Annotated in this window: 51 protein-coding genes and 1 pseudogene (2 of these 52 running past the window's edge); 25 read left to right on the top strand and 27 right to left on the bottom strand. The window is 49.5% G+C overall.

Going from position 1 to position 57,671, the window contains the following annotated elements; genetic code table 11:
* Positions 1-330: the 3' portion of a ProQ/FINO family protein gene (locus EH243_RS01520; RefSeq protein WP_126156863.1), read on the top strand. Its footprint begins 120 nt before the window's first position; only the last 330 of its 450 coding nucleotides appear in the window; the start codon falls outside the window, past its left edge; the stop codon is at positions 328-330.
* Positions 331-435: 105 nt separating this feature from the next.
* Here EH243_RS01520 and EH243_RS01525 read toward each other — a convergent pair whose 3' ends face one another.
* From EH243_RS01525 to EH243_RS01545, 5 genes are all read right to left on the bottom strand, one after another.
* On the bottom strand, positions 436-2,370 hold the full coding sequence (locus tag EH243_RS01525) for a bifunctional diguanylate cyclase/phosphodiesterase (protein ID WP_126156864.1): 1,935 nt from the start codon (positions 2,368-2,370) through the stop codon (positions 436-438).
* 30 nt (positions 2,371-2,400) lie between these two features.
* Complete coding sequence (locus EH243_RS01530; RefSeq protein ID WP_241234963.1) at positions 2,401-3,060, bottom strand: transglutaminase-like cysteine peptidase; 660 nt, start codon at positions 3,058-3,060, stop codon at positions 2,401-2,403.
* Positions 3,061-3,189: 129 nt separating this feature from the next.
* The gene (locus EH243_RS01535; RefSeq protein ID WP_164549015.1) at positions 3,190-4,233 is read right to left on the bottom strand and encodes a DUF3080 family protein; all 1,044 of its coding nucleotides are present in this window, start codon (positions 4,231-4,233) and stop codon (positions 3,190-3,192) included.
* Positions 4,234-4,238: 5 nt separating this feature from the next.
* On the bottom strand, positions 4,239-5,615 hold the full coding sequence (locus EH243_RS01540; RefSeq protein ID WP_241234964.1) for an MATE family efflux transporter: 1,377 nt from the start codon (positions 5,613-5,615) through the stop codon (positions 4,239-4,241).
* 77 nt (positions 5,616-5,692) lie between these two features.
* Entirely contained in the window at positions 5,693-7,435 is a 1,743-nt protein-coding gene (locus EH243_RS01545) for a PHA/PHB synthase family protein (RefSeq protein WP_126156867.1), read from the bottom strand.
* Between the two features lie 527 nt (positions 7,436-7,962).
* Here EH243_RS01545 and EH243_RS01550 point away from each other — a divergent pair.
* Entirely contained in the window at positions 7,963-8,217 is a 255-nt protein-coding gene (locus EH243_RS01550; RefSeq protein ID WP_126156868.1) for a glutaredoxin family protein, read from the top strand.
* Here the strand turns inward: EH243_RS01550 and EH243_RS01555 are convergent, their stop codons facing one another.
* Positions 8,218-9,039, bottom strand: a complete 822-nt coding sequence (locus tag EH243_RS01555) for a TatD family hydrolase (protein WP_241234965.1) — start codon at positions 9,037-9,039, stop codon at positions 8,218-8,220. It lies immediately after the preceding gene.
* A gap of 5 nt (positions 9,040-9,044) precedes the next feature.
* Positions 9,045-11,075, bottom strand: coding sequence for a transglycosylase SLT domain-containing protein (locus tag EH243_RS01560; protein WP_164549016.1), 2,031 nt, complete (start codon positions 11,073-11,075; stop codon positions 9,045-9,047).
* A 213-nt stretch (positions 11,076-11,288) separates the two neighbouring features.
* Here EH243_RS01560 and EH243_RS01565 point away from each other — a divergent pair, with 213 nt between their 5' ends.
* Complete coding sequence (locus tag EH243_RS01565; RefSeq protein ID WP_126156871.1) at positions 11,289-13,169, top strand: ATP-binding cassette domain-containing protein; 1,881 nt, start codon at positions 11,289-11,291, stop codon at positions 13,167-13,169.
* Between the two features lie 59 nt (positions 13,170-13,228).
* Here the strand turns inward: EH243_RS01565 and EH243_RS01570 are convergent, their stop codons facing one another.
* Positions 13,229-13,672 (bottom strand): universal stress protein, encoded by a 444-nt coding sequence (locus tag EH243_RS01570; RefSeq protein WP_126156872.1) that lies wholly within the window; start codon positions 13,670-13,672, stop codon positions 13,229-13,231.
* 94 nt (positions 13,673-13,766) lie between these two features.
* Here EH243_RS01570 and EH243_RS01575 point away from each other — a divergent pair, with 94 nt between their 5' ends.
* Both EH243_RS01575 and EH243_RS01580 read left to right on the top strand, forming a co-directional pair.
* Positions 13,767-14,273 (top strand): hypothetical protein, encoded by a 507-nt coding sequence (locus tag EH243_RS01575; RefSeq protein WP_126156873.1) that lies wholly within the window; start codon positions 13,767-13,769, stop codon positions 14,271-14,273.
* 21 nt (positions 14,274-14,294) lie between these two features.
* Positions 14,295-14,513, top strand: coding sequence for a DUF1653 domain-containing protein (locus EH243_RS01580; RefSeq protein ID WP_126156874.1), 219 nt, complete (start codon positions 14,295-14,297; stop codon positions 14,511-14,513).
* An 18-nt stretch (positions 14,514-14,531) separates the two neighbouring features.
* Here EH243_RS01580 and EH243_RS01585 read toward each other — a convergent pair whose 3' ends face one another.
* Complete coding sequence (locus tag EH243_RS01585; RefSeq protein WP_126156875.1) at positions 14,532-15,257, bottom strand: DNA topoisomerase I; 726 nt, start codon at positions 15,255-15,257, stop codon at positions 14,532-14,534.
* A gap of 204 nt (positions 15,258-15,461) precedes the next feature.
* Between EH243_RS01585 and topA the strand changes: the two genes are divergently transcribed.
* From topA to EH243_RS01600, 3 genes are all read left to right on the top strand, one after another.
* Positions 15,462-18,116: a type I DNA topoisomerase gene (topA, locus tag EH243_RS01590; protein ID WP_126156876.1), complete on the top strand. Its 2,655-nt coding sequence runs from the start codon at positions 15,462-15,464 to the stop codon at positions 18,114-18,116.
* A 13-nt stretch (positions 18,117-18,129) separates the two neighbouring features.
* Entirely contained in the window at positions 18,130-18,654 is a 525-nt protein-coding gene (locus EH243_RS01595; RefSeq protein WP_126156877.1) for a DUF6586 family protein, read from the top strand.
* A 79-nt stretch (positions 18,655-18,733) separates the two neighbouring features.
* Positions 18,734-19,024: a hypothetical protein gene (locus EH243_RS01600; RefSeq protein WP_126156878.1), complete on the top strand. Its 291-nt coding sequence runs from the start codon at positions 18,734-18,736 to the stop codon at positions 19,022-19,024.
* A gap of 40 nt (positions 19,025-19,064) precedes the next feature.
* On the opposite strand, the gene EH243_RS01605 is transcribed toward EH243_RS01600, so the two are convergent.
* Together EH243_RS01605 and lexA are read right to left on the bottom strand one after the other, a co-directional pair.
* Positions 19,065-19,523, bottom strand: coding sequence for a cell division inhibitor SulA (locus tag EH243_RS01605; protein WP_126156879.1), 459 nt, complete (start codon positions 19,521-19,523; stop codon positions 19,065-19,067).
* Positions 19,524-19,525: 2 nt separating this feature from the next.
* A complete protein-coding gene (gene lexA, locus EH243_RS01610; RefSeq protein WP_126156880.1) occupies positions 19,526-20,131 on the bottom strand; it encodes a transcriptional repressor LexA in 606 nt (201 codons plus the stop codon).
* Between the two features lie 144 nt (positions 20,132-20,275).
* On the opposite strand from lexA, the gene dinG reads away from it, so the two are divergent.
* The 6 genes from dinG (at position 20,276) to sixA (ending at position 27,204) form a co-directional block, all read left to right on the top strand.
* Positions 20,276-22,381: an ATP-dependent DNA helicase DinG gene (gene dinG / locus EH243_RS01615; RefSeq protein WP_241234966.1), complete on the top strand. Its 2,106-nt coding sequence runs from the start codon at positions 20,276-20,278 to the stop codon at positions 22,379-22,381.
* A 206-nt stretch (positions 22,382-22,587) separates the two neighbouring features.
* A complete protein-coding gene (gene rhlB / locus EH243_RS01620; protein ID WP_277600695.1) occupies positions 22,588-23,862 on the top strand; it encodes an ATP-dependent RNA helicase RhlB in 1,275 nt (424 codons plus the stop codon).
* Positions 23,863-23,879: 17 nt separating this feature from the next.
* A complete protein-coding gene (locus EH243_RS01625) occupies positions 23,880-25,322 on the top strand; it encodes a protein adenylyltransferase SelO (protein WP_126156883.1) in 1,443 nt (480 codons plus the stop codon).
* A gap of 81 nt (positions 25,323-25,403) precedes the next feature.
* The gene (locus EH243_RS01630; protein ID WP_126156884.1) at positions 25,404-25,631 is read left to right on the top strand and encodes a hypothetical protein; all 228 of its coding nucleotides are present in this window, start codon (positions 25,404-25,406) and stop codon (positions 25,629-25,631) included.
* A gap of 89 nt (positions 25,632-25,720) precedes the next feature.
* Positions 25,721-26,752, top strand: a complete 1,032-nt coding sequence (locus tag EH243_RS01635) for an NAD(P)H-dependent glycerol-3-phosphate dehydrogenase (protein ID WP_126156885.1) — start codon at positions 25,721-25,723, stop codon at positions 26,750-26,752.
* Complete coding sequence (sixA, locus tag EH243_RS01640; RefSeq protein WP_126156886.1) at positions 26,752-27,204, top strand: phosphohistidine phosphatase SixA; 453 nt, start codon at positions 26,752-26,754, stop codon at positions 27,202-27,204. Before EH243_RS01635 ends, sixA begins: the two co-directional genes overlap by 1 nt.
* Here the strand turns inward: sixA and EH243_RS01645 are convergent.
* Entirely contained in the window at positions 27,146-29,023 is a 1,878-nt protein-coding gene (locus EH243_RS01645) for a PglL family O-oligosaccharyltransferase (RefSeq protein WP_126156887.1), read from the bottom strand. The genes sixA and EH243_RS01645 overlap by 59 nt on opposite strands.
* A 161-nt stretch (positions 29,024-29,184) precedes the next feature.
* Between EH243_RS01645 and EH243_RS01650 the strand changes: the two genes are divergently transcribed.
* The 4 genes from EH243_RS01650 (at position 29,185) to EH243_RS01665 (ending at position 32,950) form a co-directional block, all read left to right on the top strand.
* Positions 29,185-30,039, top strand: a complete 855-nt coding sequence (locus EH243_RS01650) for an alpha/beta hydrolase (protein WP_126156888.1) — start codon at positions 29,185-29,187, stop codon at positions 30,037-30,039.
* Between the two features lie 58 nt (positions 30,040-30,097).
* Positions 30,098-30,937: a DUF4892 domain-containing protein gene (locus EH243_RS01655; protein WP_164549017.1), complete on the top strand. Its 840-nt coding sequence runs from the start codon at positions 30,098-30,100 to the stop codon at positions 30,935-30,937.
* A 101-nt stretch (positions 30,938-31,038) separates the two neighbouring features.
* A complete protein-coding gene (locus tag EH243_RS01660) occupies positions 31,039-31,956 on the top strand; it encodes a patatin-like phospholipase family protein (RefSeq protein ID WP_126156890.1) in 918 nt (305 codons plus the stop codon).
* 94 nt (positions 31,957-32,050) lie between these two features.
* The gene (locus EH243_RS01665; protein ID WP_126156891.1) at positions 32,051-32,950 is read left to right on the top strand and encodes a DMT family transporter; all 900 of its coding nucleotides are present in this window, start codon (positions 32,051-32,053) and stop codon (positions 32,948-32,950) included.
* A 153-nt stretch (positions 32,951-33,103) separates the two neighbouring features.
* Here the strand turns inward: EH243_RS01665 and EH243_RS01670 are convergent, their stop codons facing one another.
* From EH243_RS01670 to EH243_RS01680, 3 genes are all read right to left on the bottom strand, one after another.
* Complete coding sequence (locus EH243_RS01670) at positions 33,104-34,720, bottom strand: cation:proton antiporter domain-containing protein (RefSeq protein WP_126156892.1); 1,617 nt, start codon at positions 34,718-34,720, stop codon at positions 33,104-33,106.
* 247 nt (positions 34,721-34,967) lie between these two features.
* Positions 34,968-35,693, bottom strand: coding sequence for a UDP-2,3-diacylglucosamine diphosphatase (locus EH243_RS01675; RefSeq protein WP_126156893.1), 726 nt, complete (start codon positions 35,691-35,693; stop codon positions 34,968-34,970).
* Complete coding sequence (locus EH243_RS01680) at positions 35,693-36,202, bottom strand: peptidylprolyl isomerase (RefSeq protein WP_126156894.1); 510 nt, start codon at positions 36,200-36,202, stop codon at positions 35,693-35,695. Before EH243_RS01680 ends, EH243_RS01675 begins: the two co-directional genes overlap by 1 nt.
* A gap of 206 nt (positions 36,203-36,408) precedes the next feature.
* Here EH243_RS01680 and EH243_RS01685 point away from each other — a divergent pair, with 206 nt between their 5' ends.
* Positions 36,409-38,091: a glutamine--tRNA ligase/YqeY domain fusion protein gene (locus EH243_RS01685; RefSeq protein WP_126156895.1), complete on the top strand. Its 1,683-nt coding sequence runs from the start codon at positions 36,409-36,411 to the stop codon at positions 38,089-38,091.
* A gap of 81 nt (positions 38,092-38,172) precedes the next feature.
* Here EH243_RS01685 and EH243_RS01690 read toward each other — a convergent pair whose 3' ends face one another.
* The 3 genes from EH243_RS01690 to EH243_RS18500 form a co-directional block, all read right to left on the bottom strand.
* On the bottom strand, positions 38,173-38,706 hold the full coding sequence (locus EH243_RS01690) for a hemerythrin domain-containing protein (RefSeq protein WP_126156896.1): 534 nt from the start codon (positions 38,704-38,706) through the stop codon (positions 38,173-38,175).
* A 279-nt stretch (positions 38,707-38,985) separates the two neighbouring features.
* Positions 38,986-39,507, bottom strand: coding sequence for a non-heme ferritin (gene ftnA / locus EH243_RS01695; protein ID WP_126156897.1), 522 nt, complete (start codon positions 39,505-39,507; stop codon positions 38,986-38,988).
* 115 nt (positions 39,508-39,622) lie between these two features.
* A complete protein-coding gene (locus tag EH243_RS18500; RefSeq protein WP_164549018.1) occupies positions 39,623-39,790 on the bottom strand; it encodes a hypothetical protein in 168 nt (55 codons plus the stop codon).
* Positions 39,791-40,072: 282 nt separating this feature from the next.
* On the opposite strand from EH243_RS18500, the gene cysS reads away from it, so the two are divergent.
* From cysS to EH243_RS01720, 5 genes are all read left to right on the top strand, one after another.
* Complete coding sequence (cysS, locus tag EH243_RS01700) at positions 40,073-41,458, top strand: cysteine--tRNA ligase (protein ID WP_126156898.1); 1,386 nt, start codon at positions 40,073-40,075, stop codon at positions 41,456-41,458.
* A 69-nt stretch (positions 41,459-41,527) separates the two neighbouring features.
* Entirely contained in the window at positions 41,528-42,190 is a 663-nt protein-coding gene (locus tag EH243_RS01705) for a TIGR04282 family arsenosugar biosynthesis glycosyltransferase (RefSeq protein ID WP_126156899.1), read from the top strand.
* 16 nt (positions 42,191-42,206) lie between these two features.
* Positions 42,207-43,118, top strand: coding sequence for a radical SAM protein (locus tag EH243_RS01710; RefSeq protein ID WP_126156900.1), 912 nt, complete (start codon positions 42,207-42,209; stop codon positions 43,116-43,118).
* Positions 43,119-43,209: 91 nt separating this feature from the next.
* Positions 43,210-43,902, top strand: coding sequence for a glycosyltransferase family protein (locus EH243_RS01715; protein ID WP_126156901.1), 693 nt, complete (start codon positions 43,210-43,212; stop codon positions 43,900-43,902).
* Between the two features lie 52 nt (positions 43,903-43,954).
* Positions 43,955-45,790 carry an ABC transporter transmembrane domain-containing protein gene (locus EH243_RS01720; protein ID WP_126156902.1) on the top strand — a complete coding sequence of 612 codons (1,836 nt, stop codon included), beginning with the start codon at positions 43,955-43,957 and terminating at the stop codon, positions 45,788-45,790.
* Positions 45,791-45,883: 93 nt separating this feature from the next.
* On the opposite strand, the gene EH243_RS18840 is transcribed toward EH243_RS01720, so the two are convergent.
* From EH243_RS18840 to EH243_RS01730, 3 genes and pseudogenes are all read right to left on the bottom strand, one after another.
* Positions 45,884-46,261 (bottom strand): CZB domain-containing protein, encoded by a 378-nt coding sequence (locus EH243_RS18840; protein ID WP_420897528.1) that lies wholly within the window; start codon positions 46,259-46,261, stop codon positions 45,884-45,886.
* Between the two features lie 24 nt (positions 46,262-46,285).
* Positions 46,286-46,972 (bottom strand): annotated as a pseudogene (locus EH243_RS18845) (methyl-accepting chemotaxis protein); the annotation flags it as partial.
* A 427-nt stretch (positions 46,973-47,399) separates the two neighbouring features.
* Positions 47,400-48,992, bottom strand: coding sequence for an isocitrate lyase (locus EH243_RS01730; RefSeq protein WP_126156904.1), 1,593 nt, complete (start codon positions 48,990-48,992; stop codon positions 47,400-47,402).
* Between the two features lie 182 nt (positions 48,993-49,174).
* Between EH243_RS01730 and EH243_RS01735 the strand changes: the two genes are divergently transcribed.
* Positions 49,175-50,107, top strand: a complete 933-nt coding sequence (locus tag EH243_RS01735; protein WP_126156905.1) for a LysR family transcriptional regulator — start codon at positions 49,175-49,177, stop codon at positions 50,105-50,107.
* 3 nt (positions 50,108-50,110) lie between these two features.
* On the opposite strand, the gene EH243_RS01740 is transcribed toward EH243_RS01735, so the two are convergent.
* The 6 genes from EH243_RS01740 to purB all read right to left on the bottom strand — a co-directional run.
* On the bottom strand, positions 50,111-51,397 hold the full coding sequence (locus EH243_RS01740) for a YbfB/YjiJ family MFS transporter (RefSeq protein ID WP_126156906.1): 1,287 nt from the start codon (positions 51,395-51,397) through the stop codon (positions 50,111-50,113).
* Positions 51,398-51,598: 201 nt separating this feature from the next.
* Positions 51,599-53,191 (bottom strand): isocitrate lyase, encoded by a 1,593-nt coding sequence (locus tag EH243_RS01745; RefSeq protein ID WP_126156907.1) that lies wholly within the window; start codon positions 53,189-53,191, stop codon positions 51,599-51,601.
* 528 nt (positions 53,192-53,719) lie between these two features.
* Positions 53,720-54,877: a ribosomal protein uL16 3-hydroxylase gene (locus EH243_RS01750; RefSeq protein ID WP_126156908.1), complete on the bottom strand. Its 1,158-nt coding sequence runs from the start codon at positions 54,875-54,877 to the stop codon at positions 53,720-53,722.
* A complete protein-coding gene (gene trmJ / locus EH243_RS01755) occupies positions 54,874-55,635 on the bottom strand; it encodes a tRNA (cytosine(32)/uridine(32)-2'-O)-methyltransferase TrmJ (RefSeq protein WP_126156909.1) in 762 nt (253 codons plus the stop codon). The genes EH243_RS01750 and trmJ overlap by 4 nt, the downstream gene beginning before the upstream one ends.
* A gap of 90 nt (positions 55,636-55,725) precedes the next feature.
* On the bottom strand, positions 55,726-56,574 hold the full coding sequence (locus EH243_RS01760) for an alpha/beta fold hydrolase (RefSeq protein WP_126156910.1): 849 nt from the start codon (positions 56,572-56,574) through the stop codon (positions 55,726-55,728).
* A gap of 110 nt (positions 56,575-56,684) precedes the next feature.
* Positions 56,685-57,671, bottom strand: the 3' portion of a protein-coding gene (purB, locus tag EH243_RS01765) for an adenylosuccinate lyase (RefSeq protein ID WP_126156911.1). The gene runs 378 nt beyond the window's last position; 987 of the gene's 1,365 nt are visible here — the last part of the coding sequence; the start codon falls outside the window, past its right edge; it ends in the stop codon at positions 56,685-56,687.

A 57,671-nucleotide genomic window follows, 5' to 3' on the forward strand; every position in this document is an offset into this window, starting at 1 on the left:
AGTATGCGACCATTGAAAATCGGTATTCAGGAAGATCTGATTGCCGATGAGAAGTTAGCAAAGAATAAAATAAAACGGGCGTTGGCGTCTTACGTTCGTTCCCCATATTATTTCCGCAGTTTGAAAGAGGGGGCTGATCGTATCGGTCTTGATGGCCAGCCATCGGGCGCTGTGACTGAATCTGAAGCTGAGCATGCGAAACAGCAGCTGAAAGAGATTAATAAGATGCGTCAGCAGAAGCGTCAAGAAGAACAAGCTAAGCAGAAAGTTAAGGAAAAAGAGGATCGTCTCAGCAATAAGCTAGAGATGCTCTTGACCAAACGTGGTTAGTAAAACTTAAGTATTGTTACAAGATGATTGTTAAAAAACCGCCTGATGGCGGTTTTTTTTGCTTCGCTGTCACTATTCATGTGACCGCGAAATACTGATATCCGTTTAGATGCGTTCCGGCTTACCATGAACCCAGCCCTGAGATCCGTCGACGGCTAACTGCTGCAGCGCACTTAGCTGGGTCTCCCGCTCAACATGCTCCGCATAGACTTTGATATCTAAGCTGTGGGCGATGGTGACGAGGCTGCGGACGAAGAAGCGGTCTTCCGCGCTGCTGTCGAGTTCTCGTATGAGTGAACCATCAATCTTGATGTAATCAGGGTTGACGGTATAAAGATAACTGAAGCCCGCCGGGTTGATACCGAAGTTATCGACGCCAAAGAGCACGCCTTCCTGTTTTAGTTGATCACGGAAGAGGGCGACCTGATTAATATTGTTTAAGACGGAGGCCTCGTTTAATTCAATGCACAGCTGTTTAGCGACCGGCTGCTTATGGGTGGTACGAATGAGCCAGTCACAAAATGCCATATCTTTGACGGAATCATTGCTTAGGTTGACGGCCAGCTTCATATCAGGATTGCGTTGCAGTTGCTGTTTGACCGAATTTAACACGGACTTGTCTAATGCGGTCATGAGGTTTAATTGTTTAACAACACTAATGAATTCGCCAGCGGCGCAGGGTTGGTTATCCTGATTCAAAATACGGGCATAAGCTTCGCAATGGATTGGGCCTTGTAGCTCAGAGAGCGGCTTAACCGGCTGACATTGTAAAAAGATATCACCGCTAATGATTTTATCACTGACATGCTGGTGCCAACTGCTCTGTATATCAGGGTTGCCAACGCCTTTGCAGTAGACCGCGGTGTTTTCTTGATGGGCATGCTGGGCGGCCAGCTTTGCATTCGCCAGTAGTTTCTCAGAGCTTTCTTGTTCGGTATAGGCTGTCGCACCGATAAAGAGTGAATAGTGCTCACAAGAACCCTTTAGTTGGCGGTAAGAGTCTTTGAGTGTTTCGGCTAGCTTGTTGAGTTCGCGGCTTAGTTGGTCGGGGTCGGTTATATTATTCAGTAATATGAACTCTGATCCACTGATGCGACCGAGTATAGGCTCGTCTGAGAGTTGGGCTAACGCTTGCAGTTGTGATGCGCAGGCGCGAATAAAGTTATTGGCTTTCTCCATGCCCAGATCGCTGTTGAGCCGTTGTAGTTCGGCGATATGGAGATGAATAAGACTGCCGGGGCCAAAATCATTGCGATAGTCGATGCGCTCGTTCAGCTGAGACATGGTGGCGCGTTGATTGCTGAGCCCTGTCAGGTCATCCTGATAGGCCGCGTGACGAATCTCTTCAATGTACTTGGTTTGTTCGTTAAACATGGTGCGTACGCGGCGTACCATCATATTCATGGCCAGCACCACCTGCTTGAGTTCGCGGGTGCCGGGAATATGCGTTTGTTCAATGTATTTTTGTTGTGATAAGGCGATGGCTTGATCCTCAACACCCTTGAGTGGGTTGAGGATATAGCGCATGAGCAGACTGATAAAAAACAGGCTCACTAACGAAAGAATCACAAACCAAGCGAAGGTTTTTTCAGTACCTAGCCAGAGCTGTTCATACGCATAACCCGCACGGCTTTGTACAAAGATAGAACCCGCTTTTTGCCATTGATGGGTGATCTCGCGGGTCATCTCCGGTGGCGTAATGTCGATGAGGTTGATGAACCAGTTCGGTACGTTGTCGCTAATCTGGGCGCCCGTCGTTTTAATATAGATAGGCGCATTATCGGCGTCCACGACCCGTATCTGCTGATAAAAGCCGCTATCAAAAATAGCGTTGACGGTGGTCTCGATAACCGCTTTATCATGATCGGCCATATATGGCGCAAGATAAAGCCCCAAGTGGGTCGCTGTATCTTGTCCATGGGACTCGAGTTGATGTATTAGCATCGTCTTAGAGCTGTCGGACATCAGATAGACAGTGCCTGCCGCTAATCCGATCAGTACGGCGAGTACGGCTGCCATTAACTGATTTACGATTGACATGTTTGATTCCTCATTAGCGCGTTGATCAGGTTAGTAATCCTGACTCTCTATTCGTGATTGAAGTTGTACCCAGGGTTTCAACTGATCAGAGGTGCCCACCAGTGTACTGCGGCGGCCCTTTTTTGATAACCATAGATTATCACCGTTAAAACTATAGACGTGTTGTAAATCTGGGCGTCGATTCGCCGGTTTTATTTCCGGAATAAGATTGTCGAGAATCAGAGGCGTCGATTTGGGTGTTTTGTAATAGGTTAATACCATATGGGCCTGATTGAGCCGTAAGGCTTTAACATACACAATGCTGAGCTTCTCGATCGGTATGCCAACCTGACGTAGGGTGTAATATTTGGCAATCGAAAAGTCTTCGCAATCGCCGCCGTTCGTAATGAGAAACTCTGCCGGGCTGGCCCAGTAATCGGATTTTCCCCAGTGTTGAATATCATCGACAAAGTTTAACTGGTTGAAAAAGCGGTTAACCCGATAGAGCTTCTCATCATCATCAAGATCGGCGATCTCAGAGATTAGGTTTTGCCAGCTACGTAATCGACGTTCCGCCATTTCGCCATACTTACGTCCCAGTTTGTTTATCTGGGCTTCGGTCATGATAACGCTGAGCCCGGGAGCGGCGGTGATCGTATAGGTAACGGTAAGCAGTGCGAGAATCGCCAAAAAGCCCAGGCGAGTTAACAACGTACCTGCTAAAGACCTTCGTTGATTGTATTGGGCTGCTCTATACACGACGAACCGATAGTGATTAAAAATACCTTTATTGTTTCATACTCCGTTGCATAACACCTGTTTTATTTACCCAAAATGGTGCTAGCTCGATGATCCGCCGTTAGGCATAAGATTGCACTGTGTGAGCAATTGTTGCCATGCCTGTGTATGACGGTTTCTAGCTTCGATGTAATGCTGCCAAAACGGGCTTTCTGTGGTTAGCATTAAGGCTTGATACTGTTGCATCGTCGCTGGAATATGATTGAAATTCGCCAAGAGTCGTCGATTCAAGCTTAGCCATGCCTGACCATGACGATCAACCTTGGCCATATAGGGTTGCAGTTCACCGGCATAGTATTTGTTAAACACGTTTTTAACGATCAATGCGGCTGGGGTAGCGCGTTGGTTGTAGCACAAGGGGCGTTGGCGCAGTCGTTGTTCAATGACGCTGGCCGTGTGATTTAGGGTGGACGTCAGTAAAGAGAGGGAGCGCAACCAACGACTACCGTAACGCAGTGTTGATAGCGCTTGGTAGTGGGGCTCTAGTTGGTCTAGGTTATCCGGTTCATCCCATTGCGCTTGGTTATGGACGATATTGTTCAGTTCCGCCACGCGGTTAAGGGCTTCTAATGCCTGACGGCTTTGGCTGAAGCCGCCATCACCCTCAAGAGGAAGTGCCGGTTCTGAGGGTGAAAAATTACGCTCCATCGCTTCACTGGTGAATATGCCGTTCCAGAGAGCGGCTTCGAAGCTCTGTTTTTTGATGCGATAAATCTCGTCAAGCTGTTGAATCAGTTTTTTATCCGTCTGACTCGGCAATGACTGTCGGCACTGGTTGAGTCGGCTGAGAAACTGTATTTCATAGACTAGTTGGCGAGAAGGGGGCATCACCTTACCCAGTGAGCTGTTACGTTCGGCAACCAGTTGAATTAACTGGCAGTGACGCAGTTTTAAAACCTCCAGCAACCCTTGGCGTAGATCGGTTACTGGGCGTATGCGCTCACGCCTACGTGGATAAGTCGGCAGTTCTAAAGGGCCTTCGAGATCAAGCTGAGCCTCACTGTCGAGGCTGTTGGCGACACGGTTGCTGTATCGTTCCAGCATGGTTTCAACAGGGCGCTGATCGCAACCCTGTAGTACCAGCATCAAGCTTAGTGCGATGAAGCAGCGGATATATGGCATTGTTGTTTAATGATATGTCGGTAACGGAGTAACAACAGTATAGCGCCCACGGTTAAGCCTGCGATCATGCCCAGCCAGAAACCTCTGGGGCCGGAGGCGGGGGTGATGAGATCGGTTAACCCAAGGGTATATCCCAGCGGTAGCCCGACCACCCAGTAAGCGGTAAAGACAATCAGCAATGGGTAGGCCGTATCTTTGTGGCCCCGGAGCAAGCCGGCACTGGCAACTTGAATCGCATCGGGTATCTGAAATACAGCGGCGATCAGTAATAGGCTGCTGGCGAGGGCAACAATGTCATGGTCGGGGGTATAGAGCCGAGCGATTGGCACTGAAAGTAGAGCGATCAGGGTGCAGGTGGTGATGGAGGTTACAATCACGATCATATAACCGCTGGTCGCGGTGGCTCGGGCGCCATGATAGTCTTTGCGGCCGATGTTCTGGCCGACTCTGATGGTCAAGGCCATGGCAATACTCAGCGGAATCATAAAGATCATGCCGGTAAAGCTGAGGGTGATCTGATGGGCGGCAATAACCTGTTCGCCTAAGCGGGCAATAAGCAGGGCGATAACGGAAAACATACTGACTTCTATTAACATGGTAAAACCGATGGGCACGCCGATTTTCAGAATATTGACGAAAAAAGAGGCTTTAAAGCGTGGCCATATGATGAGATTGAGTTGGCGAAAGTGGCGAGAATAGCGCAAATATGCGGCCCCGCTGAGCGCCATAATCCACATCACAATGGTGGTTGCCCAGCCGCAACCCACACCGCCAAGTTCTGGGAAGCCGAATTTGCCGTAAATTAATACGTAGTTCAGTGGAATATTGCAGAGCAGCGCAAATAGGCCGATTTTCATCAATGGCTTGGTTTTACCCAACCCTTCGGAATAGCTGCGACAGGCCTGATACAGCATGATGCCGGGGACGCCCCATGAGAGCGCTTCGAGGTAGCCCAATGTTTTGGTTTTCAAGCTGCCGCTTACCTGCATCATCTCTAATACGGGAGCCATATTGCGTAAGATGAGCCAAGCTAGCACGCTGACGCACAGTGCAATCAATACCCCTTGATGGAAGATCAAACGGGTTCTGCGTAGCTGATGATTGCCTGCATGGTTAGCCACCATCGGGGTGACGGCCATCAAGACACTGCTGAGTGAAATCAGCACCGGCAGCCAAATGCCGGAGCCTAGTGCTACAGCGGCCAAGTCTTCGGCGCTATAGCGAGCCGCCATCAGTGTATCGACAAAGCCCATGGCGGCTTTGGATAGCTCGGCAACGAGTATCGGTATGGCGAGTGCGAGAATATTTCGGCTCTCACACAGAGAGCATAATGATGCGTATTTCAATGGCGATCTAATTATCAATGTGACGAAAATAAAAAAACCGGAGCGCAGGCTCCGGTTTCTGAGTGACTGCGTAGAGGCTAGTCGATGCGAGCGGTTACATAGCGACCTGGGGCTGGCTCAATGACTTTAAATTCAGCATTGCCATACTCCTTAGGTGCGTCAACTTTTTTACCTGCTTTAGGTTTAAGCCATTTAGCCCAGTTTGGCCACCAGCTGCCTTCTTGGCGTTCGGCGGTTTCAAACCAGTGATCAGCACCTTGTCCTAGTTCACCACCGGTCCAGTAATTACGACGGTTTTTCGAGGCAGGGTTCACAACGCCGGCCACGTGTCCGCTGGCACCTAGTACAAACTCGATTTTACCCTGCATCAGTTCGGTGCCGATAAAGGTGCCTTTCCAAGGGGCAATGTGGTCATCAATGGCAGACATGAAGTAGGTCGGAATCTTGATATCACGTAGATCGATCGATTCACCACAAATCGTCAGACCGCCCGGTTGTGTCAGTTTGTTGTTGATGTACATCTCTCTGATATAGAAGGTGTACATGTTGGCGGGCAGGTTGGTTGAATCTGAGTTCCAGTAAAGGATGTCAAAAGGCGCTGGGCTCTTGCCTTTAAGGTAGTTATTAACCACGTAAGACCAGATAAGATCATTAGAACGCAACATATTGAATGATGTGGCAAGATCGCGGCCATTGAGTAAGCCTTGCTCATCAACTTTATCGGTAAGTTGTTTCACTTGCTGCTCATCGATAAAGACGCGCAGATCGCCCGGATCAGTAAAGTCGGTCAAGGTTGTCAGGAAGGTAGCAGAGGCAACAGAGTCATCTTTACGTTTGGCCATGATTGCCAGCGTTGTCGCGAGCATTGTGCCGCCGATACACCAAGAAACGCAGTTGATCTTTTCTTGATCGGTGATCTTTTTAACCGCATCGATGGCTTTCATCGTGCCATTCTCGACATAGTCGTCCCACGATATATCGCGTTGTTCAGCCGTTGGGTTAACCCACGAGATAAGGAAGACGTTTTGACCCTCTTCAACGCAGTATTTAACGTAGGAGTTATGTTCCTGTAGATCAAGAATATAAAACTTGTTGATACAAGGGGGGATAATCAGCGTTGGGCGGCTATAAACCTGTTCAGTTTTTGGCTTGTACTGAATCAGCTGTAGCATTTCGTTTTCGAAAACAACCGCACCTTCCGTGGTCGCAATATTTTCACCGAGGGTGAATGCAGACTCATCGGTCATGGTGATGCGACCTTTTTCGACGTCGCTCAGCAGGTTCTGCAGGCCGTCGACCAAGCTTTGGCCTTTGGTTTCAAGTGCTTGCTGAAGTACTTCAGGATTGGTCATTGCAAAGTTGGTGGGTGACATTGCATTGGTGTATTCCTGAGTATAAAACTCCAGTTTACGTTGTTCGTTCTCACTCAGGTTGGCTTTAGACGCCATATCTTGGAGGAGGTCGGCCGTTAGCAGATAAGATTGCTTAATGTAAGAGAATACAGGGTTCTCGCTCCACTCTTCAGCGGCAAAGCGGCGGTCGCCTTTCTGTGGCTCAGCAATCGGTTTATCAACGGCTTTGCCGGATAGGATGTTCTGCCATAAACTAATTTGAGCTTGTTGATAGTCCGTGATGGCACGAACCCACACGGATGGGTCTTCAAAAGAGCGTGAAGCCAAGTCTGTCCATGACTGGGTGAACTTTTTATACATCTCCTCGTGACCGCCTTGAGAGTATTTCTCAAGAATTTTTTTGCTTTCGGTGTTGAGATAATTAATAAATTCTTGTGGATTAGAGAGAATGTTGCTGTTGTTATCCATAAAACTGCCTTCTTTCTGAAGCCTGACTTAGTCAGCGGAGCTAACGTTTGAGGAGAGCCGCCACCCGTGTATTGTTATTATTGCCTGACGCTCTGTATCTATTGCTCAATATTCCGAGCTTAACCAATCTATTGTTGAAACAGAGTCATTGAGCATAGACAACTTGATGCGGCGCAGCAAGCCTCAATTACACTACTTTAGTCAGACAATGCGGGGAACGACGCCTAGTTGATGACTAAATAATAACATCGATATGTTGCAAGGTTAAAAATATAGCTGTTTTAAGTGAGGCTAGTCATGTTTTGGCCAGAGGTCGCTTATTCGGGGTTTAGTCGGTCATATTGTTCTGTTAGTGCTGGCCCGGTGATATCGCCTTGCGCTATCAAAACGATAGCCCTGGTGGTATATACTCTTTTTCCCGATTTAAGTTGCCCGATTAAGTGCCTGATTAAGTGCCTGATTAAGTGCCTGATTAAGTAGCTCAATTGAGTGAGTTAATATCTGGGCTAAATGATTAAGGAGATCTAATGCGCCAGTTTTTACTGATGAGTAGCGTGGGTTGTCATCTATGTGATGCCGCAGCCGAAGTATTGGTAGGCAGTCTTGACCCTCAACAGCATCTGCTGGATGAAGTGGATATCGCCTATGATGATGCGCTGATGGCGAAGTATGCGCTGCTCATTCCTGTGCTGGTAGATGAACTGAGTGGCCAGGAGTTGCGCTGGCCATTTGATGTGAACAGTGTGCGTGATTTTGTTACCAGTGTTAATCAGAAGGGCTGATCACGCTCGTGCTTGATCAAACCCAAATAAACGTTGGCCGTTTAACTCTGTTTGCTCTGCCAGCGTAGGGGCGTCGCAGCTTCGGGCTGAGGCGACCTCTTGAAGTATATGTGGCAGGTAGGCCGGCAGGTTACGGCGGCTTTTCGGTTTGGGTTTGAGGTTGCGGGGCAGCAAGTAAGGGGCATCGGTTTCGAGTAATAGCCGATCAGCGGGAATCTCTTTAACGAGATCGAGCAGTTCTCGGCCGCGGCGTTCATCGCAGATCCATCCGGTGATACCGATATATAAATCAAGGTCGAGATAGTTATAAAGCTCCGCGCGGGAGCCGGTAAAGCAGTGTGCAACACCACCGCTGATCGTGTCACGGTACTGTCTGAGCATCTCTATCTGTTGTTTGTGCGCATCCCGTTCATGAAGGAATAGCGGTAGTGCTGTGTCACTGGCCAACTCTAGCTGCTGCTCAAAAGCCCAGATCTGCTGTTCCGGCGTCGAAAAATTACGGTTGAAATCGAGCCCTGTTTCCCCCACGGCCAGCACTTGAGGCTGCTTGAGTAGGGCGACTAAGGTACTGCGTACATCCGCGGAAAAGTCTTTGCTGTAGTGCGGGTGAACGCCGGCGGTACAAAACAGTTGGCCGGGATATTGCTGGCATAGTGCAGCCGCTTGTTCACTTTCATCTGCGGTGGTGCCGGTGACAAGCATCCGCCCCACACCGGCTTTCATCGCCTCATCAATAACGGTTTCTCGATCGGCATCAAAGGCGCTATCAGTCAGGTTGACGCCGATATCGGTGAGGGCGTGGATCTCATTCATCTCTGTCATCGGTCTTATTGGGTCACAATGGGTGAGTTATTGTGGCGGATGAAATCTCTTAACTCTTCAGCCTGGTTCGCGCCCGTGGAGCTCTGTAAGGCGACGCGGAAGGCGGTTTGGCCTTCAGGCAGGTGAGTGGGTTTGCCTGCTAGGGTGCGGTAAACCGCATGATAAGCCATCACATTCATGACATAGCGACGGGTTTCGGTGAACGGAATGGTTTCGATCCAGATATCGACCGGCAGTTCGCCTCGCTGTTTTAACCAGCGATTGACTCGGCTTGGACCTGCATTGTAAGCGGCCGTGGCATAAATCTGATTGTTATCGAATTTTTTCTGCATCTCCGCTAGATAGGCAACCCCTAGATTGATATTCGTGGCGGGTTGATACAGATCGCTGGTGCTTTTATAGGGGATCTCATTGTGCTTAGCAGTCATTTTGGCTGTTTTCGGCATCAACTGCATCAGGCCGCGAGCACCGACGCGAGAGCGGGCAAATGGCTGGTAAGCGCTTTCTTGACGAGCGATCGCGCGTGCCCAGTTGGTGTCGATATTGAACTTGCCTGCCAGTTTGGCAAAGGTTTCTGAGTAGGGCATAGGGAAGCGCAGAGCAATATCATCCCAATATTTGGCTTTGGCTATCCCGATGATGGCCATATTATGCCAGCCCCAGCGATGTAAGACGGTTGCCGCCGTACGCAGTTGGTCGGCATCGAAATCATGGGTGAGTTGGTTCCACTCCCGTCGGGCCAAGTAGCGTTGGTCTAGTTGATAAAGTTCATGCATACGCTGCATCGCCGGATCATTGGCTATCTTCTGCACGGCGGGTTCAGGGACTTTGTTCTGCATTGGGTTAAGACGGAAGCCGGTTTGTAATATGCGGGCCGCCAGTAAGCCGTAATAGCTACGTTCGGTGCTGAGTTTGACAAAGGCTTCGGAATAGGACGGCTGGAGCCCTTCGATATGGCTAGCAGCAAGGGTTTTCCAATAGACCCAACGCTCTGCTTGTTGCACTTCATCTGGCATCTCAGCGATAAGCTGATGAACTTTTTTCCAATCGAGGGCGGTGAGTGCCAGTTTGATGCGGCGTTCCTGAATCTGCTCATCTTGAGTGGTATTCAGTTGCTGCAGGAGTTTGTCGGTTTGTTTATCCGGTAGGTTAGCTAAGCGGCGCGCCAGTGTTTGGCTGAGCTTGAGCTGGTCTTCTGGACTAAAGGTGCGCTGAGTACGAATCTTGAACCAAGCCTGAGTGGCTGCCTGAGGGCTTTTTCTCGACAGGCGATCAATGCCATAGAGATAGGTGGTTCGGCTGGCAAGAGTGTCACCCGGTAGGTAGTGCGGGTCTTGCACGAGGGACGGCTCATTGCGCACTTTAATAAAGCGTTCGGTAGCCTGTTTCTGTGACGCATTCTTAATATAGCGTTGTAGGTACAGGGCTAACTTAAGGTTGTTGCTGTCGACAGCTTTCCAGAATCGCTGATATGCCAGGGTGCTGGATGGGCCTTTGTGCTGCGCCATCCAGTAACTAAAGACCGGATCGCAGGCGCTAGAAATAGAATGTCCTGCATTCCAAAGGGTATCGATATTCTTAATCGCCAGAGTTTGTTGCTCTGTTTGTAATAGCGCGTTGCGGTAGTGGCACTGGGCCTGTTCGCTTCTCACGGTGGAGGCCGTGTAGGCGGCGATATAGTCCTTCCAGCGTTTATTGGCGGCGAGATAACTCAGCCATTTTTGCTCTAGGGGGTAAACGGTGGGTAGGCCATTGAACTGCGTGACATAACGGTCAATCTGTTGTTGCTTAACCTGTTTGAAATCATGGCTCAGCTCACGTTGTTCCAGATAGGGGTAAAGCGGGTAATCGGTTAGCTGCGCTTTCAACTGAAAATAGCTATCGAGATTATCTGAATCGAGTGCTATGAGCGCTTTTTGGTAGCGTTGGCGCGTGTCGGTAGATTGATTAGCCGTTGCCGTACCTGCCACTAAAAAGCAAAGAAGGAAACTGGATACGAGACGGCGGCGCTTAGTATTACTATTTTTAATCAACATCATCCATCTTTGTCGGTAGCTGCATTTAATATCATCATAGCGGCAAAACCGCCCTGAATTCGAGAAAAATATAAGGTAATTTTGTGAAATTCAATTCTGAGCCGCTATATCGGGCCTCATCTTTGAGATTAGCGTAAATATATTCTGATTGCGTATCACCGCCGAGTGGTTTTTCTGTAGAATATGCGGCCAACGTTTTTGATGGATTTAAGCATGGCTCTGATTAGACTGGACAAGGTCTCAGTCGCATTTGGCGACAAACAACTGCTCGATCATATCGATTTTCAATTGGATAAAGGTGAGCGGGTTGCCTTAGTAGGCATTAATGGCGCGGGTAAATCGACGCTGCTAAAAGTACTCGCGCGGCATCAGCCAACGGATGATGGCGACATTTGGCAGGATGGCGGTGCTCGGGTTGCCGAACTATCGCAGATGTTGCCAGCGGCCGACGAGCGTAGAGTGCGTGATGTCGTTGCTTCAGGCTGTGCCGAAACAGTTGATCTGCTCAATCGTTATGAAGCCTTGGCGATGAGCCAAAGTGATACCGATATGGCTGAGCTTGAGCGGCTGCAACATAAAATCGAGATGGTTGATGGTTGGCACTTAGAACAGAAAATTTTACAGGTGCTCGAGCGTCTGGAGTTGGATGGCGATCAACTGATGTCGGCGTTGTCCGGTGGTTGGCGTCGTCGTGCAGCTCTCGGTGCGGCCCTGGTACAGTCTCCCGATATCCTGCTACTCGATGAGCCGACCAACCATTTGGATATTGAAACCATCGAATGGCTCGAAAAGCAGATCATGGAGTTTCGTGGTGGCGTACTGTTTATCTCCCATGACCGTTCTTTGGTTGAACGTCTGGCAACCCGCATCGTCGAACTAGACCGCGGTAAATTGACCTCCTTCCCCGGTAACTATTCTGCGTACCTGACGCAGAAAGAGAAGATGCTTGAAGAGGAAGAGCGCCATAACGCTTTGTTTGATAAGCGTCTGGCAGAGGAAGAGAAGTGGATTCGTCAGGGCATTAAAGCCCGTCGTACCCGTAACGAAGGCCGTGTACGCGCACTGAAAGATCTGCGTGTTGAACGTTCTCAGCGACGTGACAAACAGGGCAAAGCGACATTCCAAGTGGAGCAGGCTGACCGTTCCGGAAAAATCGTTATCGAAGTGGAAGGCGTTAATCACGGCTATCACGGTGAAACGGTGTTGCGTGATCTAACGCTCTCGGTTCAACGTGGCGATCGCATCGGCTTGATTGGCCCTAACGGTGTGGGTAAAAGTACCCTGTTGAAAGTCTTGCTAGGACAACTGAAACCCGATCAGGGTGAGGTTAAGCTGGGCACTAGCCTGAATGTTGCTTATTTCGATCAGTTGCGGGGCAAGTTAGATCCCGAAAAAACCATTATCGATAATATTTCTGAAGGTCGTGAAAGCATTACCATCAATGGTAAATCGCGCCATATTATCAGTTATTTGAGTGACTTCCTGTTCTCGCCAGAACGTGCTCGGACACCGGTAAAAGCGTTGTCTGGTGGTGAATGTAACCGGGTTATGTTGGCCAAATTATTTAGTCAGCCGTCTAACCTGCTGGTACTCGATGAGCCGACCAACGATCTGGATATCGAAACCTTAGAGTTGCTTGAAGAGATTCTGCTGGAATACAAAGGCACTTTACTGCTGGTCAGTCATGACCGGGCATTTTTGGATAATGTGGTGACGTCGACCTTAGTGTTTGAGGGTAACGGCAAAATTCAGGAATATGTGGGTGGCTATGAAGATTGGTTGCGTCAACGGTCTCAGGTGAGCAGTGCGGCTAATAAATCACCGACTAAGCCTGCGGTTGTCGCGGAGCCTGTCAAAGCGGCACCGGCGAAGAAAAAGCTGAGTTATAAGCTGCAGCGTGAGTTAGATCTGCTGCCGGGTCAGTTGGAAACGCTCGAAGCCGAGATAGAACAGTTGCACGCAGAAACCGGTGCGGCTGATTTCTATAATGGTGATCATGAGCATGTGGCGGCCACCTTGGCGGCACTGCAAACGAAAGAATCTCAACTTGAAAAACTGATGGAGCGGTGGGTTGAATTAGAGGCGATGCAGTAAACTGTCATCGCCTCATCAACGGCGGTTAGGCCGTGAGGGGAAGGCGAGGGGTGATACCTCTAGCCTTCTTTTTCAACAACTCTAATGGCGAGTACGTCGCATTTAGCGCCATGTAAGATGCCATTAGCGGTAGAACCTAGCAACAACGCCAATCCGTGACGGCCATGACTGCCGACCATAATCAGATCGCAACCCTGTTCTTCTGCTATTTTGTGAATCTCAGTTTCAGTATGACCTGAGACCACATGGGCCTCTTTTACCGGATAATCTAACAGTTCGGTAAAGCGGGTCATTTTGTTCTGTGCATGCTCATCTAATTGAGCTTGAATAGCGGTAAGGTCCATTGGGACATCGCCACCATAGGCAAAACTTAGCGGTTCGATAACATGAATAATAGATAGCTCGGCATTAGAGAATTCAGCCAGCTGTTTTACTTTGTCGACCAGTTGATCAGATTCTTCTGATAAATCGGTCGCTACTAAGATGTGTTTATATAGAGACATGGGAGTCGCTCCTTTTGATTCCTATGATGAGAGTAACATAGATCTTATGCTGCTAATTATGACCGGTATCAACTAGATTAGTCGAGGATATTAAATGAAGTGGGCCATTATTATTTTAATTATGATGTCGTTGCTAGGGTCGATGATGTGGGTTATGCCGAGTCCGCGGGAACGTTTTTTGGCAAAACTGAGGCAGCAGGCCTCTCGGCACGGCTTTCAGGTGCAGATGGTGCGGATGACGCCTCCACGGGCTGCCGGCCAGGTTAAGCCTGAAACCTTGATGGCGACAGCGTATCGCTTACCTCGCTATAACTTAGAAAAAGAGCATCGCAATAACTTTATCGAGTGGCAGGTGTTTCGCCAAGTGGCGGTGGCTAACGAAGGTTTGCCTGAGGGTTGGTGCTGGGGTGTCGGTGAGCGCTGTTTAGATGCATCGCAACTCGCCATTTTGAATCACTTGATTGAACAGTTACCCGCAGGGGTTACATCGGTTGAATCAACGCCGGTACATATTTCACTGTATTGGGATGAGCGAGGGGATGAAAACACGCTGGATGAGTTTAAAGTGTTGCTTCAGCCTTTTATCGATCAACAGTTTTAACCAGAGAGTTTAGGAGCCATGATGACGTTGACTGCGGGTATTTATCGCCATTACAAAGGGGCGAACTATGAGGTATTACACCTAGCGAGACATTCTGAAACTGAGGAATGGTTGGTGGTGTATAAGCCCTGTTATGGCGACCATGGCATCTGGGTCAGGCCATTGAGTATGTTTACCGAGGAGGTGGCAGGCCCTGATGGTCAGCCAGTACCGAGGTTTGCGTTTTTAAGCGCCGTTTAGGCGCAAATCGCGGGTTGTTTATTCCTCTTTCTTCTCTTTTTTACTCAACAGGTCAATCGATGCCGCTAAGTTACCGGTTGCCATCGCGCTGCTAGGGCGGGCCTTGTTGAGTAGATCTCGAATCTTATCGACGTAATCCTGTTTCTGCTTTTGCGGCACGTTAGCGCGGGCCACCATGGCTTTCGCGTGCTTGTAATGCGACATGGCGATCAGTTTCTCATCCCGCGCCAGATAATAATCCCCTTGGTTGATATGGGCATCGGCAAAGACGCAAACATGCAACCAGTAAAGGTCATGCTGAAACTGCTTAGCACGGGAAACACTGATTTTTCCTTGCTGCGCCATTTCGATACAAAGTTTTTCTGCATGCTGGATATGTATCTGCGCTTTTTTGAGGGCTCGGTCATTATTGAAGCCGCCAGGGACCGGCGTGATGCGATCAGTACTTTCTTTTTGCGCACCGATATCCTGCAGTAAGTCAGAGTCGGGGGCGAGGGTTGAGATCTCTTCGATCATGCTCACCACATAGCCACTTAACGCGTTGGTGATTTCGGCGCGGCAGTTCGCTTCCCTTAGTACCGCAAGGCATTCAAGGGTTTCCGCTGACTTCTTGTTCAGCTCTTTCAAGCGCTTGTGGCGATACTCCTGCTGCTGCTCCCGAGTCGAGAAGAAGTTATTGACCAGCAAGGCGACGAAACCGACGGCGATTAAAGAAAAAAGAAAAATCAGGTTGTCTTGCAACATATTCTCAGGTAGTTGTAATTAAGGAACTGGCTAATATTGGCGGCAGCATACTGCATTTAAGCTACCAGAAACATACCTTTATTAGCCAATTTTCTTGATCAATTGGCGTGTTTTTTTGTGCAGAAGCTTGACCCTGCTGGTTACAGCCCTTATATATGCACGCTGTTTTGTATTGTCACCTCGTCCTTTAAGGATTTTATTTATATGGGAAAGTCCCTAGTTATAGTTGAGTCACCTGCCAAAGCGAAAACCATAAACAAGTATCTGGGTAACCAGTTTGTGGTTAAATCGAGCGTGGGCCACATTCGGGATCTGCCCACTAGTGGCTCGGGTAATGGGGCTGCATCAGATCCAAAAGAGCGCGCTCGACAGGCTGCAATCACCCGTAAACTGTCACCGGAAGATAAAATCCGGCACAAGGCTGAAAAGAGCAAAAAACAACTGATTGCCCGCATGGGGATTGACCCCGAACATAACTGGGATGCCCGTTATGAGATCTTGCCGGGCAAAGAAAAAGTCGTCGATGAGCTAAGACGACTGGCGAAAGATGCTGACACTATCTATCTCGCAACCGATTTGGACCGCGAGGGGGAGGCGATTGCCTGGCACCTGCGGGAAGCGATTGGTGGCGATGATTCGCGCTATAAGCGCGTCGTGTTTAACGAGATTACCGAAAAAGCGATTCAAGAGGCCTTTAAAAAGCCTGGCGAGCTGGATATTAACCGGGTAAACGCGCAGCAAGCACGACGCTTTCTCGATCGGGTCGTGGGCTACATGGTATCCCCCCTGTTGTGGGAAAAAGTTGCGCGTGGTTTATCTGCGGGGCGGGTTCAGTCTGTTGCGGTACGTTTGTTGGTCGAGCGTGAGAAAGAGATTCGCAGTTTTATTCCTGAAGAGTTTTGGGAGTTGCATGCGGATGTCGAATCAGACAAGCAGGAAGCGTTACGCTTTCAGGTTGAAAAGTTTCAGGATAAGGCGTTTCGCCCAGTCAGTGGCGCAGAGACCGACGGCTATGTTGCACAACTGAAGCAGGAAACCTTCAAGGTTACTAATCGTCAAGATCGGCCGACCAGTAGTCGCCCTTCGGCGCCTTTTATCACCTCAACGTTACAGCAAGCGGCGAGTACGCGGCTGAGCTTTGGCGTGAAGAAAACCATGATGCTGGCGCAGCGGTTGTATGAAGCCGGTTATATTACCTACATGCGAACCGACTCGACCAATCTGAGTGCCGAGGCGGTAGCTACGTGCCGGGATTATATTAAAGAGAGTTTTGGTGATAAGTATTTACCTGAAAAGCCAAACTCTTATAGCAGCAAGGAAGGGGCTCAGGAGGCGCATGAGGCGATTCGTCCTTCTGACGTAACTATCGAAGCAACCTCTTTGAAAGGCATGGAGCGGGACGCTGAGCGGCTCTATGAGCTGATTCGTCGTCAGTTCATGGCTTGTCAGATGATGCCTGCACTGTATACCAGTACTCGAGTGACCATTACGGCCGGTGAATTTGAGTTGCGCACCAAGGGTCGCATTCTACGTTTTGATGGTTATACCCGCGTGATGAATGGCCGTGGAAAAGATGACGATATTATCTTGCCGGATGTTAAGCAGGGTGATGTGTTGCAGCTGCAACAGCTGGACCCAAAACAGCATTTCACTAAGCCTTCACCGCGATATACCGAAGCGAGCTTGGTTAAAGAACTTGAAAAACGGGGTATCGGCCGTCCGTCGACCTACGCATCGATTATTTCGACGATTCAAGATCGGGGCTATGTTGAAGTCCATAACCGTCGTTTTTACGCCCAGAAAATGGGTGATATCGTCACCGAAAGATTGGTTGAGAACTTTACCGATCTGATGGACTTTAGCTTCACGGCTCGCATGGAAGAGTCGCTGGATGATATTGCGACCGGTGCTGCCGATTGGAAAGCGCTACTGAATCAGTTCTATGAAGGCTTTAGCAATCGTTTAATCCAAGCGCAGAACCCCGACACGGGCATGCGGTTGAATGCTCCGACAGAAACCGATATTCCCTGTCCGACCTGTGGCCGGAAGATGATGATTCGGACGGGTACCACCGGTGTATTCTTAGGTTGCTCTGGCTACGCTTTGCCGCCGAAAGAGCGCTGCAAAACAACCATGAACCTGATCCACGGTGATGAGGTGGTCAGCGTTGACGGAGATGATGAGGAAGAGTCTCGAATTCTGCGTAACAAGCATCGTTGTAGCATCTGTGATACGGCGATGGATAGCTACCTCATTGATGAGCAACGCAAGCTACATATCTGTGGTAATAACCCCGATTGTCCTGGATTTGAGGTTGAGCAGGGTGCCTTTAAGATCAAAGGTTATGATGGTCCGGTGCTTGAGTGTGATAAGTGTGGCGCTGAGATGCAGCTTAAAACTGGCCGCTTTGGTAAGTTCTTTGGTTGTACAAGTGATACCTGCAAAAACACGCGTAAGTTGTTGAAAAGTGGTGAAGCTGCGCCACCAAAAATGGACCCAGTGCCGATGCCAGAACTGCAATGCGAGAATGTTGAGGACACCTTCATCCTACGTGATGGGGCATCCGGTATGTTCTTAGCGGCCAGTCAATTTCCTCGTAAACGGGAAACCCGCGCACCGAAGGTCTCCGAGTTGTTACCGCACAAGAGTGAGATCGATCCGAAATACAGTTTCCTCTTCAGTGCACCGGTCGAAGATGACGACGGTAATCCAGCGATTGTTCGCTACAGCCGTAAAACAAAAGAGCAGTATGTGATGACGGAAGTTGACGGCAAAGCGACCGGCTGGCGAGCATTTTATACCGGTGGAAAATGGGTAGCTGAAGCTGCCAAAACAAAGAAGGCAGCAGCCAAAAAGTGAGCGGAGACTTAGTATGAGTGGTGTGTATTTAACCCGTACCAATCAGAAGTTAAACTTTACGCGTATCCATCTGGATGCGCTTAAGGTTGCTCAGGAATCGACCGGCTGGAGTAAGCATGCGTTGATCGAATCGTATAATGAATCGGTCCTGTTTCATATGGCATCGGCATACAGTTCGTTGCTGAGAGAGATTGCTGAGCAGTATAGTTTTGATGCGAACCGGATCACCAAACTGAGTCAGTTGACGGCTCAGATGGAGGCTCAGGGGCTTGAAGCGCCTGAAGTGGCCGAACTCCAACAGTTGCATAGCAATACCGATAGTTGGTTGCATCAATTGTTGGCGGCCTATAAGGCTTGCTGGCGTGCCGAGGAGCATAAAGAGTCTCGGGGTCAGGCTGAGAGTGTTTCAGAGATTCATGTGATGCAGATTAATCCGGATCATGCCGAAGATAGTGATATCCTCAGTGAGTATCAGCTCTGGTTTAGTGAGTTTAAATCACTGGTTGAGCGGCTGCGAAGTAGCATGCAAGAGTGGTGATAGAAGCGCGAAGCGGCGGCGATGAGCGATCATCTCGCCGGTTGTTTTAGTCATGGGTATGACCTGAAATGAGAAGAGTATGTCTGATATGTTTTTAGAAATAATTGAGCTAGATGATGGTCAGATTGCATTGCGCAGGGCTGATTCTAACGATGAGCCTATTATGCGAATCAGTTTCTCAGATGACGTTAGAGAGCAGCTTGACGAAGAGTGCATTGATGTCGCTAAAGTCATGCTGACAGCGGGCATTCACATGATTTCAGATCTCAATGTCAAAGGAGTCGTTGATCCTGATGACGCGGCAGAGGGAGATAGCGATCTAACGGATGTTGAGGCGTTATCGGAAGATACTCCGCGCATCATTCACTAACAAAAAAGCAGCGCTAAGGCGCTGTTTTTTTGCTTCGTGTTTAAGCGAGTTGGCGATCGCGGATGACGATACCGTGGCTGTTGCCATTGACGGCGGCATCTTCAAGGCCGGTCAACTCATCATTGCTGAGGCTGCCAGGCCAGCTGATAACGGCGTGACAAGTGCCTGCTTTAAGGGCTTGGCAAGCAAGCTGGTAGGTTGAGTGGCCTTGGTTCGGTTGTAATAGCATCACTTTTTTCAGGTCAATACCGGCCGCTTCCAGTAAGCTTTTAGGTAATGAGGCGGGCGGGGCGATCCACGCGAACCAGCGATCATCTTTACTCAGTTGCGCAAGCAGTGGCAGTAGCATGGTCATTTGCCCAACATCACTGCCTTGCAAAACGATTTCCGTTACCTTGCCTGCTAGTTCCGGATGATTTGATGGTGGTGCCGTAGCCGGACGAATAAGGCTGGGCAGCACGGGATCTGAGCTGTTGAAACTGCTAACTGCATGCAACATGATTATTGTCCTCTTCTGATAACCCCGACACCGAGGCCCTCAATGGCTAGTTCCTGCTCGCGCAGGTCGACCACGATAGGCTCGAATTCTTCATTTTCTGCGATCAGGTAAACTAAGTTACCTTCTCGTTTAAAGCGTTTAACGGTGACATCGTTATCCAGCCGTGCAACGACGATTTCGCCATCTTTTGCTGCCTGACACTGATGTACCGCCAATAGGTCGCCATCCATAATGCCGACGTTTTTCATACTGGTGCCACGAACGCGTAACAGATAGTCAGCTGGCGGATGGAAGAAGTCGGACGCGATGGTAATACGCTCTTCGACATTTTCCTGAGCTAAGATCGGCTCACCTGCAGCAACCTGTCCGACAACCGGTAGACCGGGGTCTTCCACGTCGAATCCTGGAATGCGGATGCCACGAGAGGTGCCTGGGATCATCTCGATAGCGCCTTTGCGGGCGAGTGCCTTGAGATGCTCTTCGGCGGCGTTAGCTGATTTAAACCCCAGCGCTTTGGCGATGTCTGCCCGAGTAGGCGGATAGCCGGTGGTGCTGATGCAGTGCTTAATGCATTCAAGTACATCTGTTTGGCGTTGTGTCAGTTTCATGATGAACTCTGTTTATTTATCCAGTAGCTGTAACTATATACAGTATTCTGGCTTTGTAAACATTTTTCTGTCTATTTATCCAGTATTATTGCTAGAATGCACGTCGTTACAGTGTATTAGGGCGGTCAGGTGCTTTCAGAAGAGATGAAAAAAGAGATACAGGGGGCGTATAGACGCTTCTTGGAGAGCCGGCAGCTTAAGCCGCGCCTAGGCCAAAAGCAGATGATTGCTGAGGTGGCTAAGGTGCTCGGTGGCATTCTCGAAGATGAGCAGTCGCATCGCTTGGGTGAAAAGCATGTCAGTGTGATTGAGGCCGGTACCGGTACGGGTAAAACGATCGGCTATCTGTTAGCTGTCTTGCCGATCGCAAAAGCGAGGGGTAAGAAGGTCGTTTTATCGACCGCGACCGTTGCACTGCAAGAACAACTGCTGCATAAAGACCTACCAGAAGTCGCAGAACATGCTGGCTTGTCCGTTACCTATGGCTTAGCGAAAGGACGTGGCCGCTATTTTTGTATCAGTAAAGCGGAACAACATCTCGATGCCCATAGTGGAACAGGGCAGCAGGCCCTGTATGAAGATGAGCAGGCGCTGCGCATCGATGGCGAAACCGTTGAATTCTATAAAAGTCTGTTAAATGAGTTCGCATCCGGGCGCTGGGATGGCGATCGCGATAACCTGACGATGGATATCAGCGAAGAGGATTGGTATCCGCTGACCAGTGATCATCTGCAATGTACCAACCGCCGCTGTAGCAACTTCTCAGCCTGTAGTTTTTTTAAAGCCCGTAAAGATTTGGATCAGGTAGAGTGTGTTATCGCCAATCATGACATTGTCTTGGCTGATTTAGCCTTAGGTGGGGGCGCTATCTTGCCAGACCCCGCTGAGACGATCTACATTTTCGATGAAGGGCACCACCTATCCGATAAGGCCAGTGGTCATTTCTCCTTTAATCTGCGCTTGAAATCGACCGAACGCTGGTTGGCTGGAACGCTGAAGCAGTTAGATAAAATGCTGGAGCAAAGTGGCAATCCACAATTGATGAGAGATTATATCGAACACCAGCGCAAGCCGATGGCAGACCTGCAGGTGGTGTTGAATAACTGGGCCGAGCTCATTAGGCCAGTATTGATGGATGATTCTTTTAGCCGTCCTAAAGAGCGCTATCGCTATCCTAGTGGTGTGGTGCCGGAAGAGGTTAAGCAGTTCGGCCTACAGGTTGAGCATTTAGCCGCCCGCATGGGGACTAAGATGGAGATGATTTTAGATCTCTTGAAGGAGTCTCTAGATGGCGAGGGGGGCATTAACCGTCAAGCGGCCGAGATCTGGTATCCCCGGGTGGGTATGATGGTCGCTCGGATGCAGAATATTACCGGTCTAGGTCGCTCGACCGGTCATGTCGATGCCGAAAACAGCACCCCGACGGCCCGTTGGGTGAGTCTGGTTGAAACCGCCCAAGGCTATGATTTTGAATGTAGTACGGCACCGGTGTCGGCGGCGCAGATGCTGCACATGAATCTTTGGCAACATTGTTATGCCGCGGTGGTGACCTCGGCGACGCTGACCGCCTTAGGGCGCTTTGATCGGGTGCTTGCCGATCTAGGTTTGCCGCCAGATACTGCCTGCTTTAGTCTGGCCAGTCCGTTTGATCACTACAATGCCGCCGAGCTTTATATTCCGCCGATGAAGGTTGAAGCAAATGACCCAGAACTTCATACTCAGGCAGTCACCGATTACCTCAATCAGCACCTGAAAAGCGATACCGGCACCTTAGTATTATTTAGCTCATGGCGGCAAATGAGATCAGTGCTTGCCAGTCTGGACGAAAAGCTCAACAATAGGGTGCTGTCGCAGGGCGATTTCAGTAAGAATGAGATTCTGAAACGTCATAAGACCGAAATTGATGAGGGGCGAGGCAGTGTTATCTTCGGTCTCGCTTCTTTTACTGAAGGTGTCGATCTTCCCGGTGATTATTTGACCGAAGTCATTATCACCAAGATTCCCTTCAGTGTACCGGATGATCCGGTTGACGCCACCATGGCTGAATGGATACAACAGCAAGGTGGAAACCCTTTTATGGAATGGTCAGTGCCGATGGCATCGGTGCGATTAACTCAGGCTGCTGGACGGCTGCTGCGAACTGAGCAGGATAGGGGACGCATCGTACTGTTGGATCGACGCGTTGTCACCAAGCGTTATGGCCGACAATTGCTCGATTCACTACCACCATTCCGACGAAATATTAGCTAACCGTTCGCTTAAGCGGATAAGGTATGACTTTGTTAAAGAAATTATTTAAGCGTTCAGACGATACGTCGTCTACCCAAGCAAAACCCATCGTAGAGACAGCCCCTTCAAGCCCTCAAGCTCGGGATCATAAAAGTGATCGCGCTGAACGGACAGGCGCCAAGAAGACCAAGGCTAAATCAAGCAGAAGTACAACCGATAAACAGGGTATGGATAAGACCAGCAGTACTAACGCTGCCGTCGCCCAAAAGCCTGATGACGTAAAAGCAAAGCCGAAAAAGGCGTGGCGTCGTGAAGACTTTGCTGTGGCGCCGGCTGAAGGTAAGCAGCGGTTCCATGATTTTGATCTACCCGATGATGTGATGCATGCGATCGCTGATCTGAACTTCCAATATTGTTCAGACATTCAGGCAGCGACACTGATTGAATCCCTCGAAGGCCGAGATATCATCGGTAAGGCGCAAACGGGTACCGGTAAAACCGCGGCGTTTTTGATTAGTATCATCACCGATCTATTGGACTACCCCTTAGAGCAAAAGGCTGCAAAAGGGGTGCCGCGGGCATTGATTATTGCGCCGACCCGAGAATTGGCGCTGCAGATTGCTGCCGATGCCGAAGAGATGGGTAAATACGCGGATATCGGCGTGGTCGCGCTGGTCGGTGGTATGGATTACGATCGGCAGCGGAAACAGCTGGCGGCCCGTCCAGTCGATATTTTGGTGGCGACACCGGGGCGTTTGATCGATTTCGTTCGCTCATCCGATGTTGATCTTGGTGATGTTGAAGTGTTAGTACTCGATGAAGCCGACCGAATGCTGAGTATGGGCTTTATCCCCGATGTACGGACCATTATTCGGCACACGCCGCGTAAAGGCGACCGTCAAACCCTCTTATATAGCGCCACCTTTACGGATGACGTTATGGACCTTGCCCGTCAATGGACGGTGGATGCCAAGGTTATTGAAATTGCACCCGAGCAGAAGAGTACCGATTCCGTTGAGCAGCTGGTCTATCTGGTCTCGCGGCAGGATAAATACCGTCTGCTGCGTAACTTTGTGCAGCTCAACCAATTGGAACGGGTGATCGTTTTTGGTAATCGTCGTGATGAAACACGCCGTTTGGCCGAACGACTACAGAAAGATGGTTTGAAAGCCGCCTTGATGTCCGGTGAAATTACCCAGCAGAAGCGGGTGAAAACCCTCGATGATTTCCGTCAGGGCCGCATCAATATTTTGGTTGCCACCGATGTCGCAGGACGAGGCATACACGTGGATGGCGTCAGCCATGTCATTAACTACGCGCTGCCGGAAGATGCGGATGACTATGTTCACCGTATTGGCCGCACCGGTCGGGCAGGATCGACGGGCACCTCCATCAGTTTTGCCACTGAAGATGACGCCTTTTTGCTGCCGGAGATTGAAGAGGTCGCTGGGGTGAAAATGAAATGTGTTTATCCCGATCCTAACCTGCTTGAATCCATTTAAGCGTTAGTCGGTGCGTCATGACGGCTTGGGGCGGATTAGATCAGTTACAGCTAGGTGATCGCTTTCGGCAGTTACCGGCAGATCTGTATCGCTCGGTTAGCCCTCAGCCCCTAAAAAACCCGCACCTCGTCGCTTTCAGTACCGAGGCGGCGGCGTTGATCGGTCTCGATCCCTGTCAGGTTTCGGCGCAGCAACTTAGCGAGTATTTCGGTGGGCAGCGGTTGCTCAAGGGGAGCGATCCCTTGGCATCGGTCTATGCAGGCCACCAATTCGGTGGCTATACACCAGAGTTAGGTGATGGCCGTGCAGTCTTGCTCGGTGATCTTGCGGGTAAGGATGGCCAGCGCTGGGAATTGCAACTGAAGGGCAGCGGCAAGACGCCTTATTCACGCCATGCTGATGGTCGCGCAGCATTACGCTCGGTGATTCGGGAATACCTCTGTAGCGAAGCCTTGGCAGCGCTTGAGGTGCCTACCACACGGGCGCTTTGTATCATTGGTAGCGAAACCCAGATCTACCGTGAATCAATAGAGTTTGCTGCTGCTATGGTGCGGATGAGCCCGAGTCATATTCGTTTTGGCCATTTTGAATATTGTTACTATAGCCGTCGGCCGGACCAGCTAAAGCAGCTTGCCGATTTTGTGATAGAACACCACTACCCACACTGTGCGATACAACCGAACCCCTATCTTGCGATGTTTACCGATGTGGTTGAGCGCACGGCTCAGTTATTGGCCCGTTGGCAGGCGTTGGGTTTTTGTCATGGGGTGATGAACACCGACAATATGTCCATCCTTGGGGTGACGTTAGATTACGGCCCGTTTGGGTTTCTGGATGAGTATCAGCCCGATTATATGTGTAACCGATCAGATGATCGGGGTCGCTACGCTTATCAGCAACAACCGTCGATCGCTTTGTGGAACTGTGTTTGTTTGGCTCAAACCCTGAGCGGATTGGTCAAACAAGCCGATCTGGAAGTTGCGCTGAACCGTTTTCAGCCGGTTTATGGGGTTGCTTATACCGAGTTGATGAAGCTGCGTTTGGGCATGGAAGGCAAAACGGATCAAGATGGCGCGTTGATCGAAACCTTTTTGCAGTTACTTGAACAGCAAAAAGCGGACTATAATAATGCCTTTGTGGCGCTAGAGCAGGCCGTTGAGGGCAACCGAGAACCGATCAATCGGTTATTGGGTGGCGCAACGGGCTTTACGGATTGGTTCAACCAATACCGTCGCCGACTGAATGATAATGCCACGGCTATTATGGCGCGGCATAATCCTCGGGCGATACTGCGTAACTATTTAACGCAACAGGTTATTGAGCGCGCGGAGCTGGGTGATTTTAGTGAGCTAGCGCAACTGCATGCGGCGTTAAAGGCCCCTTTTGCCGCGCATTTGGATATATACTCACAGTCGACACCCGACTGGGGTAAAAATATATCGCTTAGTTGCTCATCCTGATCAACATAGGCTATTTCGGTTACAGCTAACCTGTTATAGATGATTAAGTTGTAGATGATTAAGAGATATTAAGAGGACAGCATGGATAAACATAAAACCGGCCGGATTAGTCAGCTGCTGGCCATTGCCGTCAGTGTGTTCTTTGTTTTTGTTGGAGCCAGTGGCTATCAGCGCACCGGCGATATTACGCTGGTCTTGCTGTTTGGTGCATTGGCTATCATGGGTTATTTTATCGTTAAATTTTTATTTCTGGGGGTCAATAAGTTGTTAGATTCTCTGGATGATAAGCATAACCAAGGTTCTGAATAGAGCCCTCGTTGAAAGCGGTTCTGCTTGATGGCTATTAATTTAAAGCCTATTTTTATCACAATGTTTTGAATACATGTAAGGAATCTCTGATGACAGACAGGGTAAAAGTTTCAGTACTCGGTGGCGGTAGTTTTGGTACTGTAATCGCAAACCTGATTGGCGATAAAGGGGTGGATGTTAGTCTGTGGATGCGTGATGCCGATCGGGCGGCCGAGATTAACCGAAGCCATGAGAATAGTCGTTATCTTCCTGGGTGTCAGTTATCTGAAAACCTCATCGCGACCGCTGATCTACAGCAGGCGTTAACGGGTGCGAAGATTATTTTTGTTTCGATTCCCAGCCAATCATTTCGCGACGTCGTTCGTCAGGCCAAGCCTTTTATGCGGCCAGATCAGATTATCGTCAGTACCACTAAGGGGATTGAAGCGAAAACCTTCAGTTTGATGAGCCAGATTCTCGCTGCTGAGCTACCTGACAATCCTATCGGTGTGATTAGTGGTCCTAATCTGGCCAAAGAGATTGCCCAGAAGCAGCTAACCGCCACCGTGATTGCGAGTGATAGTGAAGAGGTGCGTACTGCGGTGCAGGATATTCTTCACTGTGCCTTTTTCCGTATCTATGCGAGCACCGATATGTACGGTGTTGAGCTGGGCGGCACACTGAAAAACATCTATGCAATCGCCTCCGGTTTAAGTGCCGCATTGGGGATGGGTGAAAATACCAAAAGCATGCTGATGACGCGGAGTCTGGCGGAAATGAGCCGTTTTGCGGTGCAGCTCGGCGCCAACCCCATGACCTTTCTTGGCTTAGCCGGTGTCGGTGATCTGATCGTTACCTGCTCATCGCCTCTGAGCCGTAACTATCGAGTCGGTTATGCCTTAGGTGAGGGTAAGAGTCTCGATGAGGCGGTGACCTCATTGGGTGAGGTGGCAGAGGGCGTTAATACCTTGCGTTATGTCAAAGAGAAAGCGGACGAGCTAGAGATCTATATGCCGTTGGTCTGTGGCCTTTATGAAGTGGTCTTTAATGGCGCGCCGGTATCTCAAGTCGCCAAGATGATGATGCTCAATACTCAAAGTAGTGATGTCGAATTTGTTCTACCACGGGACAGTGATTGTTAATGCGGTTACTGTTATTACGTCATGGTGAGGCGGGCTATGACGCCCCGAGTGATGAGCAGCGTAGCCTGACTGATCACGGCTGGCTTAGAGTACAACAGATGCTTAAACAGCAGTCTGGGACGTTAGCGGGGCTTGAACGCATTGTTCATAGTCCCTACCTGCGAACTCAGCAGACTGCTGCACTGGTATTGGCGCAGCAACCGGCCAACAGCATCGCCTCACCGTTACTGACCCCCGAAGCTTCACCAGAAACCGTACTTGATTGGTTGGCTGAACAGTCCGATGAGGTGCTGATGCTCGTTACCCATCAGCCACTCATCGGGTTGTTAGTGTCTCGTTTGTGCGAGGGGGATTATTCCCGCCCGGAGCCGATGCTACCGGGCGCTTTAGCCGTTATTGATCTGACGTTCCCGGCGGCAGGCCTTGGCCGGCTGCAGAGCTTGATGCGCTAGCACGACTAGCCCCACTCACCATATCCTTAGAGTCAGACGCCTCTATCGTTTCTTCCGTTTCCGTCGGCGCCGTTGATTTTCCTGCCGCGGCCTCTTTAATTAATTCAGCTGTTTTTGTTAGTGAACTTATCTTAGGGTAGCGAGCGACGCCTGCGTCGATAATCTCGACCGCTTTGCTGTTATCACCCGTGGCGAGATAAGCCCGTGATAGGTCGATATAGAGTTGCGGTATGGGTGTGTACTCAATATAAGGAACGGCCCATTCAATAAACTGCGGGGCGAACTGTCCCTGTTGAGCGTTGAGCTGACGTAACAGCAGTGTGCGCATCAAATAGAGCTCTGCAGAATCTCTGAAAAAGGGGTTGCTCAGCGCAGGGTCCAGCAGGGCCGGCTCAGCCATATGCCCTTTAAGGAAGCGGATAATACTACTGTTAGCTTGTGTCGTTTGTAGCATAACGGCAGTGACTATCAGCGCCAGACTCACGGCCGTCGCAGCGGTGGTTATCTCAGCGGAGCGGCTCAGTGCGAGACGTTTGGTTTTTCGGCTGTGGTGTAAGATCACAAAAATCAGTAATAGCAGTAAAAACCAAGGCACATTACTAATATAGAAGGGCAGTTCAACCTGTGAGTGTATGCCGATGGGCAGTAGTAAGGCGATATAACTCAACCCACGACGCCAGCCGCAGGTGAAAGCCGCATAGAGAACAGCGATAACCGATATCAGTATGCCAGCAATCGCGATTAAACCACCTTCCACTAGCCAGAACATCAACTCATTATGGGGATGGCTGAGACGGCTTGGGGGCAGGTTGGCGTCAGGAAAGCGTTTTAGGTAATCAACTTTCTGGTCATGCCATACTTTCTGAAAGCTGCCGATGCCGTGTCCACTCAGGGGTTGTTGCTCAAATAATTCCAGAGAGATCTTATAGATATTAATCCGACTGTTTGAACCCGATTGGGCCACACCATTACCGCTTAGTGAGGTTAGGTCACCGAGTTTATCGGAGCTGCGCTGAATCCCTTGGCTACCCATAACGAGGGCAGCGATAACGGTGAGCAGTACGGCCAGTGCTAAGGGCTTACGTTTTAGAAAGCGACGGGCGTTACAGAGGATCAATATGGATGCGCCGGCGACTGAACCGATCAGTCCCGCACGGGAACCGGAATAGGCGACAATAAAACAGCTGAGAAACAGACTGCCTAATAAGAGTAGCGTTACCCATGGGCTTGGCTTTAGGGTGACGGGACGGCTAAGCAAATAGAGCCCGATAGTGAATACCGTCGCTTGAAATGATGCATGGATGTTGATCTGTTGAAATATGCTGTAGGGAGTGCCGTTGCTGGGGGTGATCAGCAGTGGCAGAATATTGGGCCAAAAGATCTGCGAGATGCCATAAAGGCCATGGATGATGCCCGCGAGCAATATAATCATTAACACTCGCTCTACATCTCTTGGGGTAAAGCGAAATTGAAACAGTGCCATTAGAAACAGAAAGCCACCAAAAATATAGAGCTGTCGGAACAACCATTCGGTGGGTAAAAAATTATCGACAATAAAACCGAGTATGATCATGCTGATGGGCAGAGCCGCCATCGGCAACCAAAAGGTGGTATAGCTAAACTGTTTGGTTTGCAGCATCAGCAGGGTTGCGCCGGAAATAATAAAAATGGCCGCGATCCATACGGTAATGTTGTGGGAAATCGACATCCCTTCGCCGCCAAGGTTGGGCTGAAAGAATAGGGTAGCCGGTAGAAACAGAAGACCAAGCAGCCACAGACCCGCCTGTTGTTGTTTTATTTTTGAAAGTGGAGTGATCATCAATGGCCTCGGAATAGGGTGATAAACGGGTTGGCGATACGCTTTGCTTTAAAACTATCTGTTTTAAAAGAAAAAAAACAGTGGAGATACTACCCCATTTTTGTATTCTGATACATGCTGGGTAAGCCTGAACACACATGATTTTTAAGGTTAACAGATCAATGAATCATACAGACATCGCACATGAGTTACAGTTTGAAGTAAATGGCCACCGGATTGCGGCTAAGAGTTGGGGGGATCAGGACGCTCCCGTGGTATTAGCTCTGCATGGCTGGCTAGATAATGCCGCCACCTTTAATCGTTTGGCACCCTGTTTAGAGGGTGTCAGGGTGGTTGCGTTAGATTTAATGGGCCATGGGTATTCTGATCATCGGCCCGCCTCTATGCCTTATTATATTTGGGACAATGTGCAAGACGTACTCGGCGTGGCGGATCAGCTTGGATTGCAGCGCTTTTCCTTACTGGGTCACTCTATGGGCGCCAGTATTGCGATGCTGGTTGCGGCAAGCTTTCCTGAGCGGGTTGAAAAAATGGCGCTGATCGAAGGCATTGCGCCACTGGTCACCGACGCTGAGCATACGGCGGAACAGTTGGCTAGCGCGATTAAAAAGCGGATCAGAATGACGGGGCGAAAACAGAAAGCCTATGATGATATGGAAGCGGCGATTAAGGCTCGTATGAATGGACGTTGGCCGGTTGATGCTCAGGCGGCGAGCTGGTTAGTCGAGCGTGGATTGGTTGAGCGCTCCGATGGTTTCTACTGGCGCACCGACCCTAACTTGATGTTGCCTTCATTGATGCGCATGACCGAAGCTCAGGTCGATAACTTTCTTGAACGGGTGGAGGCGAGTACGCTGCTTATTTTGGCTGAAAATGGTATACCTCAGAGTGAACAACGCATTGCCTTGTTATCCAACTGCCAAACAGAGCGGTTACCGGGTGGCCACCATATTCATCTAGAGGAGCAGGCTTCGGGACTGATTGCTACACTCATTAATGAGTTTAGTCTGGTTTAGCGCATCATGTGATGCATAGGATTTTTCGCACTTAGGTTGATAGGCATAAGGAATGTTAATGAGGATTCGAACATTTTTACAGTTAGGTTTAATGTTGTTGAGCTTTACGGTGCAGGCGGAGACCGATGTTGCCGGCAGTAGTGATCCACGGCAGTTACCTCGCTTTCCCTTAAGCTGGATCGTCAGTTACAGCGAGCATAATATTCCGGAGTATGCGCTGGCGACCGGTCCGATGCGCAAAATTGAAGATGTTATCGCGCCAGAACAGAGCAAAGGTGTTAAGGGCGACCTTACGCGGATTACTTATCGCGTTCCCAGCACCCATAACCCGGAGCAGGTGTTTAATTATTACATGGGTCTATTAAAAAACCTGAAGGCTGAGGTGCTATTTCAATGTAGCAGCCGCCAATGTGGTAGCAGTAGTCAGTGGGCCAATAACTATTTTGACGTTGCCGAGCTCTATGGCCTCGATAGAACGCAGTTTTTCGTTTCCGCTATGGCGGGTAATCTCAAGTTAGCGCTCTATAGCGTTCAACGGGGTAATCGCCGAGTATATGTACACCTTGATCTGATTCAGCCGCTGAAACAATCGGCAGAAACCTTAGCGGTCGATTTACGCCAGCAAGGAGTTAGCTGGTTGAATGACGCGGATGCCATAGAGCCGCTCTTTGAGTATCTGACAAGCAACCCGACACAAAAGGTGTTGATCGGCAGCTATAGTCGAGCGCCGGGCGCGTTAGATACGCTATTACAGCAAAGTACCGAGACGGCTGAGGCGTTTACTCAGTTGCTGATCGATGCGGGTATCGATGCCAGTCGCATTGAAACCGTGGGTGTAGGGCCTGCGCTGCCGGTTGAACGTGATCTACCTTCGGGGTTATGGGTTCAATTACGCTGATCGTCAATCTTAAATGACAGAGGGCGAGCCAGGCATTATTTGGCTGATTCGTCGCGTTCTAGGTTGCTAGGTAGGGAATCATCGCCACAAGGAGTCGATCTATGAAAACGACCGTTTCGTTAGTGCTGGGCAGCGGTGGCGCTCGAGGGTATAGCCATATCGGAGTCATTGAAGAGCTGAATCGACGTGGTTATGACATCGTCTGTATTGCGGGTAGTTCGATGGGGGCGCTGATTGGCGGTATGTATGCGGCAGGGCGATTGGATGAATACCGTGACTGGGTGATCAGTCTAAAGCGGTTTGACGTCCTTAAACTGATGGATCTGACACTGCGGGGCGAGGGGACTATTCGAGGCGAACGGTTGCTGCGTAAATTACAGGAGATCGTCGGTGATCCTTTGATTGAAGAGCTGCCCATTAGCTATACCGCCGTCGCCACCGACCTGACACACCAGAAGGAGGTCTGGTTTCAGCGAGGCTCGTTGCTAGAGGCTATTCGTGCATCGATTGCGGTTCCTGGGTTTTTTACACCGGTGATTGAAGCGGATCGCGTGCTGGTGGATGGCGGTGTATTGAATCCTATTCCTATTATTCCAACGGTGGCCGCCCATGCCGACCTAATTATTGCTGTCGATTTGAATGCGGATGTGCAGCGTCACCGAGTCACATTACCCGACAATCAATTTCTTGAGCGTTCGGGCTTTAGTGATGATTGGCAGCTTGATATGGGCGCCCAGATAAAATCTGAAACAATAAAACCCGAAAAAATAAAACAAAGGCTCGCTAAGGGAGCGCCTCCTAAGGCAGTCAGTCGTATTGATGTGTTATTTAATTCGGTTGAAGTGATGCAAGCATCATTGGGAAAATATAAAGTGGCGGGTTATCCGCCAGATCAGTTGATCTGTATACCGAAAGAAGCCTGCCGTTTTTATGACTTTCATCGGGCTAAAGAGATGATAGAATTAGGCCGTCTTGTTGCTCAAGAAAGTTTGATGCAGATGGAAAAGTCGATGCGCTAAAGCCTGTTAAGGCTCTGTCGTGCTCTGTTATCTGTTATCGATTCCCCGAACAACTCCGTTTCCTATTTTATTGATATCGTGTCCTGAGGTTTATATGTCGTTGTCTCCATCAGCGCGGGCTGATCTGTTGCTGCTATTCGTCACCATGATTGCGGCGGCGGGTTGGATCTTTTCAAAAGAGGCGCTGCAAGAGATGCCGCCGTTGCTGTTTATCGGCGTACGCTTTTTATTGGCGGGGCTTGTACTGCTGATACCGGCTTTCCGCGGTTGTCAGGCATTATTTAAGCAGGGATTACTGCCGGTGCTGCGTCTGGGCTTATTAATGACAGGCGCCTTGCTGTGTTGGATTATGGGCTTGTATCAAGGTAATCATCTAGGGGAAGGTGCCTTTATCACCAGTCTAGGGGTGGTGTTAGTGCCACTGATGGCTTGGCTTATCTATCGTGAGCGGTCACCGCTGAGTACATGGCTGTCGCTGCCGGTGGCGATCTTCGGCCTTGGGTTGTTATCGCTGGAGGGTGGCACCTCCTTGGCGGCCGGTCAGCTTTGGTTTCTGTGTGCGGCTTTACTGTTTTCGGTTCATTTTGTGCTGGTGTCTCGCATGGCGCTGGTGGTGCCGGCATTAGTTCTGACGGCGATACAGTTGTCGGTGGTTGGCCTAGGGGGCATTCTAGCGTCTGCGCTGGTTGAGTCCTGGCCTGACGAGATCAGTCATACGGCGATAGGCTGGCTGCTGGCCAGCGCCTTTATTGCCACCAGTCTGCGCTTTGCGATTCAAACCTATGCGCAGAGCTTGGCGCCGGCTAGTCATGTGGCCCTGATTATGACCCTAGAGCCGGTTTGGGCGGCGCTATTAGCCGCGATGATCTACGCTGAGGTGATGAGCCCGTTGCAGTTGGGTGGTTGTAGTCTGATCTTTATGGCGATGCTGGCGAGTCGTTGGCGCTGGTTGAAACCATTGTTTCGGTCTTTGCGTAGCCGCAATCGACGTTGAGTGATGAGCAGTCATCGTGGAGAGATAGATAGGGGGTATAGATAGGGGTGTAAACGGCAGGAGCTGTGAGAGGATAATCCAACAGGCTTTCAGTGCTGAAAGCCTGTTGGATCGTCTGGGGTGGTTATGTTGTCTTATACGCCGAGGATCAATCTAACTATTAACCGGCGTTATTGGGGCTGAGGTTTTGCTCTCTGACGAATCAATCTGTGAGATCAACTGTAAGCTGTCCTCTGCAAAACCTGAACCGGCCTCTTTATAGAAGTTAAACACCTTATCAATACCCGAGGCGATCAAAGCCTCCCGGTCATCTTCGAAGCGGGCAATGGCGGCGATCTGTCCGGTGTACCCCGCATTGATGAGCTGTACACTCACATTCCGGCTATCTTCCACTAGCGGCAGTGCCAGCAAGATCAATTTAATCTTAGATGTATCGAAACTGACCCAGAAATCAGCATCTTCGCCATCACCGAAACAGACATTCAGGCCCTTTTGTTGTAGTTGCAAGGCGCGAAAGCGATCAGAGTCGAGTCCGGCGACGCGCTCATCTAAGACATTCTTTAAGGCTTTAAAGGCGCTTTTCCCCACTCGTCCCATACCGATCACCAACACCTCTGCATGGGGTGGCTGATGCACAATGTCAGCCTTCAAGCGCTCTGGGCTCTCATAACGTTTAAGAATGTCTTTATAGCGGATATAGAGCCGATGTGCAGCGGGGTAGATCACGCTGGTCAACACGAAGGATAAGGAGACGGCGAGTGCCAGAATAACCAGCCATTCACGGGTCATCCAGCCGGATTGCACGCTCAGTGCCGCCACGATAAGGCCGAACTCACTAAAGTTGCTGAGGGCTAAAGACGCGAGATAGGCACTACGGCTGCGGAGTTTCAGGCGGGTGAAGAGCGCGAAAAACAGAACGAACTTAATGCTGATCATTAACGCGATTAAGCTCGCGATCGCCAGCATCGACCAGGTAGGCAAGGCGGTAAAGCCAATGGATAAGAAAAAGCCAATCAGGAACAGGTCTTTAAAGCTTAGGAGTGATTTGGTTAGCTCAGAAGCTTTCGGGTGTTGACTCAAGAGGAGGCCAAATACCAGTGCGCCAAGGTCACCCTTTACACCCACCAGATGGAATAGCTCATAACCACCTAGGGCAAAGAAGAAGCCGGTGAGCGGAAGCATCTCGCCGTGACCGGCTTTATCGAGCAGCTTGAAGAGTAGGGGGCGAGCAAAAATCAATGCAAAGAGTAGTAGTGCCCACAATGAGGGTAGCTTACCGGTGGCGGCCACTAAAAACAGTACCGCGACAATATCCTGCATGACCAACACACCGATCGCCAATTGGCCGTGTCGGGATTTCATTTCACCATTTTCTTCCAGTAGCTTAACAATACACACGGTACTGCTGAAGCTGAGAGCAAAGCCTAATAGGGCGGCGGTGATGAGATCGATATCGCTGAAATAGGGGATCGCCATTGCGCCTAAAAGCAGGGAAAAAGAGGCGAAGACAATCATCCACAGTAGCATATGGCTAAGGGTGCTAACCCAGACTTCCCGTCGTAGCAGATCACCGATATGCAGTTTCAAGCCAATGGTGAAGAGCATCAAGGTGATGCCGAGGTCGGCCAATGTGTCTAGGCTATCGGTCGGTTGTACGCCAAGAAAGTGCAGCAGAAAACCGGCGAGCAGAAAACCGATAAGGGGCGGCATACCGATCATCTTGAGTGATAGGCCGCAGAGATAAGCTACTAGAATCCAGATAAAGTCCATGTTTTAAGTATCTGTTATATAAGTGAATTATTTTTTAAAATCTATCCAGCTTCACGGGTCAAATCGTTAACGCTGCCGGTGAGTACTGGTTTAAAAGTCGACGGTAAATAATCTAAGCTAGCTCTGCAAGTTGCACCCTATACAAGAGAATGGCGGTGAACTTGATGCAGCGGTCAAAAGGGTAAAGGTTGGTTTAATAATCGAGTTTCACTGAAACATCAATAGCAGTTTTTGAATCTACAGTAGCTTACTGCGATGCTTGAATACTGAATTCAATCAACTGTTCACCCTGTTCTGATGCGTCTAAATACCAGCCAGATTTATCCCAATCACCCAATACAATACGCTGTTTACCGTCACTGAGTCGATGCACCGCAGGACGGTGTGTATGACCATGAATCAATAACTGGCAATCGTTGTCAGCCATCGCCTGCTCAACCGCCTGCGAGTTAACATCCATGATCTCGGTGCTTTTGTTGGCCGTATGACTTTTACTGGCCATGCGCAACTGTTTCGCCAGTGCGAGGCGTTCCTCGACCGGTTTGGCTAATACCGCCTGTTGCCATTGAGGATCTCTTAGCTGTTGTCGTAGCGCCTGGTATTCATGATCGTCGGTGCATAGTTGATCACCGTGCATCAGCAGGGTTGGACCTGAGGCTAAGGGGATAACAACGGCGTCTTGCAGTAGTTGAGCGCCAGTCAGTTGAGCAAATCGCTCACCGATCAGAAAGTCTCGGTTACCGTGCTGAAAGAATATCTGGCAACCGCTATCCGTCAGCGTTTTTAAGGCATCAATGACGGGCTGTAAATCGTCGGGGATATAATCATCACCGATCCAGGCTTCAAAGAGGTCGCCGAGGATATACAGTTGATCACAGTCTTTTGCGGTGGTGGCCAAGAAATGGAGTAACGCCCGGGTAAGATCCGGGCGTCCGCTATACAGATGAAGATCGGATATAAACAGTATGCGCATTATTTGGCAGTGTCTGCATCCACAACTTCAGCCGAGGTGATGACCACATCTTCGGCAGGAACGTCTTGATGGCCGCCACGGAAAGTCGTAGGGACGGCTTTGATTTTATCAACCACATCGAGACCATCAACGACTTTAGCAAAGACAGCGTAACCCCAGCCCTCAGTGGTTTTTGCCGTATGATCAAGGAAGGTGTTGTCGCTAACATTGATGAAGAACTGGGCAGATGCACTATGAGGGTCCATGGTGCGGGCCATCGCTAAGGTGCCACGCTTATTCTGCAGACCGTTATCGGCTTCGTTTTCGATGTTGCCTTTAGTCTCTTTGCTAGCCATGCCAGGTTCAAAACCGCCGCCTTGAATCATAAAGCCATCGATAACTCGGTGGAAAATAACGCCGTCATAAAAACCATCTTTAACATAGTTTTCGAAGTTTTCTGCTGACTTAGGCGCTTTTTCATAGTCTAGTTCAATGGTGATGTCGCCGAAGTTAGTGTGCAGTACGATCATGCTTGCGATCCCTTTATGTTATCTCGTGAGTATGTGACTAGCGAATCAGTTCGTCTGAAAATGCCGTATTAAGTCAATTCGCCAGATTATACTAAAGAATTAAGATGATAACTAACTGATTAATTTCAGCTAACTTATGGTTGTCTGTAAACCAACTGTCTATAATGTCTTTCTATTTGATTTCAGACGGAAGTTAAGACCCCTCTATGAGTAATCACGACGCCAGCAATGCGGTTATACAGCCCACCAATTTCATTCATCAGATTATCGAACAGGATCAACAGCAGGGGCTAGAGAAGGTAGTCACACGCTTTCCGCCAGAACCTAACGGTTACCTCCATATTGGTCATGCTAAATCGATCTGCTTGAACTTTGGTACCGCCGAGAAATATAACGGTGAGTGTAATCTGCGTTTTGATGATACCAATCCGGGTAAAGAGGATCAGGAATTCGTCGACGCTATTATGGATGATGTGCGCTGGCTTGGTTTTAACTGGGCTGGTGAGGTGCGTTACGCCTCTAACTATTTCGATACGTTTTATGCTTGGGCGCAGCACCTTATTCGTGAGGGCAAAGCCTATGTGTGTGATCTGAGCCCAGAAGAGGCCAGTGAGTATCGCGGTTGGGCTACCGAGCCGGGTAAGAACAGTCCTTTCCGTGAACGCTCAGTCGACGAAAACCTCGACCTGCTAGAACGCATGAAACAGGGCGAGTTCGATGAAGGCAGCCGGGTTTTGCGGGCTAAAATTGATATGACATCGCCCAATATGAACCTGCGGGACCCAATTTTATATCGCATTCGTAAGGCCAGCCATCACCAAACCGGCGACAAGTGGTGTATCTACCCAAGCTATGACTTTGCGCATGGTCAAGAGGATGCTATCGAAGGGGTTACCCACTCTATCTGTACGATGGAGTTTGCCGATCACCGCCCTCTGTATGAATGGTTCATCGAGAACCTGCCGGTGCCGAGTAAGCCGCGCCAGTATGAGTTTGGTCGCCTGAATATCAACTACACGGTAACTAGTAAGCGTAAGCTGAAGCAGTTGGTTGATGAAGGCCATGTGAATGGTTGGGATGATCCACGTATGCCCACCATCCAAGGGATGCGTCGTCGGGGTTACTCACCACAAGCGGTGCGTAATTTCTGTGATAGCTTAGCCGTCGCTAAAACCGATGGTACGGTCGATATGGCGCAGTTCGAGTTCTTTATCCGTGAAGATCTCAATGAAAACGCCGCGCGGGCAATGTGTGTGATGAACCCATTAAAACTGGTCATCACCAACTTCCCTGAAGGCGAAGTCGAGATGCTGAGCGCGCCGGTCCATCCGCAGAAAGAGATGGGGACTCGCACCTTACCGTTCACCCGTGAACTGTATATGGACCGAGGCGACTTCAATGAAGACTCAACCCTCTCACGCAAAAAATTCCGCGTGTTAGTGCCCGGTGACTATATGCGTTTGCGTAGTGCTTACGTGATCAAAGCGGAAGATGTGATTAAAGATGCCGACGGTGAAATCATCGAAGTGCATGCTTCACTTGTGCCTGGCACGGTCGGTGAAAACCCACCGGAAGGTATGAAGCCTCGCGGTGTGATGCATTGGGTATCGGCGACTGAAGGCAAACAAGCTACCGTGCGTATCTATGATCGTCTCTTTAATGTTGAATCACCGGATAAAGGTGAGGGTGACTTCCTAGCGAACATCAATCCTGACTCGTTCAGTGAGATAACCAACTGCTGGGTTGAGCCTGACTTGCTGAATGCGGCACCGGAAACGGGATTTCAGTTTGAACGGGAAGGTTATTTCGTGGCAGATCGCTATGAACACTCGCCTGAACATCCGGTGTTCAACAAAACAATCGGTCTTCGGGATACTTGGAAGAAGTAATCACGGCGATGATTAATTGAAAACGGTCACCTTGAGTGACCGTTTTTTTTGCTTAATTTATGTGTGGCGCCAGTTGAATAATCAGATATAGCAGGCTGTTTGATCGATATTGTGGCGTGTGTGCAGACTTAACCCTAATGATTCGAGATCGGTGTTTTTGAGGATCTCCGCGGCTAAGGGTAAAAAGAACGACTCTTCATATTTGGCGTGGAGTAGGTAGTGATCCGCCATACCGAGCGCTGCATTTTTGTCGAGTTTGGCTGGGTGACCTTTGGCGAGTTTTTTCAGATCGGGCTCAAGGCTTTTCCACTCTTTCTCTAAACTGCGGTGTTCGCCGGTCAGGCGTTTAATCATGAGTGACGCGTTATGGAGTTCATCACCGGGACTGGCGCAATCCATCACAATGTTAAATAGCTCTTGTTCCTCTTCATGGTGATGGTTGAGCACCACTTCATGGTAAAAAGCGACTAAGTTCTTGGCGGTTGTTTGGATGTTGGAGGGTACTGGGTCTGGAATATCGGTTTTACCGAGTTGGCGCAGTTGCTCAAAATGTTGAATGATACTGAGGTGGCATTGGGAAAAATCATCGGTAGGTATAGCAGCAGTCGTGGTCATGGGGTCACCTTAATATGCAAGCCGGGATCGCTCCTAGGTCTAGCAGATAATTGTTATAGGGAAGGGGCCTTGAGTGGCTTATGTTCCATTTTGATCACGGGATTGTAGACTTAGTGTTACAGATAAATAATGACAGCCGTCAATTATGTATCATATATCTGTTTTTAGTGCCGCTATTCCTCGCTATGTCCTAGACAATAAAAAGCCCCGCGAGAGATCTGCGAGGCGTTATCGTTTTCCTGCTACTGAGCGCTAGTGGACTAGCGACAGTGGTGAGTCTTATTCGTTGGTGATGATATCGGTGCTAGTGCCGCTGGCGAGTTGGCCGATCTCTTTGTCGATAAAGAATAACCCTTTACCATCGTCACCAATGATCTCGATCTTATCGAGAATGCCTTTAAAGAGTTTCTCTTCTTCATGTTGTTCAGCAACATACCACTGTAAAAAATTGAAGGTAGAGTAGTCTTGGTTGGTAAAAGCCGTATGAGCAAGGCCATTGATCTCACGGGTGATCAGGCATTCATGTTCATAGACTTTCTCGAACAGGTCTTTAATCGAGTCAAACTCTTCGATGGGTGCCTTGATCGAGCCGATCCGGGCCATTGCGCCGGTCTCGTTAACATAGGTAAATAAACGCTTCATATGCTGCATCTCTTCATCAGCATGCTGAGAGAGAAAGGCGGCACATCCTTCATAGCCCTTTGCTTCAGCCCAAGAACTCATCTGTAAATACATATTGGATGAGTAAAATTCTAGGTTAATCTGATTGTTGAGTTTTTCCAGCATTGAGCTGTTTAGCATGTTGCCTCCACAGTGGGTTTGAGAATAGGGGGAATTGTATCGATAACCAAATATGAGTAGCAAGAGGTATCGATGTGGCACAGTATGAGATCGTTGGATCTACTCTTTGGGGCACTTAGATGGCAACAGGTTTACACAGCCACTTTTTCCCTTCAGATGAGCGAGCACACTTGCTACACACATACTGACTATTACGGGTAATGGCGGCTATCTCATCGAGATGTTTCGAGATGAGTTCGCTTTTAAGTTTACAAAGGCTTTTAGCTTTCAGTGAATTGGCCATCAGCAATACCTGCATCCATATTGATTAAGATAACGTTATACAATATCCCTTTCTTGTTGTAAATGATAATGATTATCAACCATGATTTATTAAAGGTACGTTAACGCATCCGTTGAGTGAACTGTTCGGCACGTCATTCATGATGGAGAGGGATATTTAGGTTGGCTTGCGGCGATTGAAAAGTAATTTCAATCGGATTGTTAATTCTCCTTCGGTTTCCTCTATAATGGCCGATCTATTTTGACTGAATTTCATCTAAGCCAGAGCCATAAGCGAATCCCCATGTTGCAGATCTATAACACCCTGACGAAAGAGAAGGCCCCTTTTAAACCATTGGAAGAGGGTAAGATCAATATGTATGTGTGCGGTATCACCGTATACGATTTCTGTCATATTGGGCATGCGCGCGTGATGGTGTCGTTTGATGTCATTACCCGCTATTTGCGTGCTCGGGGATGGGATGTCACTTACATCCGAAATATTACCGATGTTGACGATAAGATTATTAAACGAGCGGCTGAAAATGGTGAACGCCCTGATCAGCTGACGGAGCGCATGATCGCGGCGATGCATGAAGATGAAGATAAGCTGAGTGTACTTCGACCCGATCAAGAGCCCCGAGCTACCGGTCATATACAAGATATTATTGATATGGTGCAGGTGTTGATTAATAAAGGCTATGCCTATGCTGCTGCCAATGGTGATGTTTATTATCGGGTAGAGAAATTTGCCAATTATGGCCAGCTGACCAATAAGAATATCGATGAGTTGCGCTCGGGTGCCCGCGTTGAGGTGCAAAACAGCAAAGAAAGCCCGCTGGACTTTGTTCTATGGAAAGCGGCGAAAGCCGGTGAGGTTAGCTGGGAGTCACCTTGGGGCGCAGGACGTCCCGGTTGGCATATTGAGTGTTCAGCCATGTCTAAATGCTGCCTCGGTAATACCTTTGATATCCATGGAGGTGGCCCTGATCTACCGTTTCCGCATCATGAGAATGAGATCGCTCAGTCGGAAGCAGCTAACGGTGTTAAGTATGTTAATACCTGGATGCATGCCGGTGCGGTGCGGGTGAATGCCGAGAAGATGTCTAAGTCGTTAGGCAACTTCTTTACCATTCGTGATGTATTGCAAAAATACGATGCTGAGGTGGTCCGTTATTTTCTCTCGTCCGTACACTATCGTAGTTATATTGATTACTCCGAGAGTAGCTTGAAAGAGGCGCGTAGTGCGTTAGAGCGTTTCTATCAAGCACTGAACGGTGTCGATGCTATCGCTGCTGACTTGGATAACGATTACGATGCCCGTTTCTATGACGCAATGGATGATGATTTTAATACGCCTAAGGCTTTGGCGGTATTGTTTGAACTGGTCAATGAGCTGAATTCAGCGAGTCGAGCAGGGGATGACAAAGCACCGGCCTTGGCGGCACAGTTAAAACGACTGGCGGGCATTATCGGTTTGTTACAGCAATCCCCTGAAGCCTTTTTACAGGGTGAGACGAAAGCGGGTGAGATTACTCCTGAGCAGATAGAGCAGCTCATTCAACAGCGGGCCGATGCTAAAAAAGCCAAAGATTTCGCCGCGGCTGATCAAATTCGTGAAGACCTGATCGCTCAGGGCATCATTCTTAAAGATAGCCGTGAAGGAACGACTTGGTTCCGCGAGGGCTAAGCTAGAAATGACGTGCTAAGGCAGCTTTGGGCTGCCTTTTTTATGTGTAAAGGTTATAGGGTAGAGTCAATGAATCAACAGACAACACTGGTTATCTTCTGTAAGCGGCCGCTACATGGTCAGGGCAAGCAGCGGATCGCGGCAACGCTTGGTAAAGATGCCGCCTATCAGGTGGCTTGCGCGTTATTGAATTGCGCCTTAGAAGACTCTCGAAGCTGGCCAGGTCCGGTGGTGCTTTCTCCTAGCTGTGAAGAGGATCGTCAGTGGGCAGAAGATCTACTGTTACGGGATTTTAAAGTGGTACCCCAATGTGATGGAAACCTCGGAGCTAAGCTCAATTACGTCGATCAGATATTGCGTCAGCAGGGTGCGTCGCGGTTACTGTTTATCGGCACCGATGCCCCAGAGCACACGGTGCAGCGCTATGCCGAGCTAGACCAACTGTTGCAGCAGCATGGTATTGTGCTGACCCCCGCGGATGATGGCGGTGTTACTGCGATGGGGGGACGTGTACCTTGGCCAGCGTTGGATAGCTTGCCTTGGAGTACACCGGAATTAGGTGCGCAGTTGTCCGCTGTCTGTGATGACGCGGGTTTTCAGGTTGCTTTCAGTTCCATTGGCTACGATGTTGATACTGAAGCTGACCTAGCACGGTTACGGGATTCATTACTCTATGATGCTCGCCCCGCTAGAGTGCAGCTATTATCATTAATTAATGTGCTATTAGATTGAACTGTAAGGGGTTGATATGGAACTGATTCGAAGCCGAGAATGGTATACAACGGCTGACGGTGCAGAGCGAGGTTATATTCGTCCGCACCTGTTGAAAGAACTCTGGTTTCATACCGGTACGGCGTGTAATCTCAGTTGTGATTTTTGCTTTGAGGGTTCTAGCCCAGGCGATACGCGCCTTGAATTAGTCAAGCTAGCGGATGTGGCCCCCTACATTGATCAGGCGGTCGAGCTGGGTGTCGAACAGTTTTCTTTTACAGGGGGCGAGCCTTTCCTAGCAAAAGATCTGGTTAAAATTCTGCAACAAGCATCCGAACACGTGCCCTGTTTAGTATTAACCAACGGTACCGATGCGTTACAAAAACGTTTGCATCAGTTAGTACCCTTGTTAAATAGCCGCTTTCCGGTGAGCTTTCGTATCAGTATCGACTCTCATATCGAGGCTGAGCATGATGCTGGCCGAGGCGAGGGGATGTTTGACCTCGCAATGAAGGGGATGAAAGCGCTCTACGATATGGGCTTTAATGTGTCTCTGGCACGCCACATGGCTGATGGTGAAGATACGGTTGCGGTTGAACAGCAGTATCGGGCGATCCTAGAAAACTATGGCATTCCTGCGGATACCAAGTTCGTTGCCTTTCCTGATTTTCTGCCGCCGGGCAGTCATGGCCACGGGCCGGATATCACCACCAACTGTATGACCCAGTTTCATACAGAAGAAACCCGCAACAACTTTATGTGCTCGTTTAGCAAAATGATCGTTAAGCAGCGTGGTCGGATGCGCATTTACGCCTGTACGCTGGTGGATGATGATCCTGAATATGATATGGGCAATGATTTAAGGCAGGCGTTAGAGCAGCAGGTGAGTATGAAGCACCACCGTTGTTTTAGTTGCTTTAAGTATGGCTCTTCATGCAGCGAAACTTAATGAGTAGGGCCTTGATTAACCGAGGGTTAATTAAGCGAATCTCGATTAAGTTTATTGTAATTAAGCATCGTCCGTTGGCTAAGAGAATCCGATGAGTTCATCCCCTATCACGGCCGTTATTCCGGTCGGGCCGGCTGAAACCAGTTTGCAGCCGATGCTCCGGCAGTTGGGTTATCTATCGGCAGCACAGAAAATCATCTTTGTGTTCTGTCCTGCTTCAGCGCCGTTGATCACTCAGCTGCCTCAGGACGAGCGGATTATCACGCTAACGGTTGAAGCGGGGCGGGCAGCGCAGATGAATGCCGGCGCGCAACAGGTGACATCCGGTTTCATTTGGTTTGTGCACCTAGATAGCCGCTTTTCAAATACGCAGTGGCAATTGCTCAACCAAAGCCTAAAGCGTGCACCCGACGCATTACACTATTTTAATCTACGGTTTCTCGCGGATGGTCGTGGCCCAATATGGCTTAACAGTCTCGGTGCTAACCTTCGCTCTCGCTGTCTGGGTTTACCCTTTGGGGATCAAGGCTTCTGTCTTTCCGTGGAGCAATTTAACCGCCTCGGTGGTTATCCTATGGATGCCCCTTATGGCGAAGATCATCTATTTGTCTGGCGCGCCCATCATGGGGGTGTAAAATTGGTGAATATCGGTTCGGTACTCACCACCAGTGCGCGTAAATATGCGAGCACCGGCTGGTGCCAGCTGACGTTTCGCTATCAACTCTATTGGCTCAAGCAGGCTTTGCCACAGCTGTGGACCTTGTTAAAGCATAAGTTGTCTTAACGTTGAGTTGAGTACCGACATACTTCATGCTTGATGACACGGATTTTCATTGATGAGTAAATTCTCTACCCTGACGCAATTATTGCGGTTCATGCTGCCTTATCGTCGCTATTGGGTTGGTGCCATGGTCGCACTGCTGTTCACAGCATCGATCACCCTGGCGATTGGACAGGGCGTTCGTTTAGTGATTGATAACGGGTTTGTTGCCGGTTCTGTCTCGCAGTTGAATCAGTCTATTTTATTGCTGGTGGCGATGGCCGTCTTGATGGCCTGCGGTACCTTTATCCGTTTTTATCTGGTGTCATGGCTGGGTGAGCGAGTGACGGCGGATATCCGTCGAGCGGTGTTTGATAATGTCATTAGGCTGCATCCGAGCTTTTTCGAGACCAACCGTAGCGGTGAGATCATGTCGCGGTTGACGACCGATACTACTTTGCTGCAGTCGATTATCGGCAGCTCTTTTTCGATGGCTTTGCGCAGTGCGGTGACGACCTCTGGCGCATTGATTATGCTATTTGTCACCAATATTAAACTGTCACTGATCATAGTGGCGGGCGTCCCGCTGATACTGTTACCGATTCTTATTTTTGGTCGTAAGGTGCGCAAGCTCGCCCGTCAAAGTCAGGATAGCATTGCCGATGTAGGCAGCTACGCGGGGGAAGCGATTCAGCAGATTAAAACCGTTCAGAGTTATACTCAAGAAGCCCATGAGAGTCGGGCGTTTGGTGTTGAAGTCGATAGCGCCTTCCGCGTGGCGCAGCACCGTATCCGTCAGCGGGCGATGTTGATGGCTATGGTGATTCTGCTGGTGTTTGGTGCGCTATCAGGGATGCTCTGGGTGGGCGGCTATGATGTTATCAACGGTACGATGTCTGCCGGTGAGTTAGGTGCCTTTGTGTTTTATGCCCTGATCGTCGCGATGGGTGTTGGCACCTTGTCTGAGGTCTACGGTGAATTGCAGCGAGCGGTGGGTGCGACAGAGCGTTTAATGGAACTGCTTGATGCTGAAAGCGATATAAAATCGCCTGAAGAGAATGCTTTGATGAACAGTGCTTTGGCCAACAATGCTTCGCACCGTGAGGATCAGGCTCTGGATCAACAAGATGCACCGGTGGCCGCCACATTACCCGCTGAGCTGTCTCTCTCTCATGTTTATTTTAACTATCCATCACGGCCAGACCAGCCCGCGCTAGAGGATCTCTCCTTAACATTCAAAGAGGGCGCCATCACCGCGCTGGTGGGGCCATCCGGTGCCGGAAAATCAACGGTGTTTGAACTATTGCTGCGCTTCTATGATCCGCAACAGGGGCAGGTTCGCTTTGCTTCACAGGATTTACGGGAGTTTAATCCTTGGGATCTTCGCCAGCAGATCGCACTCGTCTCGCAGCAGCCGGCTTTATTTACGGCGAATGTGATCGATAATATTCGTTATGGTCGAGAGGATGCGACCGAAGAGGAAGTGATCGCCGCGGCAAAAGCGGCCTATGCCCACGAGTTTATTGAACGTTTGCCGCAGGGCTACCATAGTGATTTAGGTGAGCAGGGTGTGCGTCTGTCGGGCGGGCAAAAGCAGAGGGTCGCGATTGCCCGAGCGATACTGAATGATCGCCGAATTCTCTTGCTGGATGAGGCGACTAGCGCGTTGGATACCGAAAGTGAGCATAAGGTACAGCTTGCCCTTGATACGTTGATGCAGGGGCGCACGACCGTCATTATTGCTCACCGCCTTTCAACTATTTTGCATGCGGATCAAATTGTGGTGATGGAGCAGGGGCGCGTGGTGGACACAGGTACCCATGAATCGTTATTGCAAAGTTCTGACCTGTACGCGCGGTTAGCACAGTTACAGTTTAAACATGATGGACAAACGGCAGTAGAGGCTGTCTGAGCAAAGGCTCAAAGCGGGAGCAACAAGCCAAGCGTCATCGGCTTGTTGCTCGTAGTTCCCTTAAAGGGGCATTTTAAAGGGCTGCTTGAAGGGCTAGTTGCCCATCTCTCGACCGAGCCTATCTAATACAGCAAAGGTTTCATCGCTGGCGCTTTCCATTAACAATATCCCTTTGAGCGACCCTTCAAGGTCATCTTTTAACAGACGTTCCAGTGCTAACAGTCCGCCTTGGTGGACATCGGCATGGGGCTTATCGAGCGAAGCAAAGCTTGGCATCGATTGGTAAGTTTGTGCGCCGTCCCCTTCGTAATACCACTGACCGAGACGGCATTGGGTGTGATCAGATATTTCGCCATGTTCCGGTTCTTTATCCAGCCAATGGCGGTAAACAGTCTGTTTCCAAGCCATATGATCCATTTTAACGGTCTCGAGAAAGCTGGCCATCGCTTCATCGGTGATGGTTTCGTGCATTGAAATAGAGTGATTGATCAAGCGTTCTAAGGAGTCATTGGTTTCTGTGGCGTTTTTGAGCATTGAACTACAGCTTTCCAAGGTTCCCGAGATGCTGCCACGGGTTTCATCCGTGCTGTGATCGATCTGGGAAACCAACTTTTCAATCTCACCACTGGCTTCATTGGCGCGTTTAGCCAGTGCGCGAACCTCGTCCGCCACGACCGCAAAACCGCGCCCCTGTTCGCCGGCTCTGGCGGCTTCAATCGCAGCATTCAACGCGAGTAGGTTTGTTTGTTCCGAAATATTTTTGATACTGCCGACAAATTGGCTGATCTCTTCGGCGACACTGCGAAGTGTTGAAACCTGATGATGAATGATGCTGACCTCGCCATTAACATCGCTAAGGCCGGCTACCAGCTTCTGCATATTGGAGGAGGACTGATCGTAGATCGTTGCGGAGTCTAAAATTTTGTCTCGTTCCGATAGGAGATGATTAGCCATAGAGGCGATCCGCTCGCGAATACAGCTGAGTTTTGAAAACCCCTGAATAGCGCCTCGCATCACATCGAGATCGCTATCTTTTTCGCGGGTGGTTTGGCCTAACTTGGCTTCGAGTGCCGCAATGCGTTCATGTGCCGCACTTAATTGCTGTCGAAGCTGTTCATTATCCAATTCATGCCTGATAACTTCCTGGCGTGATTCAGCCAGTACCCGAGCTCTAACGAACATAAGACCTTACTCTCCTGTGAGGATAAACATAGTCGAAACACGGCTTAAGTCGTTAGACTTTTAGTATTAAAACTAGTTGATAGTTGGACTGAAAAATCGATTTTCACATCTTTTTAAACAGAGGTCAAAGTAGACTTTAAAAGGTAACTAGCTGATAAATATGGATTATATGGATCAAGGTGTTTTGTGTTTGTTAAATAATTGTCATTAAGCTGATGTAGCACAATAAAAAATAGAATCTGTTGTTTAAATCATCGCCTTTTTTTGACGAATGTTCATACCGGTCACCGATATGGGTAACGTTGAGCGCTAATACATGAGCAAATAGAAACAGGTGAGCGAAAGCTCAGCATGAAAAAGTAGCGCGCAAAAAATAAGGCACAAAAAAGGGCGCCGCAGCGCCCTTATCTTGAAACCGGTTCAGTAATTAGAACTGGTTCATGGTGTTATCTTCACCGCCCGCTTTCAGAGCGGCTTCGCCAGCGAAGTATTCTTTGTGATCATCGCCCATATCGGAACCGGCCATGTTCTGGTGTTTAACACAAGCGATACCTTGACGGATCTCTTTGCGCTGTACGCCAGCCACGTAACCCAGCATACCTTGGTCACCGAAGTACTCTTTCGCCAGGTTGTCAGTTGACAGGGCAGCGGTATGGTAAGTCGGCAGAGTGATCAGGTGATGGAAGATACCGGCTTCACGGGCCGCATCGGCCTGGAAGGTACGGATTTTCTCATCGGCAATCGCCGCCAGTTCAGTCTCATCATAATCAACCGACATCAGATCATCACGGTTGTAAGCAGACACATCTTTGCCTTCTTCAGCCATGGCATCGAATACCTGCTGACGGAAGTTCAGTGTCCAGTTGAAAGATGGACTGTTGTTGTAAACCAGTTTCGCGTTAGGGCAAGCTTCACGGATACGGTTAACCATGTTGCCGATCTGGCCAACGTGTGGTTTCTCAGTTTCGATCCACAATAGGTCAGCACCGTTTTGCAACGAGGTGATGCAGTCCAGTACGCAACGATCTTCACCGGTACCCGCACGGAACTGGAACAGGTTAGAAGGCAGACGCTTAGGACGCAGCAACTTGCCGTCACGGTTCAGAATTACATCGCCATTGTTCATATCGGCAGGGGAGATCTCTTCACAATCCAAGAAGCTGTTGTATTGATCACCCAGATCGCCCGGCTTGTTAGTCACGGCAATCTGCTTGGTCAGGCCTGCACCCAAAGAGTCGGTACGGGCAACGATCACACCGTCATCCACACCCAGCTCAAGGAAGGCGTAACGTACAGCGCGGATTTTCGCGAGGAAGTCTTCATGAGGAACGGTTACTTTACCGTCCTGGTGACCACACTGTTTCTCATCTGATACTTGGTTTTCGATCTGGATACAGCAGGCACCCGCTTCGATCATCTGTTTAGCCATCAGGTAAGTCGCTTCAGCGTTACCGAAACCGGCATCGATATCCGCGATGATAGGCACAACGTGAGTAATATGGTTATCAATCTGCTCTTGAGCAGCGGCTTCAGCAGCGCTGTCGCCGGCTTTACGTGCAGCATCGACTTCACGGAACAGGCCGCCGAGTTCACGGGCATCGGCTTGACGTAGGAAGGTGTATAGCTCTTCGATCAGTGAGGCAACAGAGGTTTTCTCGTGCATAGACTGATCCGGCAGAGGACCGAACTCAGAGCGCAGTGCAGCAACCATCCAGCCAGAGAGGTAAAGGTAGCGACGGTCAGTGCTGTTAAAATGTTTCTTGATAGAGATCATCTTCTGCTGGCCGATAAAACCGTGCCAGCAACCTAAAGACTGAGTGTACTGGGAAGTGTCATTATCGTAACGCTCCATGTCTTTACGCATGATAGCGGCAGTGTACTTGGCGATATCCAGTCCGGTTTTGAATTTATTCTGGGCACGCATACGGGCAGCGTATTCAGGGTTGATAGCGTTCCAAGCAGAGCCGTAGGTCTCTTTAAGTGCTGCTACTGTTTCGATATCTTTATTCAGAGTAGACATGGTGTTTCCTTCTCTCTTGTTGGCAGCTATATGGCTGCTCTGTTATTTGGTATGGACGCTATTCTATGTGGGTGATTAACATAAAGGAAATAAATGGTTATTATAGGGAATATTCACAAGATAAATGTAGGAGTCGATCGCATTATCAAGCGATCGATCAAGTAGGATAAGGCGAGTTAGTAATGAACCTTGATAAGATAGATCTTAATCTTTTAGTGTATCTCGATGTCTTGCTACGAGAGCGAAATGTGACGCGCTCGGCGAGCTTGTTAGGTATTACCCAGCCGGCGATGAGTAACGGTTTACGCCGCTTACGGGATACTTTTAACGATCCTCTGCTGGTGAGGACCAGTGAGGGAATGGCGCCTACCGAGCGGGCGCAGGCATTACAGCCCTTGTTGCGTCAAATCCTATCTTCAGTGGGGCAGGTGATCGAGCCAAGCAGCGCCTTTGATGCGCGTTCCAGTGATCGCGTGTTCCGCATTATGACCAGTGATTATGGTGAGTCGACCCTGGTGCCACGGCTCTTAGCGCGGCTCAGCAAGCTGGCCCCTAATATTGTGCTGGATATTATGACCCCCAGCGATATGAGCTTTACCGAGGTGGAACAGGGGTTGGTTGATTTGGTCATTAACCGTTTCGATACGATGCCGCAGGCGTTCCACCAAAAAACCCTCTGGACCGATAGCTTCTCCTGCTTGTTTGCGGTGGATAATCCCATCTCCCATAATTTTTGCCTTGAAACCTACCTTCAGGCGAAGCATGTGTGGGTGAGTAAAACCGGTATGGGGGCGGGTATGGGCATTACGCCGAAAGATATCAAACGTTTAGGCTGGGTCGATGAGGCGTTAGAGCAAGCGGGGCATACGCGGCAAATTACGGTCTTTACCCGTCACTATCAGTCAGCGGTGTTAATGGCGCAACAGAAAGGGTTGATCGTCACCGTCCCGACTCGAGCGGCCACGGTACAGTCGGATAACCCGCGCTTGATGATCAAAAAGCCCCCATTTCATATTCCCGGTTTTGAGTTGAAAATGGCTTGGAGTCCACTGTTGCAACATAACGTTGCCCATCAGTGGTTACGTAATCAGGTAGCTGAAGTGGCACAAACCTAGTCGTTAGCTCGCTGCTGTCATGGATGATGGCGTATTCTCAGAATGAGGCGGCTCAGGGTGTTGGGTGTTTTTTAACGCCATGGTTAGCATGATGCCTACCGCGGTCGATAAACCCGCTAACAGATAGCTAGAGGTGAAGTTGCCGCTTTGTTCGGCAAGGTATCCCGCTATTGAAGGGCCGCCGATCTGGCCGACACCAAAGAAAAAAGTCACATAACCGAATACTTTTCCAGCTTCTGACGGCGGTAGCATATCGCTAATCATCGCCGCGATAATGGCTGGGATGCTGAAGGCGGTTAAGCCGAACAGCATCATCGAGATAAAGAGCGCCGCGTCCCCTAGGTTAAAGGCCACCAAAAGATAAGAGGTGGTTTGAATGCTATACACCGTGATAAGGCCTTTTTTCCGGCCAAAATGATCGGATACCCAGCCAAATAGTACGCCGGACATCACGCTCATAATACCGATTGCCATCCATAATATCCCCGCCTTAGCTTCGCTGAATGCGTATTGCTCAACGAGAGTGGTGACAATAAAGGTGGTGTAAATCACATAGGTAAAACCAAAGACAAAGTAGATCGCGCCGATATGGGCGATGAGCTTAGAGCGTTTGCGGTCGCTGATGTGAGCCTCGGGCGTCCTCTGTTTGTCAGAATTTTCACCAAAGGGTTGGCAGCCGAGATCATTCGGGCTGTTGCGGATAAGCAGGGCAACGATCGCGGCAATCACCGCGATGGTGATGCCAAAGGCTGCCCAACCAATGCGCCAGCCGGTATCACTCCAGTGGCTGTTTAACCAGGGGATCAAGATACCGCTAATCACTATGCCTAGGCCGTTGCCGATAATCATATAACCCGCCGCGCGCCCCCGATATTTTTGCGAAAACCAGTGGGCGATCAGTGTCATGGCGGTAATGTTGGCGGCGGCACTGCCGATGCCGGTGATAAAGTACATCAGGATAATTAAGGATAAGGTGGTGCTTTGGCTGACGGTTAACATACTGACCGCGATAAGCACTAAGCCCGAGACGATGGTGTAACGTTCACCGAAGCGGGTAATCATTTTGCCGCAGAGAAATACCGCTAGCAGGTAGCCAATAAAATTACCGGTACTGATAAAGCCCATTTGGGAATAACTCAGATCGAGACTGTCGCCCATTGAGGGTAACAGCATACCCAAGGCGAAGCGTCCGAGGCCCATGCAGCAGAACAGGGTTAGAATGCCCGAGAAGACGATAATCCAAGCGTAATGAAGGTGGCCCAACAAAGGGCGTGACGTTTGACGTGGCATAGACGGCTCTTTTGTTATCCCGCGTTAACGTGGTTATTGGTAGAGGGCGTTTTAGATGTATGACTAACTAGGGGAAACCCCTTATTGGAGAGATCATAACCTGAGGGACTAGCGTCAGCCAAATAATATTTGCGCGCAGTGGAAACCGAGAACAGCAAAAAGGGCGCCGAAGCGCCCTTTATCTTGAAACCGATTCAGTGATTAGAACTGGTTCATGGTGTTATCTTCACCGCCCGCTTTCAGAGCGGCTTCGCCAGCGAAGTATTCTTTGTGATCATCGCCCATATCGGAACCGGCCATGTTCTGGTGTTTAACACAAGCGATACCTTGACGGATCTCTTTGCGCTGTACGCCAGCCACGTAACCCAGCATACCTTGGTCACCGAAGTACTCTTTCGCCAGATTGTCAGTTGACAGGGCAGCGGTGTGGTAAGTCGGCAGAGTGATCAGGTGATGGAAGATACCGGCTTCACGGGCTGCATCGGCTTGGAAGGTGCGGATTTTCTCATCGGCAATCGCCGCCAGTTCAGTCTCATCATAATCAACCGACATCAGATCATCACGGTTGTAAGCGGATACATCCTTGCCTTCTTCAGCCATGGCATCGAATACCTGCTGACGGAAGTTCAGAGTCCAGTTGAAAGATGGGCTGTTGTTGTAAACCAGTTTTGCGTTAGGGCAAGCTTCACGGATACGGTTAACCATGTTGCCGATCTGGCCAACGTGTGGTTTCTCAGTTTCGATCCACAATAGGTCAGCACCGTTTTGCAGCGAGGTGATGCAGTCCAGTACGCAACGATCTTCACCGGTACCCGCACGGAACTGGAACAGGTTAGAAGGTAGACGCTTAGGACGCAGCAACTTGCCGTCACGGTTCAGAATCACATCGCCATTGTTCATGTCGGCAGGGGAGATCTCTTCACAGTCCAAGAAGCTGTTGTATTGATCACCCAGATCGCCCGGCTTGTTAGTCACAGCGATCTGCTTGGTCAGGCCAGCACCCAAAGAGTCGGTACGGGCAACGATCACACCGTCATCCACGCCCAGCTCAAGGAAGGCGTAACGTACAGCGCGGATCTTCGCGAGGAAGTCTTCATGAGGAACGGTTACTTTGCCGTCCTGGTGACCACACTGTTTCTCATCTGATACTTGGTTTTCGATCTGGATACAGCAGGCACCTGCTTCGATCATCTGTTTAGCCATAAGGTAAGTCGCTTCAGCGTTACCGAAACCGGCATCGATATCCGCGATGATAGGCACAACGTGAGTAATATGGTTATCAATCTGTTCTTGAGCAGCGGCTTCAGCAGCGCTATCGCCGGCTTTACGTGCAGCATCGACTTCACGGAACAGGCCACCGAGTTCACGGGCATCGGCTTGACGTAGGAAGGTGTATAGCTCTTCGATCAGTGATGCAACCGAGGTTTTCTCGTGCATAGATTGATCGGGCAGAGGGCCGAACTCAGAGCGCAGTGCAGCAACCATCCAACCAGACAGGTAAAGGTAGCGACGATCAGTGCTGTTAAAATGTTTCTTGATAGAGATCATCTTCTGCTGGCCGATAAAACCGTGCCAGCAACCTAAAGACTGAGTGTACTGGGAAGTGTCATTATCGTAACGCTCCATGTCTTTACGCATGATAGCGGCAGTGTACTTGGCGATATCCAGTCCGGTTTTGAATTTATTCTGGGCACGCATACGGGCAGCGTATTCAGGGTTGATAGCGTTCCAGGCAGAGCCGTAGGTCTCTTTAAGGGCCGCTACTGTTTCGATATCTTTATTCAGGCTAGACATGGTGAATCCTTCTGTTGGTAGCTCTCTATCCAGGTGTTGTATATATGTTCTCTGGAGAGAAGCGGTTTACATCTTGATGCGTCAGCAATGGTCGAAGTGTCTGACACCTCATGGAGAACTTATGATGCGGTCTTTATCGAGGAGGGTCAAAGGCTTTTTGTGCACAGCAGCAAAGGTGTAGCTTTACTACATTATCAATCGCTTAAATGCTGTAGTTAAACTACATGGCCGTAGGCTTGTTGCAATGCAGCAGCGCTAGGGATAGCAAGGGATTGAGTCGTTATAGCCTAAAGTCTAGCGACTTCTGTATAGCGGGATGATGAGTGTTTTTACAGACAGAGATGGTTATAAATAGGTATGGTTTATATAACAAAAAGATATATTTATCTATTCACTACAAACTGGGTTGAAACATCGAAATCATTGATCTAGCACAGAAAAATCACATTTTTGCTGCTGACTAATGCAAAAAAAAGACCTGCGTTGAGGTCTTTTTTGTATCAGAGAGATAACAGAGTCTTTGCTGGATTATTCTGTATACAAGGATCCCTGATTATAAAGGTCGGCCAGCAATTGTAGTTGTTGGTCGCTCCATTCACCTTGGCTGATGACGATGGTCGGTGTTTGGCAAAGGCTAGTGGCTAGGGTGCAGCTGCTACCAGAGACTTTAAAGCAGTTACCATCGGCATAGAGCTGCACCTGATCTTCACCAGTGACGCTGTAGGAGAACCGGCTGCCTTCGTTGCGGATAAAGCACAGATCGCCTGTCTGTAGCGCTGCTCTGATCTCCTCGATGGTCGCAGGCTGTTCTGGGCTCTGATCCAGCTCAGGGTATTTAGGGTCGGTGACAAACTTACCTAACCATTCACCAAGACGGGCATCATCCTGCAGATAATCGGTAAAGATTGCGCGGATTTTTTCAAGAGCTTCGGGGCGGATCTCACCAGGATTGTCTTGCAAGCTTAGGTCGGGATCGGTATAGCGTGATTCCGACGTTAGAGTTTCACCGATAAAGTCGGTGAAGTTACGCATGACCTCTGCATGGGATGGCGCTCTAAAACCGACCGAGTAGGTCATGCAGTCATCGGATTCACCGATACCGTTATGGCCAACCTGAGGTGGAATGTAGAGCATATCGCCGGGTTCCAGCACCCAGTTAAATTCTGGGTCCCAGTCGGTCATGATCATTACCGGTGTATTGGGCCGGCGGGGTGAGTTCTGATCAAAAAAGCCACCGACTTCCCAGCGGCGTTGGCCTTGGGTCTGAATTAGGAACACATCATAGTTATCGTAATGGGGGCCAACACCGCCACCTTGGCTGGCAAAACTGACCATCAGGTCGTCATAACGCCAGTTGGGAATAAAACGGAACTGTTCGACTATCTCGCTTGCCTCGGGCACCCAGTGATCGACCGCTTGAACCAGCAGTGTCCAGTGGCTTTCAGGTAGCTCAGCGAAGGTGGCGTCATCAAAGGGGCCATGTTTGATCTCCCAATGATTATTATCGGGGCTCTGAATCACTAAGCGAGATTCAACATCGTCTTCTAGGGATAAGCCCGCGAGTTCGTCTGCCCCCACCGGTACTTCAATATCAGGAAAAGCATTGCGAACCAGTAACGGCTTTTTCTGCCAATAATCACGCAGAAACTCTTCGATGGAAATATCGCCGAAAGGTGAATCACTCATTGGTCAGATCCTTTATCCTGTTGCTTTTCAGTCGGTGTGGCCGATAGTTTATCCACGGTCTCGTCAATGGAGGCGAGAATACCGCGTAACATGTTGAGTTCAGTTCGTTCTGGCCGAGAACGATTAAAGTAACGGCGTAATTTATCCAGTACCTTCCCCTGATGTTGAGGGATGATAAAGCGGGTTTTATGCAGCGCGCTTTCAAGGTGCTCATAAAAGCGTTCCATATCCTGGGTGAGAGGATAGGGCTCTTCTTGCGGGATAAAATCATTCTTCAGATGGGCCTGCCAGATCTCATAACACACCAACTGAATCGCGGCGGAGACGTTCAACACCGGATAATCAGGGTTGGCGGGAATGTAGACATGGTAATTACATTTCTGCAGCTCTGAATTATGCAGCCCCATGGTCTCGCGACCAAAAATGATGGCCACTTTTCCCTGTTGTGCTTCACCAACAACCTTACGAGCGCAGTCATGGGCATCGAAAATAGGTAGGTCGAAGGTGCGGTTGCGGGCGCTGGTACCGATCACCAGCTGGCAATCGCTGATCGCTTCATCGAGGGTATCAACAACGACAGCGCTATCGAGGAGATCTTTTGCACCGGCGGCGCGGGCATCGGCTTCCTCGTCGGGATAGATGCGGGGCTCCACCAAATAGAGCTGGCTTAAGCCCATATTTTTCATTGCCCTCGCGGCGGCACCAATGTTGCCAGGGTGAAAGGTGTTAATCAGTACGATGCGTATGTTGTTCAGCATAAAATCTTCGTTATTCGTGTCAGGCGCCTAATCTTAATGCGTTACCCGCTGACAGTTATTGTTTCAGGTCAGAGTTGTTGTCTCTCTGGATTATTTTCGACCGTGGTTCAGCTTACGGAGAAACTGTTTAATATCCCAGACAAACCGTTCACGATGCCACAGTTGTGGCGAGTGGTCGGCGTTTTCATAAATATGCAGTTCCGACTGAGGGATATTATCCCTAACGTATTCGGCGACGGCTTTCGCATAGAACTGACTTTCATCGCCATAGATTAACAGGGCGGGAACACTGATCTGTGGCAATACGTCGCGGTAGTCGGCGGCGGTCAGGCTTTCCCAGCACTGCACTAAGGGTTCGGCATCTAAGCTTTGAAGGTGTTCGCGCATCTGCTGAAAACCACGGGAGTTGCGTGTGTAGTTGTCATAGGATTTGCGGTTGTAACCGTGGGCGACCAGTTGCAGCAGGCCTTCGGCGAAATCTTGGCGCAGTAGTTTAATGAGCGCTTGGTTTGCCTGATGGTCAAAATTGCCATAAATACCGTTTTGCCACTGCTCATCGGTCACCAGTTTAGGTGATTGATCGATAATCCCAACGCCAGCTAAACGATCGCAACCAAAGTCACGAATATATTGCCATAGCGTGAGGGCACCCATGGAATGCCCGATCAACATTAGGTTATTAAGATCGTGGTGTTCGATGAGTTGTTGTAGATCGGCTGCCATGGTTTGCACATCAGAAGGAGAGCCTGCCGGCAGTTGATGATCACCATGCCCGCGGGCATCCCAGCAGATCACTTCGTGCTCGTCGGCCAGTTCGGCGGCGAAGGGAAGCCAATCTTTTGCGCTAGCGCTCCAGCCATGTAAAAACATAACCGGGCTGCCTTTGCCCAACCGGAGGTAATGAATATCAGTTCCATCTTTAGCTGTTATTTTTTCCATAAATCAACCAGTTGAGCGCTTTAATTAAAGTAATAAATAAGATTGGATTACGACAAAGCAATAAAAAAGCAGAGCGCTAGCTCTGCTTTTTAGTCGTCATCCAGCAGCGTTTAGATCGCTTTAGCTTGATCAACCGCATTGCCGATGTAGCTATGTGGGGTCAATTGCTTTAACTCATCTTTCGCGGCCTGTGGCATATCAAGGGTATCAACAAAGGCCATGATGGTGGCTTTATTCATATCCTGACCACGGGTCAGTGCCTTGAGTTTTTCATAAGGCTCTTCGATGGCATAACGACGCATCACGGTTTGAATAGGTTCAGCGAGGACTTCCCAGCTGTTTTCCAAATCGGCATCCAGGCAAGTTGGGTTCAGCTCTAGTTTGCTGATCCCTTTTAGGCTGGACTGGTAAGCGATAAGGCTGTAACCGAAACCGACACCCATGTTACGCAGGACGGTTGAATCGGTAAGGTCACGCTGCCAGCGGGAAACCGGTAGTTTAGCCGCCAAATGTTGCATCACGGCGTTGGCGATGCCGAGGTTGCCTTCAGAGTTTTCGAAGTCAATCGGGTTAACTTTATGCGGCATAGTGGAAGAGCCCACTTCGCCCGCAATGGTTTTTTGCTTGAAGTAACCCAGAGAGATATAACCCCAGATATCACGATCGAAATCGATGATGATGGTGTTAAAGCGGCATACGGCATCAAACAGTTCAGCAATATAGTCGTGTGGCTCAATCTGTGTCGTATAAGGGTTAAAGGTCAACCCTAGGCTTTCGACAAACTCTTGTGCGTTCTTAGCCCAATCAACATCGGCATAAGCAGACAGGTGGGCGTTATAGTTACCGACAGCACCATTGATCTTGCCTAGCAGCTCAACCTTTTTCAGTTGATTGATTTGGCGTTGTAAACGGTAAGCGGTATTTGCCATCTCTTTACCAACGGTGGTTGGTGAAGCAGTCTGGCCATGGGTGCGAGATAGCATCGGCTGGGTGGCATAAGTACGGCCCAGTTGCGCGATCTCATCGGTGATTTGCTGCATGATCGGCAGCATCAAGTCTTGCCCCTGTTTCAGCATTAAACCGTGGGACAGGTTGTT

The organism is Amphritea opalescens (assembly GCF_003957515.1).
In the GTDB taxonomy this organism is placed as follows: Bacteria; Pseudomonadota; Gammaproteobacteria; order Pseudomonadales; family Balneatricaceae; genus Amphritea; species Amphritea opalescens.

Coding starts and splice junctions, on each gene's coding strand:
- EH243_RS01525 (WP_126156864.1), bottom strand. CDS start 2,370: ATGTCAATCGTAAATCAGTTAATGGCAGCCGTACTCGCCGTACTGATC.
- EH243_RS01535 (WP_164549015.1), bottom strand. CDS start 4,233: ATGCTGGTACTACAGGGTTGCGATCAGCGCCCTGTTGAAACCATGCTG.
- EH243_RS01545 (WP_126156867.1), bottom strand. CDS start 7,435: ATGGATAACAACAGCAACATTCTCTCTAATCCACAAGAATTTATTAAT.
- EH243_RS01550 (WP_126156868.1), top strand. CDS start 7,963: ATGCGCCAGTTTTTACTGATGAGTAGCGTGGGTTGTCATCTATGTGAT.
- EH243_RS01555 (WP_241234965.1), bottom strand. CDS start 9,039: ATGACAGAGATGAATGAGATCCACGCCCTCACCGATATCGGCGTCAAC.
- EH243_RS01560 (WP_164549016.1), bottom strand. CDS start 11,075: ATGTTGATTAAAAATAGTAATACTAAGCGCCGCCGTCTCGTATCCAGT.
- EH243_RS01565 (WP_126156871.1), top strand. CDS start 11,289: ATGGCTCTGATTAGACTGGACAAGGTCTCAGTCGCATTTGGCGACAAA.
- EH243_RS01570 (WP_126156872.1), bottom strand. CDS start 13,672: ATGTCTCTATATAAACACATCTTAGTAGCGACCGATTTATCAGAAGAA.
- EH243_RS01575 (WP_126156873.1), top strand. CDS start 13,767: ATGAAGTGGGCCATTATTATTTTAATTATGATGTCGTTGCTAGGGTCG.
- EH243_RS01580 (WP_126156874.1), top strand. CDS start 14,295: ATGACGTTGACTGCGGGTATTTATCGCCATTACAAAGGGGCGAACTAT.
- EH243_RS01585 (WP_126156875.1), bottom strand. CDS start 15,257: ATGTTGCAAGACAACCTGATTTTTCTTTTTTCTTTAATCGCCGTCGGT.
- topA (WP_126156876.1), top strand. CDS start 15,462: ATGGGAAAGTCCCTAGTTATAGTTGAGTCACCTGCCAAAGCGAAAACC.
- EH243_RS01595 (WP_126156877.1), top strand. CDS start 18,130: ATGAGTGGTGTGTATTTAACCCGTACCAATCAGAAGTTAAACTTTACG.
- EH243_RS01600 (WP_126156878.1), top strand. CDS start 18,734: ATGTCTGATATGTTTTTAGAAATAATTGAGCTAGATGATGGTCAGATT.
- EH243_RS01605 (WP_126156879.1), bottom strand. CDS start 19,523: ATGTTGCATGCAGTTAGCAGTTTCAACAGCTCAGATCCCGTGCTGCCC.
- lexA (WP_126156880.1), bottom strand. CDS start 20,131: ATGAAACTGACACAACGCCAAACAGATGTACTTGAATGCATTAAGCAC.
- dinG (WP_241234966.1), top strand. CDS start 20,276: ATGAAAAAAGAGATACAGGGGGCGTATAGACGCTTCTTGGAGAGCCGG.
- rhlB (WP_277600695.1), top strand. CDS start 22,588: ATGGATAAGACCAGCAGTACTAACGCTGCCGTCGCCCAAAAGCCTGAT.
- EH243_RS01625 (WP_126156883.1), top strand. CDS start 23,880: ATGACGGCTTGGGGCGGATTAGATCAGTTACAGCTAGGTGATCGCTTT.
- EH243_RS01630 (WP_126156884.1), top strand. CDS start 25,404: ATGGATAAACATAAAACCGGCCGGATTAGTCAGCTGCTGGCCATTGCC.
- EH243_RS01635 (WP_126156885.1), top strand. CDS start 25,721: ATGACAGACAGGGTAAAAGTTTCAGTACTCGGTGGCGGTAGTTTTGGT.
- sixA (WP_126156886.1), top strand. CDS start 26,752: ATGCGGTTACTGTTATTACGTCATGGTGAGGCGGGCTATGACGCCCCG.
- EH243_RS01645 (WP_126156887.1), bottom strand. CDS start 29,023: ATGATCACTCCACTTTCAAAAATAAAACAACAACAGGCGGGTCTGTGG.
- EH243_RS01650 (WP_126156888.1), top strand. CDS start 29,185: ATGAATCATACAGACATCGCACATGAGTTACAGTTTGAAGTAAATGGC.
- EH243_RS01655 (WP_164549017.1), top strand. CDS start 30,098: ATGAGGATTCGAACATTTTTACAGTTAGGTTTAATGTTGTTGAGCTTT.
- EH243_RS01660 (WP_126156890.1), top strand. CDS start 31,039: ATGAAAACGACCGTTTCGTTAGTGCTGGGCAGCGGTGGCGCTCGAGGG.
- EH243_RS01665 (WP_126156891.1), top strand. CDS start 32,051: ATGTCGTTGTCTCCATCAGCGCGGGCTGATCTGTTGCTGCTATTCGTC.
- EH243_RS01670 (WP_126156892.1), bottom strand. CDS start 34,720: ATGGACTTTATCTGGATTCTAGTAGCTTATCTCTGCGGCCTATCACTC.
- EH243_RS01675 (WP_126156893.1), bottom strand. CDS start 35,693: ATGCGCATACTGTTTATATCCGATCTTCATCTGTATAGCGGACGCCCG.
- EH243_RS01680 (WP_126156894.1), bottom strand. CDS start 36,202: ATGATCGTACTGCACACTAACTTCGGCGACATCACCATTGAACTAGAC.
- EH243_RS01685 (WP_126156895.1), top strand. CDS start 36,409: ATGAGTAATCACGACGCCAGCAATGCGGTTATACAGCCCACCAATTTC.
- EH243_RS01690 (WP_126156896.1), bottom strand. CDS start 38,706: ATGACCACGACTGCTGCTATACCTACCGATGATTTTTCCCAATGCCAC.
- ftnA (WP_126156897.1), bottom strand. CDS start 39,507: ATGCTAAACAGCTCAATGCTGGAAAAACTCAACAATCAGATTAACCTA.
- EH243_RS18500 (WP_164549018.1), bottom strand. CDS start 39,790: ATGGCCAATTCACTGAAAGCTAAAAGCCTTTGTAAACTTAAAAGCGAA.
- cysS (WP_126156898.1), top strand. CDS start 40,073: ATGTTGCAGATCTATAACACCCTGACGAAAGAGAAGGCCCCTTTTAAA.
- EH243_RS01705 (WP_126156899.1), top strand. CDS start 41,528: ATGAATCAACAGACAACACTGGTTATCTTCTGTAAGCGGCCGCTACAT.
- EH243_RS01710 (WP_126156900.1), top strand. CDS start 42,207: ATGGAACTGATTCGAAGCCGAGAATGGTATACAACGGCTGACGGTGCA.
- EH243_RS01715 (WP_126156901.1), top strand. CDS start 43,210: ATGAGTTCATCCCCTATCACGGCCGTTATTCCGGTCGGGCCGGCTGAA.
- EH243_RS01720 (WP_126156902.1), top strand. CDS start 43,955: ATGAGTAAATTCTCTACCCTGACGCAATTATTGCGGTTCATGCTGCCT.
- EH243_RS18840 (WP_420897528.1), bottom strand. CDS start 46,261: ATGCACGAAACCATCACCGATGAAGCGATGGCCAGCTTTCTCGAGACC.
- EH243_RS01730 (WP_126156904.1), bottom strand. CDS start 48,992: ATGTCTACTCTGAATAAAGATATCGAAACAGTAGCAGCACTTAAAGAG.
- EH243_RS01735 (WP_126156905.1), top strand. CDS start 49,175: ATGAACCTTGATAAGATAGATCTTAATCTTTTAGTGTATCTCGATGTC.
- EH243_RS01740 (WP_126156906.1), bottom strand. CDS start 51,397: ATGCCACGTCAAACGTCACGCCCTTTGTTGGGCCACCTTCATTACGCT.
- EH243_RS01745 (WP_126156907.1), bottom strand. CDS start 53,191: ATGTCTAGCCTGAATAAAGATATCGAAACAGTAGCGGCCCTTAAAGAG.
- EH243_RS01750 (WP_126156908.1), bottom strand. CDS start 54,877: ATGAGTGATTCACCTTTCGGCGATATTTCCATCGAAGAGTTTCTGCGT.
- trmJ (WP_126156909.1), bottom strand. CDS start 55,635: ATGCTGAACAACATACGCATCGTACTGATTAACACCTTTCACCCTGGC.
- EH243_RS01760 (WP_126156910.1), bottom strand. CDS start 56,574: ATGGAAAAAATAACAGCTAAAGATGGAACTGATATTCATTACCTCCGG.